Genomic DNA, 57,671 nt, shown 5'->3' with positions numbered 1-57,671 from the left:
CGGTGATTCTTACCCACGGGCAGTTCCCCACCTTTTCTTTCTGGCGATGGGTCTTCTTTGACAACAGCCAGACGCTTACCCCCGAGGAGACCGACCGCATTCTGCAGCATGAGCAGGTGCACATAGACCAGCGGCACACCCTGGACATTCTGCTGGTCTCGGTGGTTGGGGTGCTCTTCTGGTTCAATCCCTTGCTGCTGCTGTACAAGAAAGCGGTGGAGCAGACCCATGAGTTCATCGCCGATGCCCAGGTAGCCCGCCGCACCGGTCCGTCGGCGTACTCCTCATTGCTGGTAAAACAGGTTTTCCGCACCGCCGATTTCCCCCTGGGCAGTTACTTCTTCCTTCATAAATCCCTCACCCTAACCAGAATCAAGATGATGAAAAAGCTACACCAATCCCCCAAACTCAGCCGCATGCTGATGGCCCTGCCAGTGGCCGGACTGCTGCTGGTAGCCGTGGCGGCCATGCGCCCCGTTTTGCCAAAGCCAGAGAACGCCGCTGGTACAGTGACTCGTCAGAACCGAGGTGCCCAGTTCCCCGGCGGCCGGGAGGCCCTGAATGCCTACGTGAAAACCCATTTCGTGCTGCCCGAGGTGGCGTTCCAAAAGCGGAAAAGCCAGAATGATTTCGTGCAGGTGAAAGCCTCGGTTGAAGTGGAGGTGCTGCAAGATGGCAGCGCCGCGTATCTCAGAATAGTGGCCTTGGAAGTGCAACCCAAAGATGACGCGGTGGTGAAGGCCGTAGAGCAGCAGTTTGCCCGGCTGGTCAGCCAAATGCCCAAGTGGACGCCCGCCCAGAAAGACGGAAAGGCCGTTTCCTCCAAAGAAATCATCTCCGTTTCCAGCGTCAGCGGAAATTTCCTCACCTATAACGCCTATCTGGAGGGACGGCAGCAGAAAACGTCAGTCTCCTCAAAAGCAGCGGTCACCAAACCTGCTGAATATCCGGGCGGCAAAGAGGCTTTGTACCAGCACCTGAACAGCAAGTTTGTTATGCCGAAGGTCGTGTTAGACGCCCGAGACAAAGCAGACAGTACAATCAAATTCATGCGGTACATAAAAGCAGATCTCACCATTGGGGCAGATGGAAGCGTTGAAGACGTGAGCGTGGTGGAAATAGTAACCCGACCCTTCCAAACCCCTGACGTGAGAAACGCGGTAGAGAAGGAGTTCTTGCGGTTAATGCAGCAACAGCCCAAATGGACCCCAGCCTATAAGGACGGCAAAGCGGTTGCTTCCAAAGAGAATATAGCTTTTGCCGCCATCACCAAACTGGATGGAAAAGAGACCTTTGAACAGGCCAAAAAGGAGAAGCAAGCCACGGATGAGAAAAAACTAGTCTACATAGCCGTAGAACAGATGCCTGAATTCCCAGGCGGCTCAGCGGCTATGTTTAAATTCCTCGGCGATCATTTCGAATTACCGGCCGATGCCAAACAAGCCAACATAGAAGGAACCATGGTGGCCTCGTTCGTCGTGAACACCCAGGGAAAAGTGACCGATATCCAGCTGTTAAAGAAGCTGCACCCCAGTGTAGACCAAGCCTTGGTGCAGACGTTGGAGAAGATGCCCACCTGGAAACCAGGCACCCAGAACGGGAAACTGGTAAACGTGAAATACACCGTTCCTTACCGGATTGTCAGCAAAGATAAAACCGCTCCAGTGCCCACACCATCAGCTCAGGGAGAAGAGAAAGTCTACATCGCCGTAGAACAGATGCCCGAGTTTCCGGGCGGAATGGCGGGCATGATGAAGTATCTAGGAGAAAATTTCGTAATTCCGGCGGATGAGAAAACCAAAGGTACGGAGGGGACCATCGTCGCCACTTTCGTGGTGAACAAAGAGGGTAAAGTCACGCAAGTGCAAGTGATCAAGGGCGTATCCTCCAGCCTAGACCAGGAGGCAATTCGGGTGCTCAACAACATGCCTGCCTGGAAACCCGGCATGCAAAATGGCAAGCAAGTGGCCGTTAGGTACACGGTCCCTTACAGGATAGTCGCCAAAAAGGACGCTGATAAATCAACGGTCGTGCCTGCCCAGAAGAATTAGGGAGAGGATGCGCGCTTAGAGAAAAGAGGTAAGCTCATCAGCGCATTTCAAATCAAAATAAAGAGTTGGATTGAAAGAGATTGCCCAAAACAGTTTTAAGGCTGTTTCTGCCAAACTACCCTCAAAATGGTTAGTGCTTCTTTTGGCAGACAGAACATAGAATAATCCACCAGGAGCCCGGAACCCGTTTCCGGGCTCTTTTCTTGAAAACAGGCGGTAAACGGAATTTTGTAGTGTTTAGCTGATTGTCTGATAGGTAATTCCTTTGTTTGCCTTCGTTTAGGTACTTTCGTATAAAGGAAAATCGTTACAAAAAGGACGTCCGGAAAGAGAAAAAAGCTGCTCTCTACAGGCAGTGCGGGATTACGACATTTTGGAAAAAAACAGCACACAACTTGACCGTTATGAAAACATTGAAATCGCTGATTCTTCTTCTGGCGGTAGCTCTTGGCCCGAAGGTACAGGCGCAAACCGCCGCTTATGACCTGACAAATTTCCTGACCCGCTTCAAAATCTTCGAGGCGCAACATCGCCCCAAGGTGCAGGACACCATGCCCGTCTATCAGCCGAAAGCCCGAGAATCGGTGGCCCTCCCCAATGCCATGGGCAAACACCAGGGCTTCATGGTGGACCCTGTTACCAAATTGCACCACTATCCGCAGCTGGGCAAAGTGTTTGACCCGCAGACCGGCTACAGCATCTCCTTTGACCCCAAGGCAGAATACCGCGTGGATGTAAAAGCCGGCAAAGTCTACAAAGGCGAAACCGAAGTGAAGCCGGAGAAAGGGCAAGTTCCGGGCGGGAAAGCTTGATCTTGAAACAGTAAAAGAGCGACCTGCTTCCCGTCAAACCTCGTCCGTTTTGAGGCTGTTTTCAGAAAACAAGCGCTTTTTTAGAGCCAGACCAGTTCCATGACCTGCGGGCCCACCTGCAGCGTGGTGTGGGTCTCGCCGGGTAAACGTTTCACCACAATCTTTTTGACGTTGCTGGAGAGTTTTTGCTGGGAAATCACCCGCGTGGCAGAAGCTTTCCGGAACAGAACAATGCCGCCGTTTTCAGAAATGGCCGACCCCCGCGCGGGGGTATACACAAACCGATGGCCGGAGACCTGAACGGGAGCCGCCTCGGCAGGAGAATCAGTTAACCCTTGGGCCAGGGCCAGCGCTTTGCCCGCATCGGGCACGCCGTACCCCACAAAATTATTCCCGAACGGATACAGGTGGCTGCTCCGCTGCAGAATACGGGTAAGCTGAGCGGGGGTGAGGGCCGGGTTTGCTTCCAGCAGGCAGGCTGCCAGCCCGGCAATAACGGGCGCGGAAAAAGAAGTTCCCGAAGAAGCAAAACAGACCACATCGGGTTTCAGGTACGGCAGGAAGGTGGGGCCAATACTGCTGTAGCCCTGTTTGGTCCAGGTGGAGTAGTCGGTGGCGCCCACGGTAAGCACGCCAGCGGCATCGGCGGGGGTGTTTACTACCCGCCACTTTTTGTTTCCGCCGTCGTTTCCAGCCGCAATGACTATAAACATGCCTTTTTCCTCTACGGCCACCTGTACGGCCCGCGCCAGATAGCTGCTGCCGTCCATCTGCTCAGGGCGGTAGTTTTCCGCGGGATTGTCAAAACCGGTCCCATAACCCAAAGAAGAGTTCACCAGCCGCACGCCCAGGCTATCCATCCACTCCAGTGCCCGCACAAAATACGCTTCCTCCACGCGGGTTTCCCGTTTCCCGTGATCGGTGCGGGCCAAGTAATAATCGGCTGACGGCGCGAAACCGCTCAGCACGCGGTCCTTGGGGTCTGCGCCGCCCAGGCAGAGCAGCACATCGGTTCCGTGCGAGTCTAGGAAACTCTCGCGCTGGTCAAACGTCTGGCTGTGGGCCGGGTTCACAAAATCACGGAAAGCCCGCATGCGGCCTTCCTGGAAGATGGGGTGCAGGCCGGCTTTTTTGGGGGCCTCGTAGAAACCCGCGTCAATCACGCCCACCTTCACGCCGCGCCCGGTGAGGCCCGCCGCCAGAATGGCTTCGGGCTTGAGTTGGGTCAGCGCTTTGCCCACGTACTGCGGCTGGAAAGGACTGGCGGTTTGGCTGGGCACGAAGAAGCCGGTGATAGGTCGAAGCTCTTTCACGTACGAGTTTTGCTGCAGCGCCTTCGCCTGTGCCGGGCTGGCCAAAACCGCCGCCGCGTTCAGCCATTTGGAAACCGAGGTCACGGTAACTCCCTGGCTTGAAAGACTATCCAGGTACGCCTGATGCACCGGCACGTCAGAGAATTGGGCGAGCGGAAGGTGCCGGAGACGGCGTTGTTGCAGCGCCGCCTCGCTCACCAAAGCAGTGGTTTCGGGCGCGGGTTTGTCTTTGAAGAGCACCCAATACCGCTGCGGCACCGGAGCCTCCTGGGCAAAGGAACTTCCTATTAAGAAGACACAGAAAAAAAACACTATAGTACAAACCCGCACGTTCCAGAGATTAATTGGAGGCTATTCGCCTGCATTTTACCGTTTATTGTCATACATTTAAGCTTCAAACAAAGCGTTACGGGGCTCCTTTCAGAAAAGCAGGCCTAAAACCTAACCGCCTGTAGCGCACCAACCTACTACAAAACGTACCGCTATGAAATACGAGTCTATCGGGAAAGACCTTTATGTCCACAACCGCCAGAAGTTCACGCCTTACCTGAAGCCCAACTCACTGGCCATCTTCCATTCCAATGATGTCATGCCCACCAACGCCGACGGCACCATGCCGTTCCGGCAGAACAACGACCTGTTGTGGCTGAGTGGTATAGATCAGGAGGAAAGCGTGCTCATCCTTTTCCCCGATGCCCGCGAGGAGCGCCTCAAAGAGATTCTGTTCGTGCGGGAGACCAATGACCATATTCTCACCTGGGAAGGCTACAAGCTTACGAAAGAACAGGCCCGTGAGGTTTCCGGCATTGAGACTATCTTCTGGACCCACGAGTTTGACTCCATCCTGAATTCGCTCATGCCGTACGCCGAGAACGTGTACCTCAACTCCAATGAGCACCTGCGCGCCGTGGTGGAGGTGGAAACCCGCGATGCCCGCTTCATCAAAAAAATTAAAGAAAAATACCCGCTGCACAACTATTGCCGCAGCACCCAGCACCTGCACTACCTGCGCTCCATCAAGCACCCGCGCGAGATCGAGCTCATGCGCACCGCCTGCAACATCACCGAGAAAGCCTTCCGCCGCATTCTCAAGTTTGTGAAGCCGGGTGTGATGGAGTACGAGATTGAGGCCGAGATCAGCCATGAGTTCCTGCGCAACCGCTCCCGCGGACCGGCGTACGGTTCCATCATCGCCTCGGGCGCCAATGCCTGCATTCTGCACTACGTTGACAACTTCCGGGAGTGCCAAGACGGCGACGTGCTGCTCATGGACTTCGGGGCGGAGTACGCGAACTACGCCGCCGATCTTTCCCGCTCCATTCCGGTGAACGGCAAATTCACCTCGCGCCAGGCCGATGTCTACAACGCCGTGCTGCACGTGATGAATACCGCCAAGCAGATGCTGGTGCCCGGCAACACCCTGGACCAGTACCATAAGTTTGTGGGCAAGGTGATGGAGAACGAGCTCATCAAGTTGGACCTGCTCACCGAAGCCGACGTGAACAACCAGAACCCCGCCCAGCCGCTTTACAAGAAATACTTCCCGCACGGCACCTCGCACTTCCTGGGCCTTGACGTGCACGACGTGGGCGACAAATACCGTCCGTTTGAGGAAGGCATGGTCTTCACCTGCGAACCCGGTATCTACATCCGGGAGGAAGGGCTGGGCATTAGGCTGGAGAACGATTTCCTCATCACCCACAACGGCCCGGTTGACCTGATGGAGAATATCCCGCTGGCCCTGGAAGACATTGAACGCGAGATGCGCGGGTAATAAAAGAGTTGACAGCAATACTGTTTCAGGGCCGTTTTCTCTAAAACAGCCCTGAAACAGTAATGCATTTAAGCAGGCCTATCCAAGCCAAACATAGATTATCAGAGTGAACGTGAGTAAAGGAATACGAGTAGCGAGCACAACGCGCACCCTTGCCTGGGCCTGGTTTCTGGGCGTTGTGCTGATGGCGTGCCCGGCCGCCGGACAGCAGAAGGAAGCGCCGCTTCCCCCAGAATCAGAAGAACCTGGTACGCGTAGGCTGAGCCTGGACGAGGTGATCAAGATGGCCCGGGAGCAGTCGCCCAGCTATCAGCAGGCTGTGACTCAGCTGGAAAACCGCACCTGGCAGTTCCAGACGTATAAGAGCAATTACCTGCCGCAATTGGCTTTGTACGCCACGCTGCCGTCCTATACCAAAGACTTTGAGCGCGTCACAGACCCCAACACCGGTGACATCCGGTTCGTAGGCGTGCAGTCGGCGGTTTCCTCGGGGCACCTGGAACTGAAGCAGAACATCGGCCTCACGGGCGGGGTTATTTCCATTGACTCCAAACTGCAGCGTATTGACAACAATGGCGGGCACTCGTATGCGTCTAACCCAGTGGTGGTGACGCTGCGGCAACCGGTGTTCAACCACAACGGCCTGAAATGGGACCGTAAAACGGAACCGCTGCGCTACGAAGAAGCCAAACGCAACTTCTGGGAGGAGATGGAGCGCATCGCCATCCGGGCCACTGATCTGTATTTCTCCCAGCTGCAAAGCCAGATCGGCTATGACATCGCCCAGAAAAACGTCGCCAATAATGATACGCTGTTCAAGATTGCCCAGAACCGGTTCTACGAGGCCAAGATCAGCGTGAACGAACTGCTGCAGCTGGAACTGAGTCTGCTCACCTCGCGGCAAAGCCTGGAACAGGCCAAACTGGACATCGAAACCAGCACGCTGCGCCTGAAAACCTACCTGGGTTTTACTGAGAATTACCCCATCCGGTTGCTGGCCCCCGACCAGATTCCGCAGTTTCAGGTAGACGAGGAACAGGCCCTGAAACAAGCCCGCGAAAACCGGTCCCGGATGATCGGGATCATTCGGGAGCAGATGGACGCCGAACGCAACCTGGACTGGGCCGAAGCCAGCGCCGGCGTAAACGCCGATCTCTTCCTGCAGTACGGTCTCACCCAGCGGGCCGATAATTTCGGGCCGGTGTACGAAGACCCGGTTTCGCAGCAACGGATCAACGTAGGCTTCAGCGTGCCGCTCATGGACTGGGGCCGCAATAAATCAAAAATCGGGACGGCCAAGGCCAACCTGAAACTGGTGAAAGCCAATCTGGAGCAGCAGCGCGTGAGCTTTGAGCAAGACGTCTTTCTGCAGGTAAAACGATTCAAGATGCTGCGCGAGCAGATGAAGATTGCCCAGCAAGCCAACGGCCTGGCCGAGCGCCGCTTCCTGGGCGCCAAAGACCGCTACCTGAGCGGCAAAATTGGCTTACTGGACCTGAACCAGGCCGCCACCGAGCGCGACTCAGCGCGCCGCAGCTACGTGAGCTCCCTGCGCAACTTCTGGGACGCTTACTACAACCTAAGGCTGCAGACGCTCTATGATTTTGAGACCAACCAGCCGTTGACCATGCCATTGCCGTTTTAAAAACTCAATCAGATAGGCAAAAGCGTTTTGGGCTGCTTTTTAGAAAAATGCCCTTAAAACAGCAGAGCCCGCTATTCTTACATAGCGGGCTCTGCTGTTTTAAGGTAGAATTGTTATTTGTTTGAGTAATACGCGGTCAGCCATTCTTTGGCTTTGTCCAGATTATCAAAAGATTTGGCTTCAAATGCTTTTACTTCGGAAAGGAACGTGGCGGCCGATGACTCCCCAAAGCTTTCTGGGTTGGCCAGCATGGCAATCCGCTTGAGTCCGGCCTTGGCGGCGCTGGGCGCCCAATCGTTCAACACCCAATCCATGGAATGGTCCCAGGAACCTATAATGAGGCGGGTATCATTCAAGACGCAATGAAACCCCGCCTCTGCCAAGGTCTGGGTGTACGCCTGAACTCCCGTTCTCACATTCTCTTCTGTTAAATACCCCATCCAGTTGACATAGATCAGCTTGTGAGGGCGGTCTGCTGTGATGGTGAGGTAGACTCTTCCAAAAGGGTTAACAAGTTCTTTGGTGATCATACGGTACAGCTTGTTTCACTTTCAAACGGTAAATGTACCTATTTTGATGTTGCTATTTTAAAGTCAGGGACGAAATCAAGCTTTCTGCAGGGAAGAAGGGACGTTTAAGTCCTGTTTTCTGGATTCTGGGCGTAAAACAGCACAAATCAAAAAAGTCATCCGGCACGTGTGGCTGCCAGGTGACTTTTTGGGTTTTAGGCTTATTTCTGGAAAATAGCCCCAAAACGGACGAGGGTTCTTATCCTTTGCTGGCCAGCAGGTACAACACCGCCATTCTAATGGCCACGCCGTTCTCTACCTGGTCCAGAATGATGGAGTGGTGCGAGTCAGCGGCATCTGAGGTGAGTTCCACGCCCCGGTTAATGGGACCGGGGTGCATTAACACGATTTCCTTGTCCAGCTCGTCCAGCATCTTCTTGTTGATCCCGAAGTAAAGCGCATACTCGCGCAATGACGGGAACAGCTTGCCCGTCTGGCGCTCCAGCTGGATGCGCAGCACGTTGGCCACATCGCACCATTGCAGGGCTTCGCGCACGTTCCAGAAAACCTTCACGCCCAGATCAGCGATGTATTTGGGCAACAGCGTGGGCGGCCCGCAGACGGCTACCTCGGCCCCTTGCATCTGCAAGGCAAAGATGTTGGAAAGCGCTACGCGGGAGTGCGTGATGTCGCCAATAATGGCAATCTTCTTGCCGGCTACCTCGCCCAGTTTCTGCCGGATGGAGAAAGAGTCCAGCAGGGCTTGGGTGGGGTGTTCATGCGTGCCGTCGCCGGCGTTCACAATGTTGGCCTGGATCTTACGCGAGAGAAAGTGCGGGGCTCCGGGGCTGCTGTGGCGCATCACAATCATGTCTACTTTCATAGACAGAATGTTGTTGACGGTGTCCAGCAGGGTTTCGCCCTTCTTCACGGAACTGCCCGAGGCCGAGAAGTTGATCACATCCGCCGACAGGCGTTTCTCGGCTAACTCAAAGGAAAGCTTGGTGCGGGTGGAGTTCTCAAAAAAAACGTTGGCAATGGTGACATCGCGCAACGAGGGTACTTTCTTGATAGGCCGGTTCAGAACCTCCTTAAATTGGTCAGCGGTTTCAAAGATCAACTGGATGTCCTGCGGGGTAATCTCTTTGATGCCCAACAGGTGCCGGACGCTAAGCTGTTGCATGGGGTTCTTCTTGGTCTGGAGTAGGAGTGAGGAGCCAGATGACATCCTCAGCAGAATCAGGGCCTTGCCAGGTCACTTCTACCCGCTGCGAGTGCAGGGAGTCAACGCGCTGGCCGGTATAGGTGGCTTCAATGGGTAAATCGCGGGTGTACTGGCGGTCAATGAGCACCAGCAACTCTACCTGGGCCGGACGGCCGTAGGAGATCATGGCGTCAAGGGCAGCCCGCACTGAGCGGCCGGTGTACAGCACATCATCCACCAGAATCACGCGCTTGCCTTCTAGGGAAAAATCCACGCGGGTAGCGTTGGGGGCCAGCGGCGTGGCGCGGCGGCGGAAGTCATCGCGGTGAAACGTGATGTCCAGGTAACCGGTCTGTACCGAGATACCCAGAATCTCCTGGAGGGTCTGCTGCAGCCGGTCTGCCACAAAAATGCCACGGGGCTGCAGACCCAGAATAACGGAATCAGAAAAATCGCGGTGCGTCTCTATGAGCTGGTGCGCCAGGCGCCGGATCATAATCTGAAACAGTGCGTGCGGAACAATGAGGCGTTTGTGCATGGCCGGGTTTTGGGCAAATATAAAGACTTACCGGCAGCCTAGGGCAAAAGGGACTTATTTTTCTTAAACACCATGGAAACCTAAACGCCCAACTGCGGAGGGGCAGCGGGTGAACGGTACATCTTCAGAAGCTTGGGCTTGAAGTAGCAGCTTCTGAGTACCACCACTTTCCGGGGAGCTTTCCCGTAAGTATCAGTTATGGCAAAATTTATCAACCTCAAAGTATTCCCAGATTTCTTTAGATCCGCTTCTGGGGGCGGAATATTGCTCTTTATCTCCCTGGGTATTTCCTTGCTGATCGCGAATTCTCCCTGGGGAGACGCGTTCGCGCGATTCCTGGAAACGGAGCTAGGGTATGAATCTGGCTCGGTGCACCTGCGCTACCCGGTTTTGCTGTGGGTGAATGACGGGCTCATGGCTATTTTCTTTCTGTTGGTGGGGCTGGAGATCAAGCGCGAGATGCTGGAGGGCGAGCTGTCCTCGCTCCGGAAAGCCGCTCTGCCGGTATTTGCCGCCATTGGCGGAATGCTGGTGCCGGCCGGTATCTATGCGCTGGTAAACCAGGGATCTGCTACCGCTAGCGGCTGGGGAATTCCCATGGCCACCGATATCGCCTTCGCCATCGGGTTGCTTTCGTTGCTGGGGAGCAGGGTGCCGGTGGCTCTGAAAATCTTCCTGACGGCCTTGGCCATTGTAGATGACCTGGGCGCCATTGTGGTGATTGCGGTCTTTTACTCTAGCGGGGTGGAGGTGACCTACCTGTTGTATGCCTTTGGTATTTTCCTGTTTCTGCTGGTGCTCAACCGCCTGGGCGTAACCTCGTTGTTCTTTTACCTGGTGCCGGGGCTGTTCATCTGGTACTTCATCCATCACTCGGGGGTGCATGCCACCATTGCCGGGGTGCTGACGGCCCTCGCCATTCCTACCACCCCAGATGAAAAGGAGTCGCCCCTGGAGTACCTGGAGCACGCGCTTACCAAGCCCGTCAACTTCCTGATCATGCCCATCTTCGCGTTGGTGAACACCAATATCCGGTTTGAGGCCGGCATGCTGGAGGGGCTGTTCAGTCCGTTGGGAATCGGTATCGTTTTGGGGCTGTTTTTGGGAAAACCCCTCGGAATCCTGCTCTCCAGTTGGATCGCCGTTAAACTGGGCGTGAGTTCCTTGCCTGCGGGTGTCACCTGGAAGATGGTGGCGGGCATGGGGCTGCTGGCGGGGATTGGCTTCACCATGTCCATCTTTATCGCGTTGCTTTCCTTCTCCGATCTCTCGTTTCAGACCGAAGCTAAATTCTCCATCTTGATTGCCTCTTTGCTGTCGGGCCTGGTAGGGTATTTCATGCTGAAGGCCAGTCTTAACCAACAGACCGCCGCAGCCCAAACGATGGATGAAGAAGTGAGGAGGTAGTGCCGAAAAAAGTTACTACGTCTGCTTAAAGCAACGTGAACTCGGAAATTCAAACGCACTCTGTCCCCCTTTGAAGGGGGTAGGGGGATGACAAAGTCAGGAAAGGGGCCCAAAGCCGCCTGTTCAATGGAATATCTTCCTCATCTAGAACTTTCAAAAAACGGTATTCAGCACCAGTAATCATCCCCCTACCCCCCTTCAAAGGGTAGGGCCGTTAAGTTCTATTTCAATGGTTTGGCTCCTTCCCGAAGGCATTAACGTTACTACATATTTTGAGCCTCACGGCTCACTGAAGTTGCAAACTTCAGCTCATTATAGGTCCAAGTTGGAAACTTGAACCAGCTATATTTTGAGAACTTAACGGCCCGCCCCCTTCAAAGGGGGACGGAAGGCGTGCACAGCAAAGAAGAGAGACACGCAAGTCTGACAGAATAGATTTCTACCTGTCCTTCTATTTTTTGAGTTCACGTTAAAGGAGGAACACTTCAAAGGAGGAACACTTCGCGCACCAGATCCGCGCATCGTTAGCGGCTGGCCAAGGTTACTCAAAGGTCATGTTCTGCAGGTAGAAGACGCTGCGGGCCTGACCTTGGGCGGGGCGGATGCGCTGGAAACCAAACGCGATGAAGTTGCCGCCGTACCAGTGCACAATTCCTTCGTTGCTGCTGGAAACCAGTTTCTCATTTTCTTCCTGTAGCCGCACCTCCACTTTCTCCTCGTTGCTGATAGAGGCGTTTGGTTTCAAGGTCTTGAACCAGATATACTCATCCTCGGGGTAGGCCAGGGTGACGTTCCCGGCCGGGGTTACGCCGGCTTCTACGGTGGGGGCCAGCTCTGGATAAGTTTCGTTTTTAAGGCGATAGGCATTGTCCCAGAGGAGCTTTCCTTCCCGGTCAAAGACACAGGCGATGGCGTGGCTGAACCGGTACCCGGACATGGAGCTTCGGTTGGGCCGTAGATAGGGGTAACGGCCGGCGAGGTCGCCGTATTGGCTGTATTGCCCAATGTCATGGCTGCGGTACTGCGGATAGTAAATTTCCCCCACCAGCGCGTAGCCCAACGGATGCGGAATAAGCGAGTGCAGGAGCATGCGGTACCGTAATACCAGGGGTTTGCCCTTGGCTTCACGCCGGGTAAATTTGGCTTTCATGCGCCGCTGCGCCCGGGGGCCCAGGTATTCAAAGAAGTTGTCCAGCTTGCTGAAATCAAAGTACTGGATGTTGCTGGATAGGTCGCTGGTGAAGAGCCCCATGGAGTACACCGAGGTCCGGTAGCCGTAGGTGCCCAGCAGAACCTTGCTCAGGGTATCACCGGGCGTGAGCCGGCCCGACTGCAGCGTTTTGTCGTTGCGGTAATCCATCTCGGGTTGGATGAAGTACGTGCCTATCACGTCACCCTTGGTGTTGAGGCGCTTGGTCTGCACCCGGGAACGCCAGCCGTTGGTTTCAGAGACCACAAACTCCACCGCATGGGTGAGGGTATCTACTCTGAACTCGCCCAGATCATCTTCCATCCCAAACACGGCGGGCAGCAGTTTCACCTCTTCTTCATTGGGGTTCAGGCGCATCATGTTCAGGTTGTCGCGGTCCAGGCCGTTCAGGAACACCTGACCGTCTAAAGCCGCCATTTCTTTGATGGTGATGTATGAACTGGGCAGCGTGTGTTCACTGAAGGAAGCCTCGCCGTTGACGGCATTCACCTTGTACAGGATGATTTTCTTGTTGTTGAGCGTGGAGAAAAGCAGGTAAATGGTGTTGCGCTCGGCGGTTACCTGCATCAACGACTGGTTGTTCTTATGCTCGTGCTTGGTTTGCCAGAGCTGCTTCAGATCGCGGCTGAATCTGGTCAACTGAAAATCATTCTTGCCAAACCAGCTGCTGCGTTTGGTGGAAACCACCAGCAGGGTGCTGTCTGGCAGGGGGTGCACCGTATGATCATCGTCATACGAGTCGCTTTCCAGCTCTACCCGGTAGGTTTGTGCGGGCGGAGCTGGTTTCTCTTTGTCTTTTTCTTTTTTCTGACGCGCTTGGGCAGAGAAGAGCGCCCCCCAGCAGAGCAGGAGGAAGAGCAGGCATCGGCAGGGATTGCTTCTGAAGGGTGAGCACATAAAGGGCTTTTAAGAAAGTACTGGGAACTTACTAAAAACGCCAATTTTCTGCCCGAGGTTTTGCCTTGTTACTGGCCCATACTCAGCAGAATATCAAATTCTTCTGGCGTTAAAGGCATCACCGACAGCCGTGACTGCCGTAGAAGCGCAATGTTCTGGAGCCGTTCCTCTTTTTTGATCTGCTCCAGGGTTACTGGTTTGGCCAAGGCCTGTTCCGGTACCAGAGTTACCGCCACCCATTGCGTTTCTTGAGTGGTAGGGTCTTGGTAGGCTTCCTGGCTTACTTTGGCCACCCCCACAATAGATTTCTCAGAAACGCTGTGGTAGTACATCACCAGATCGTTCTGCTGCATTTTCTGGAGGTTGTTACGCGCCTGGAAATTTCTAACGCCGTCCCAGGTGGTTTTTGTATCGCGTTCTAAGTCAGACCAGGCGTATTTTTCAGGTTCAGTTTTGACGAGCCAGTAGTTCATATAAAGTACGAAAAAATCAATTAATGTAAAGCCACAGAAGCCTCTTTCTGCAAAAATAAGGGAATTTGAGCAAAGAGCTTAGCCGTGGATGTAAGAAGCCGAGGCTTCCTCCAGAACCTGGAACTGCTGATTGATGAGTTTAGGCAGCACCAGATACGCCTTGACCAGCTCATTGGTGGATGCATAGGCCAGCAAGTGGTCTGGAAAAAAAGAGATAGGGGTCTGAAGCTCAGCTAATTTCTCAGCCGCAGAATAGGTAAGGGCATACGCGTGGGTACAGTCATGGTACCCGGCTTTGTAGATGTGCTTTGAAAGCTGCGTAGGGTACAGGTTGCGGATGGCGGTATGCGTGAACTTGAAGAAACCCAGCGTGCGGGCCAGGTGGTAGAACAGCTTCTTGAGCGGGGCATTCGCCGGCGGTGTTTCGTGCAGGGCAAACCCGAAGTAGAACAACTCCCAGTCACTGGGCAGCTCAGAAAAGACCTCGGGCAGCAGGGCCAGGTTCCTGTTGTCCAGGACCACGTCATCTTCTAAAATAAGTACCTGCTGGTAGCGGTGCTTCACCACATCCTCGTAGATCAACCGGTGGCTCCAGGAGCAACCAATCATGCCCGGAGGCATGGGTTTATTGTACCTGTGGTGCTTTTTGGCGAGGGCTTCGTCATAGATGCCGGCCGCGGTTAGCTCCGCCACGGTAAACTCCTTCTTGTCCTGGCCATAGAAAAATTCGTACTGGAGCCCGGCCAGTTCTTTTCTGATCTGTGCCTGCCGATCATGAGCCCGCTGGAGGGTGATCACATATATTTTGTCATACCTCTGGTTGAGTAGATCCAAGTACTGCTGCATACAAGCGCGGGCCTATGAAAAAAAGACGTGAACGAATAAGGAAAGTACTGTTAATGAGAGGTGCGCCGTATCTTCAGGACACTGGGCAAAGCCGAGATAATTTCGATTTTTTCCGGCTCATGGGCAGCATCCTTGAATTTTATCTGCAGCAGGTTCTTGCCATCGGCTTGCCAGGTGCCCGGTTGTTCTTCCAGACCGTCTGTGGGAGCAATGCCGTAGCGGATGAAGGTGCCGTCTTTCTGCACCATAAAGCCGGTGCGTCCTCTGGAAGGCGGAAAATCAAAGGTGTTGGGCCGGTACGTATGCACATCCGCTGAGTCTTCTTCATAGGAATACAGCCAGGTCTGGCCGTACACAGCATCTGGCACGTTTGCGTTACCACCGCCGCATTGGAAAGCCATGAGCCCAACGGCGAGAAGGCAAAGCAGAGACAGTTTTTTCATAGGTAGCAGGAGGTTGGTTTGGTCTATTTTATCCGCAATCTTGTCACAAGATACAAAAGAAAAAATAGTCAAGAGCCTATACAGGTAGTCCTGAGTTCAGAGTCTTGAGTTGTGTGAATGCCATCCGAAGGGAATACCACTCCTTCAACCTTGTAAGCGCTTCTTCCCTTTTGGAGCCGTTTTTCAGAAAACAGGCCTAAATCGGCTTTGCCGAAAGCAAGCATCCACCTCGTTCCCAACTCAGGACGCAAGACTCAGAACTCAGGACTAACATCCGCAGGATGTTCCTTATCTTTGTCTAAACCCCTTTCACAACTGTACCCGTGGAGAACAAAGAACTCATTCGCATGTTCCGGCTCACGGCTTCTTTGATGGAGCTGCACGACGAGAACCCGTTCAAGATAAGATCCTATACCAATGCCATTGCGGTGCTGGAGCGCCTGGAATCGCCTATTCACCAGATGAGCCCGGCCCAGTTGGAGAAACTGGACGGCATTGGCAAAGGCATGGCGGCCAAAATCACCGAAGCCATCCAGACCGGCACGCACGCTGATTTAGCCCGCTTGCTGGAAATCACCCCCGAAGGCGTGGTGCAGATGCTCAACATCAAGGGCATCGGGCCCAAGAAAATCAAAACCATCTGGAAAGAGCTGGGCGTGGAGACCTCAGAGGGGCTGCGCGAGGCCTGCGAACGGAACGAGTTGTCCAAGCTGAAAGGGTTCGGGGCGAAAACCCAGGAAACCATCTTGCAGGCTCTGCAGTATTCCGATGCCAGCAAAGGCAAACTGCTCTGGGCCGAGGCCGAGCCCCTGGCGCTGGATTTGCTCTCGTTTCTGAAAAACAGGCCCGAAACCATATCCGCCGTAGTGGTGGGCGACCTCCGCCGGAACCTGGAAACCATTGACACGCTGCACTACCTCATCAGCCTGCAAGACGACAGCACCTGGCCGGGTTTTCTGGAGGAACTCCCGGGCATCTCGCCGCTGGACGCCGTTTCTGGCCCGTTCGTGTGGCGCGGGGTACTTTCTGAGACCGGCCTAAAGCTGGAAGTGCGCCTGGTGCCGGAGCGCCGCTTCGCGAACCAAACCCTGTTGTACTCAGCTAACCCAGCCTGGTTAACGCAGCCCGTGAACGAGGCCGGCGACACGCTCATGGCCGAGGCCTACGGCGAACCAGCCGCCTCTGAGGAAGAGATTTTCCAGCGCGTGAAGCTGCCCTACATAGCCCCCGAACTGCGCGAAAGTGCCCGTATTCTGGAAATGGCCCGCGGAAACCAACTGCCCACCCTGCTCCAGGACAGTGACCTGAAAGGCATTCTGCACAACCACAGCACCTACTCAGACGGCGCCCATACCTTGGAGCAAATGGCGGTGCACTGCCAGCAACTCGGATTTGAGTACCTGGGCATGTGCGACCACTCTAAATCGGCGTTCTATGCGAACGGTTTGCAGGAGTTCCGGGTGAAGGAGCAGCAAAAGGAGATCGATCGCCTGAACCAGGAGCTGGGGCCGTTCCGCATCTTCAAAGGCATTGAGTCAGACATCCTCGCCGATGGTTCGCTGGACTATGACAACGATGTGCTCGCGTCCTTTGACTTCATTGTCGCCTCCATTCACAGCAACCTGAAAATGGACATCGTGAAGGCCACGGACCGTCTGGTGAACGCCATCCAGAACCCCTACACCACCATGCTGGGGCACCCTACCGGCCGTCTGCTCCTCCGCCGGGAAGGCTATCCCATTGACCACAAAGCCGTGATTGACGCCTGCGCCGCCCACCAGGTCATCATCGAGATCAACGCGAACCCTTGGCGGCTGGACCTGGACTGGCGCTGGGTAGAATACGCCCTCAGCCAGAACGTGCTCCTCAGCATCAACCCAGACGCCCACAGCATGCGCGGCTACGATGACATGCGCTACGGCGTCCTCGTGGGCCGCAAAGGCGGCCTAACCGCCGAGATGACCTTCAACGCCAAAACGCGCGAGGAAGTGGCGACATACTTTGCAGATCGGAAGAAGGCGAAAGGGATTTAGCCTCAAGAAAAATATCTATTTCAAAATTTAGAAGACTACTATAGTTAAACTTTGTGATTTGAAGTTACAAGTCACAAAGTTTAACTATAGTAGTTCTACTAGTAGTTCTACTTTTAGGGAACAATAGGTTCCTTACTCCTTAATGCCCGGATTGTCAAATTCTGAAGGAACAATGCCTCTGAAAGTAGCCTTTCCATGCACTATTTCTATCTCAACTGTCCTTTTTACATAATGAGAGATAGCAGTAAGGTTTCCGGTTTTCCAATTCGGCATTTTTTCCAAAACTCCGACTAAGTTTTCCTCAACCCCAGACCCTAAATTTGATATTGACTTCACTCTTGTCACCTCACCTTTGGGATTGATGATAAAAGAGAACTTAGCAATTCCACTTACTTTTCCTCTCTTTGCCGCCTCTGGAATTTTATAGTTCTTCTGTATAAATGTCGCAAGAGCTTTATTGCCGTATGGGAACTCTAGCCCTTCCAGATATCCAATATAAACTCCGGATTCATAGGCTTCTTCATCATAATAGTAATAATATGGTGACTTGCCTTGGAGAAAACTTGGCACATGTTGAGGTGCTGGTACCCTTATTGGAACAGTGTATTTAACGTACACCAGTTCTCCGTCTTGCTTACCAGGTTTCCAACGTGGCATAATCTGGAGAACTCTTTGGGCCTCTTGATCAATCAATGGGTGAACTCTATTTAAGGGTTCAATATCCTGTACTTCTCCGGAGGGGCCTATGACAAACGTAATAGCTAAATTTGTCAGTGAATCTAAGATGGCAGGATATTTAGGTAAGTTGAAGTTTTGCGCTATAAACGTGGGCAGAGCATTCATTCCTCCTGGGAATTCTGGCATTTCCTCAACTGCAATATAAATTTTTGGTTCTGAGGACTTTTCTTTTTGTGCGAAAGAAGGGATACTGACTAGAAGGAATAGAATGCAGAAGTAAATATGCCGCATAGGGGAGTTTTACAATTATAAATTTTTCTGCTCAAGATAATCAAAAGCAAATTCATTCCTGATATGCCCCCTATTGAATGAGGTTAAACGGCTGCAAAGGGGTTTAAGAGAAAGTTGAAACTAGAAATTTTACTCGCAACTTCTTTCATATCAACATATAATTAAATGAGATTTATCAGCTTTGACCATGCCAACTCCTACCCGCATCACCTCCTTCAAAGAGTTCTACCCGTTCTACCTGCAAGAGCACCAGAACACCACCAGCCGGGTGCTGCATTTCATAGGGACCGGGCTGCTGCTGCTGCTCTTAGTGGTGGCGCTGTTCTTAGGCCGATATTCCTGGTTGTGGCTGTTGCCCGTGATCGGGTACGGGTTTGCGTGGGTGGGGCATTTTTTCTTCGAGAAAAACAAACCGGCTACGTTTCAATACCCGTTCTACAGCCTGGCCTCAGACTTTGTGCTGTTCTTCCAATTACTCACGGGCAAGCAGAAATTCAAAGCCAGGTAAATCAACTCCGCTATCTTCTCAATCATCTGTTTTAAGCCGATTTTCTGGAAAACATGCCTAAAACAGAAAAGCGCTTTATTCCTTTCTTCTTTTCCCTGCCACCTGTGCCGCGTCCTTGGACTTTGCTGGTGCCTTGCCACCCGTTGTCTTGCCCGAGGCGTTTTTCAAAGCGGTGCCGCCTTTCACGTACGTAAATTCCAGGATCGAACCCCGGTACTGGCTGCCTTTGGGGTCTTCGCCCGAAGGGCCGGAGGTCACCGAGGAACTGTCCACGGCCAGGTACAGTTTTTTGCCGTCGGGGGAGATGGCTAGGTCCCGGTAGCGGATCTTCGACCGGAAATAGGTAAGCGTATCGCCGGTGACGCCGGTGCCGGATGCGTTCAGTGGCAGCCTGATCAGCTTGCCGGTTTTGAGTGTGGGCACAAGCAACGAGTTCTGCCAGCCCGGGATGCCCGTTGACGTATACACGGCTATGCTGCTGGGTGCTTCGGAGGACCAGTCCGGGGAGCTGTTTTCGCCACTCCTGATCTGGGTCAGAATCTTGGTCAGAGACGCATTGGAGGTAGGGTTGAAGCTGTAGATGGGATCACGGTAATTCTGCGCGCCCAAGGCGACGGCGTTCTCTTTCTCGCTTTTGATGGTGGGGTAGGTGGTGTGCCACGTGCCCGGGATCTCGGCGTGGTCACTGACTCCGGCGGCCAGCCCGTTGTAGTTGTTGTCCTGGTACCCGATGATGAGCGGATGCCCGTAATTCTTGCCGCGTTCCACCACGTTGAGTTCATCGTCTGAAAAAGGACCGTGTTCGCTGGCGTAGATTCTCCCGGTACCCTTCACCACGGCGTAGGCCAAACCCTGGGCGTTGCGGTGGCCCAGGCTCCAGACGGCGTTCTGGCGCTGCGGAGAAGTAAACGGGTTGTCATTGGGAATCCAGCGGTCATACTGGTTTTTATCAGGGTCAGGCTCCAGATTGAACCGAAGCACTTTGCCTTCATAGCTGCCGATGTTCTGCGCGTGGTTGGGCCGACCGATGTTCTTGAACTGCCCGGCCCCCAGGTCGCCTACGGTGTAGAACAGGAAATCTTTGCCCTGCACCGGGGCAATAAGCAAACGGCCCGAGTTGTGGTCGTTGCTGCCCGGAATGCTGTCGCAGAGGAGGAGCGGGTTGCTGAGTTTCTGGGCTTTCGGCTCGTAGTCATACCGCACCAGCCGCATGGTGTAGTGGCAGCCCCCAAAATTCGGGTCGCAGCCATCGCCAGATTTCCCGGCTCCGGCGTAGGAATACGCATAGGCCAGGTACACGTAGGGTTTGCCCGAGAGCAGCTGCGGGTGTAGGGCCATCCCCATCAATCCGCCCTGCGGCCAGGGTTTGCCGCCATCTACAGAATCTGGGACTTTGTCATAGCGCGGGAATTTCCGCTCAGAAGTGAGGTCCAGCAGTACGGTCTGGGCTCCGGTGCTCGGGTTCAGGCGACTGACTTTGTAGCCTTTGGCTTCGGTAATCCAGAGGTGCTGGTCAGGGCCGAAGGTCACTTCCCAGGGATCGCTGAGTTTGTCTTTCACCACCCGCACCGTAAACGTCTCGCCTTTGGGGCCGGTCAGGTCCTGGGCTTGGGTGGAGGTGAAAGAACCAGAAATCACAGATAAAAAAGCCAGAAAGAAGAGCGCGCGCCGCATAGAGGAAAGTTAACTGAAGTGAATTTCAGCTCTTTAAACCCTTGCTTTGGGTAATTGGTTGTTGAAAAACTACGCTTTCCGCCGGAAATAACGCGCTGCTATCCTTTCTGCCGAAATTGCTCTGGGGTGATTTGGACCTGTTTTTTGAAAAATCGGCTGAAATAGGAATTGTCCTCAAACCCCAGGGCCTGCGCCACCTGCGCGATGTTCAGGTGCGGCGAGTGGGTGAGCAGGCGTTTGGCCTCCAGAATCAGCCGCTCCTGCAGCAGATCAGTGGTGGTTTTGCCCAGGTTCTGTTTGCAGAGCTCGTTGAGGTACTTGGGCGATAGGTGCAGCGCCTGGGCGTAAAACCCGGTGGGCTGGTGCTCCAGGTAATGGTTTTCCACCAGGGTCTCCAGCTGATACAGCTGAAAAGGCCAGCTGTTCTCCTCGGGGGCGGCGGGAGCTTCGGGGTACAACCGGGCCAGTTGGATCAAAAGCAACTCCAAGTAGGCGCGCAAGGCATCGGGCTGGAAGGCCGCCGGTTGGGCATACTCCGCCAGCATCTGTTCCAAAAGGCGTTCTACGGGCAGTAAGGTCTCTGGGGTGGCGTACAGCACCGGCGGATGTTGCCAGGTCTGGAAAAAAGGGAACTGCCGCAGGGTATCGGTCTCGCGGTTTCCGCGGTAGAACTCGGGGGAGAAAAACAGCAGGGTGCCTTCGGTTTCCTCGGTGAGGCTCCAGGCGTGCACCTGCCCCGGCGTGAGAAAGAAGACGCTGCCGGGCGTGACCGCGTGCTGCGTGAAATCAATGGTATGGCTGCCCTGGCCAGATGTAACCACCAGCAGCAGGTAAAAGTCATGCTTGTGCGGGGCCTGCACAAAGGCATGTTTCTGGCGGTGCGCCTGCAGGTCTACCACATGGATGCCCCGGGCCAGGCCCTTGGCCGATGTAAAATCTGGGATACGGTAAACGGGAAGCTTTCCGGGCATAGGGCATGCGGCGGGTTGGGTGACAGCCGATTTTGCCCCAATTTGCGAAAAATAGCGCTAAAACGGGAAGCTTAGTGTCCTTTGGCCTGCGGGTCCTGCGCGGCCAGCGGATTGTAGCTGATGAAGATGTTGATCCAGATGGCGCGGGAAAGCTTGAAAAGCGCGGGCATGAACAGCAGCAGCGAAAGAATGAGGGCGGCCATGAACATCCAGAGGGTGATTTCCTCCGAGAACAGCATCATCAGGCCTACAATGGCCAGGGTGGGACCAGAGGTAAGGGCGTAGCTCACGAACATAGCGCCGTAGTAATAGCCTGGCTCCGGTTCATACATCTGGTGGCAGACGGGGCAGTGGTCCAGCATCTTGGACATTTTGCGGTAGCCCAGCAGGCTGTTGTTTTCAAACAAGTCTCCCTCCTGGCAACGCGGGCATTTCAGTTTTGCTATGCTATACAGCTTAGAGCCTTTTCCAAACATCGCTTTCTTTCGTTTTTCTCTCTACAAAAGTACGTGCCCCAGACATTAATGGATAGGACAAAAGGCGGTTGTTAGGGGAGTTTCTGGTTTTGAGGAGAAAGGCCTGTCCAAAAAGCTTCCGGTTTTGAGCCCGTTTTTCTAAAAACAGGCTTAAAACCGGAAGAGGTGTAAGAGCGGCGGAACGGAAAGCGATGCCTTTGCGCGGCACACCAGAGCAGGAGCCCGACCGATGGTGTTACCGGCGGGCGCTGAGGTTCCTGGCCGAGGGTTGGGCGGTGTATTTCTTTTCCAGCTTTTTCAGGTAGGTCAGAGAGGCTTTGGAGAACATCGGTACGCGGCCTTTCTCTTTTTTAGCGGCTTTCTGGTAAAGGTGCACAAAGGCAAACGGATCATCAATGGTTTCATTCATCTGCCGGAGGTACCCGTTGCGCTCTATCACCAGGGCCATCAGAAAACCCGGTTGGTGCCCGGCGGTGCCGTTCATCAGCCTTTGGTAGAATTTGTGGGGTGCGTTCGCCTGAGGTCCTTTGGCCGCCATGGTCTGGATGGTGGAGTCCAGCTTTTGAATGGTGCCGGGGGCATTGGCCAGGAGCCATTGGTGCATGCCGATGGAGTCCTGACCACCCGCCTGCAGGAAGACTTTTTTGTCGATCAGGTCAGCGGTGCCTTCGTTCTGGATGCTGCCCAGGGTCCAGAGCAGGGCGGCGTCTTCCTCGGCCACGTCCCCGAAATCTTTTTTGGGCCGGATCTGGTGGTGGATCTCGTGGGCTTCCAGAATGCCGGCTTTGCTTTTACTCCAGTTGGTGGCCGAGTTCAGGCTGAAGAAAATACCTTCTTTTCTGGAGGTGGCGTCGTTGCCCAGCGCATTGTAGTAGAGTTTCAGGTCCTGCACTTTGGTGTGGGCCCGCTGCGGCAGGTATTCATAGGCCAACGTGTACATGCTCTGCAGGTAGGCGGGATTCTGGCTGGTCTGGCGTAGGTATTCTTTCTGAGCCTCCTCGTTTCTCTTGTAATCGTTTACCAGCACGTAATACCAGCTTTGCGCTTTCAGTTTGGCTTGCAGCAAAGAATCATGCTGGGGCATGTAGTTGACCTCAATGGCGCGGCGGTAGTTTTTCAGGGAAACGGAGTCAAACACGCCCTTAATGTACACCTTGTTGCCCTGCAGTTCCAGGAACTCTTTCCAGGTGGCATCGGTGAGGGGTTGGTTCTGGCGGAGCGCCTGGGTGATCTGCCAGTAGCGGTCGGCGGCTTGGGTGTTCACGGTTTGGGCGCCGCAGAAAGACAGGGTGCCTACGTAAGCGAGAAACAGGAAAAGAGCGGTGCGGAGGTTCATAGAATCAAGTTTGTAGGTGGTCAGATAGTCCAGCGGCTGTTGGCGTGGTAACTGATTTAAAAGTAGCAGCAGGGGAGCGGCACCGAAAAAATATTATCCCAACCCCGTCAATCGTTATCCCAAAATGCGTTTAGGGGCTGCTTTCTTAAAAACAGCCCCTAAACCCGAAAAATAGTCTTGTAAAAAGCCCGGTTTGCCCGGCTAATATTACTTGCTCACGCGGTTCTCCTCGTCTGAGGTGCTGGTGCGTCTGGTGCGGGCGGTCTTGATCTTGCTGTTCCCGAATTTGTAGTCAAACGTGAGGTTGAGGCGGCGGCTTTCCCACTCGTTTTCCCAGTACATGTTCACGTTGCTGTAGTTGAGGTTGGCTCTGAACCGGGCGGTGTCAAAGATGTCGTTCAGCTTGACGCTTACGGTGGCGCGCCCGTCCAGGAAGGTTTTCTTGCCGCCAATGCTCATCAGGTAAGACGCCTTGTTCCGGAACAGCCCAGACACCGAGGGCGAGCTGTAGTACGCAGAGTACTGCACGCTGAAGTTCTTAGGCAGGATGAAGTTATGGTCGGTGCTGAGGTCCCAGGAGAACCGCTCCTGGTTGTACTGCTCGCCTTGCACGGGGGTAGTCACTTTGTTCAGGCTGCCCTGCACCTGCACGTTGGCGTTCCACCACTTGCGCACGGGCAAGGTGCCGCCGCTGCTGAAGCTGAGGTAACGGGCGCGGTTCAGGTTCTGCGGCGTACTGATGCTTTCCTTCGTTTCGTCGTTCTGGGTCACCACCTCCACCACAAAATCCTTCTCCTGCAGGTAACTGATGCTCAATACCTGGAAACTTTTGAACGAATAGCTGAGCATAAACGAGTTGGAGAACGATGGCTGCAGAAACGGATTGCCCAAGAGGCCCGTGTACGGATCTGAGTAGAACGTGAACGGGTTCAGGCTCCGGTAGTTGGGCCGGCTGATGCGGCGGCTGTACGAGGTGGAGAACTGGTGGTCATCGGTGGGGGTGTAGCCTACAAACACGCTGGGGAAAAGCTGCCAGTAATTGCGGCTCACTACATTCTGGAGGGTGCGCGAGTCGCCTTCAGAGATGGTTTGCTCCGCCCGCAGGCCGGCTTTCAAGTTCAGGGCTTTGCTTACTTTCTTGCTCAGGCTCACATAGGCGGCATTGATGTTCTCATCGTACAGGAAGTGATTGGTGCGGCGGGCATCGTTGAGCCAGCGGTCTTCCAGCCGGCGCTCAAACCTGATGTCAGCGTCATTGCGCACCCAGCTGCTCTTCCAGCCGGTTTCCGCTTTCCAGTTGTTGGCCAAGGGGTGCACGTAGTCCAGTTTAAGGGCGAAGATGCGCACATCGGCATCGGAGAAACTCTGCAACTCTTCCAGCGCATTCTCGCCCACCACGGTCTGGCCAAAATACTGGTTTGTGAAAAGCTCATCGGCGGCATTGCGGTAGCGCACAAAATCAGAGTCAAAGGTGAGGGAGCGGCCGGTAGTGTCTATGTCAAATTTGTAGTTGACGTTGAGGCTGTAATTATTGGACGTGACATCACGGGGGTTGTGCATCTGCACGCTGCCGATGGGGTTGCCCGGCACGTCATAGTTCACCGAGTTGCTGGTGGTGAGCACGTCCTGCGGCGAGGTGTAGCCTTTGACCATGAAACCCACCGTGTGCTGCTTTGAAATGAAATAATCGGCCCCGGCCACTACATTCACGCTTTTGGTGATGGGGTGCCAGTAGTTCACCGAGCGATACAGGCTGTCTCTGATGAGGCGCTCCATGGTGAGGCGGTTGTAGGAGTTGGAGTGGCTGGTGTTCAGGCGGGTGTAGAAACTTACCTTGCCCAGGTTGTAGTTGAGGTTGATGCCTGCCCAGGCTTTCTCGTAGGTTCCGTAGCCGGTACCCGCGCTCAGCGTCCCGTTCATGCCTTTGGTGAGTTCCCGCTTGAGCTGGATGTTGATGATGCCGGCCGTGCCCGCCGCGTCATACGAGGCCGGAGGATTGGCGATGAGTTCCACCTTGCTTACCGCCGAGGCCGGCAAAGATTTGAGGTAGGCGCTCAGTTCTGCGCCGCTCATGTAGGTCATCTTGCCGTTGAGCATCACGTTCACGCCCCCGCTTCCTCTAAAGAGAATGTTATCGTCTTTGTCTATGCGTACGCCGGGGGCGTTTTTGAGGACCTCCAACGCGTTCTCGCCAGCGGTGTTCAGCTTCTCCACGTTCAGGATGAGCCTATCGGCTTGCTGTTCCAGCAGGGGGCGCTGCCCTTGCACCACCACTTCTTTGAGCGCGGTGGTTTTGGGAGTCGCCAAGATCGCGGGCACTTGCATCGGCTGGCCGTTCACCTCAAACGGTTGGCTTAGGGCGGTGTTGAAGTCAATGCGGCTGGCTTTCACCACATATCGGCCAGCGGCCACTTTCTCAAACAGATAGGTTCCCGCCTCATCGGCCATTTGGGAGTGGGCGATGGCAGAATCGGGGAGGTGCACCAGTATAATGGTGGCAAAGCCCAACGGCTGGCGGGTTTGGTCCAGCACGGTGCCTTTCACCGAAGCGCCGGTCTGGGCCAGGGCTGCCCCCGCGACAAGGCAGAAGGTGAAAAGAAGAGAGAGAAGGCGGGTGGAGTAGAGGTGACAGCGCATAGGAATGGGGTTTGATAAATAGATGCTCAAAGGTGCGGGTGGTTGCTTGGAGCTGAAAAAAAATGATCCCAACGCCGCCAGATTTTATCCCAATCCGCGTTTAGGGGCAGTTTTTAGAAAAGGAGCCGCTAAACGCGGGTTCACATCAGGAAATGGAAGATTGGGATAAAAAATGCGGAAAGGCTTGCCGCTCTTTCTAGCTTTGGAACATGAAGCATAGAATCTTCCTCTACCACGTGGCTGCCTGGGTCCTGTACCTGTTGTATTGCCTGGTGGGTATCTACAAAGAGCAGCCGCCGCACATGGAGGCCATCATGTGGCTGCAGTTTTCGTTTATGCTGTGCATGATGGCGGTGTTTTACTACTGCTTCCTGTTGGTGTACCCGTTGTTTTTGAACCGCGAGCGGATTTTCTTTCTGGTGCTGGCCTGGGCCGGCGCCCCGGTGGTCTTCATTATTACTCGCTACCTGCTGGAGGAAACCCTGTACCCCCTGCTGCTGGGCTTCAGCAACTACACCCCAGACACTACCTTCGCCCATTTCATGGGCGATAACCTGTTCCGGGCCATTCCCATGATGGCGTTGAGTGTGGCCGTCTGGAGCGTGCAGGACACTTTCCGGAAGGAGAAGGAAAACAAACTGCTGCGCCAGGAGAAAACCCAGGCCGAGCTGGCCTTCCTGAAAAGCCAAGTGAACCCGCACTTCCTCTACAACACGCTCAACTACATCTACGCCCTGGCGTACCCCGTCTCTGAACCCTTAGCCGAAGCCATCCTGAAGCTCTCTGACATGATGCGCTACATGCTGCACGACAGCCCAGACGGCAAGGTGGAACTGCAGAAGGAAGTGGAGTACCTGCACAGCTTCATCCATATTTTCAGGCTCCGGTTCGAGGACCATTTTTTCGTGGATTTTCAGGTAGACGGCAACGTGGACGGGCAACGGGTGGCCTCGCTGGTGCTGATCCCGTTTGTGGAGAACGCCTTCAAACACGGGGTGGTGAATGATCCGGAGAACCCCGTGCAAATTCACCTGCAGGTGAAGGGCCAGGACCTTACCTTTGAGGTGAGCAACCGCATCAGCCGGCAGCAGAAAGACCACAGCACGGGCATCGGGTTGGTGAACATCAAACGCCGTCTGGAGCTACTTTACCCCCGGCAACACCAACTCACCGTGCAAGACAACGGCACCGTGCACCAAACCCGGCTAGAACTGCGCCACGTGTAACCCGCCGTTTCTAAGCCGATTCTCTAAAAACAGCCCCGAAACGGTAGCCGCTCCTATGAACTGCGTGCACCCAGAGTTCGCCTCTGTTCCTGCATCTGCGTTTTTGGCCTGAATTTCAGAAAACAGGCTAAAAACCCGAAAACCTGTGAGGTTTTCAAAACCTCACAGGTTTCGCTCGCGCCTGGTGTGCGTGCGCAAAAGTTCTCTTCGTGCGTGCAGCTTTTAAAAGTGTCTTCCTGTTTTGAGGCCATTATGAAGAAAACGGCCCCGAAACACCTGGACAACAGAGAGTTTTACTTCTGTCTTCTAACCCGTACCTTTCCCTACATAATTGCTACTGCTTAACCCTGCAAGAAAATGATCCGGTGTATTTGCGTGGATGACGAGGCGTACGCGTCTAACTTATTGAAAGCCTACATTCAGAAGATTCCGTTCCTGGAGTTCGTGGGCAGCACCACCAGCCCCATTGAGGCGTTGGGTTGGGTGAGCGATGGCCGCTGCGAGCTGGTGTTCCTGGACATCCAGATGCCCGAGCTCACGGGCCTGCAGTTCCTGAAACTGGCCGGCAACAAGTGCAAAGTCATTCTCACCACCGCTTACCCAGAATACGCCCTGGAAGGCTACGAGCACGATGTGGTGGATTACCTGCTCAAGCCCATCGCGTTTGACCGTTTCCTGAAAGCCGTGCAGAAGGCGCAGGCACTCCTGCAACCTGCCCCCGGCGCATCAGCCCCAGCAACGGCTTCTCCGGTGGTTTCAGCGCCGCCGGCTACGGGCGTTAACCCAGAGTACATGTTTGTCAAAGGGGAAAGCAAAAACAAGTTCCTGCGCATCAATTACAGCGATGTCCTGTTCATTGAGGGGCTTAAGAACTACGTGTCACTGTATCTGCCGCAGCAGCGCGTGGTCACCTATCAAACCCTCCGCGACCTGGAGGAGCAACTCCCCAAGCCGCCGTTTTACCGGGTGCATAAATCCTACATCATCTCCATTGACAAAGTGAGCATGGTAGATGGCAACACGCTCTACATACAGGACAAATCCATTCCCATCGGGGAAACCTACCGCGACGGCTTTTTCAAGCTCATCCGGGAGAAAGACCAACTGTAAAGAATTTCTACAGGACGGGAGCGCAGCCGTTAAGGCGTTTCCGGTTTTTAGGCCGTTTTCTGAAAATCAGCCCTAAACGGATCAGCTTTCTATCGCTTCACCACAAACTTCCGGACTATTTTTCCGTGCGAGGTTTGCAGGTGCAGCAGGTAAAAACCTTCCGGGGCGTTCTGTACATCAAAGACCCAGCCGTCGGTTGATTTGACGGGCGAGGGCAGCGCTAGTGGTTTTCCCAGGGCGTTGTACGCCTGCGTTCCGCGCAACAGCACAAACGAAGGGGCTTTCAACATCAGGGCAGAAGAGGCCGGGTTGGGGTAGGCACTTACCAGTTGTTCCACCTCCTCAGAAACACCGGTGACTATCGCCGTTTCGTGTACAAGGATCTGCCGGTCACGCATTACCTTGCCAATCAGTCGGCCATCGCGCCATTCTTCCACCACCATCGTGACTATAAACTCGCCCAACATTCCCGGGGAATTCCAGGTGAGTTGGCCGGTGTTCCGGTTCAGGGATACTCCGGCGGGGCTTCCGGTATCGGCGTAGCCGAGGAAATTTTCCAACCCTCGGTGCCCGGGCGCGGCATTGGGCAAAGGGGTGCCGCAGGTACTTTCACTGTTGCTGGTTAGGGGCGTTACCAATTTATAGGAGAGGCTGTCCCCATCAGCGTCAACGGCGGCGGAATTGTGGGTGAAGAGCTGGTTGCGGACGGCAATATCCACGGGAGGAAACTTGAACACCGGGGAGCGGTTGGTCCCTATAAACGGATCTACGGTAAGGGTGCTCTGCACCAGGAACATCTGCGCCACTGAGCTGGAGATGTTCACCACGCCGGCGTTCCGGTTAGCTCCCCAATACGTGAGCTGATACGTGCCCGGTCCTGCGTACGTGTGCTCAAATTCATAAACGTTTGCCATGGTGGGCATAGGGGCATTGGGCAGCAGCGTTCTGGATTTTCGGGCGGCCTTCTGGCTGGTACAATCGCCGAAGTGAAGGGTTGCCTCTGTCTCCTCAAAGTTCTGGGCCACACTATAGGTCACCAGCGTGATAAAGAACTTGAAGGGATTTCTGGTAGCCGTGGTGTCGCTCTTGTAGTAAATCTCACCCGCGCGTAAATGAGTGGCCTGCGCCGAGAAGGTAAAAAGAAGCAGTACGAAGACAGGGAGAACCAGAAACTTTGCTTGTTTAAGCGGTAGGTGAGGTTTCATAGGCGAGGGGGAGTATAGGTATATTGATTTTATATTGAATAGTGGCGTAACTGGCTATGTTTTAGCTAAATATAAGGAATGGGAATGTGACTTGCAAGTGTCCTCCCTGGTAGGATAATTCCTTTGGGAACAGCTCTTAGAAAGGTAAGGTAAAAGAAGCCAACACATGGCAAATACTTTCTTCCGGCCCGCAAAGAAAGAGCCCTCACCGGCTTACAAAACCCATGCGTGCTACTCTGTTTTCGGCCTGTTTCCTGAATAATAGGCCGAAAACGCGGCCACGGAGAAAGTAATTTTGAGTTGCTAGTTTCTTGTGTATTGTAAATGGCTGCTTTTTAGTCGCTTATATTGGCTGTTTCCTTTTATTTAAATTAGTTCCAAATAAGCGTTGCGAAATACAAAAAGCTCTCTAATTTTGCGCCGCTTCTTAGAATTGATCTAAATAAAGTCTATGCGAATTTCTACCAGAACCATTCCATTTTTGTTATTTTCCTTGCTGCTGGCCCACCTGGGGTTTGCGGAGCTGAAGCACGGCGGCGTGACGGGCACTGTGCGCACCAGTGAAGGAAAGCCGGCCGCTTATGTAAGCGTGAGTCTGGTGGAAGCGAATAAAGGAACGGTTACCGCCGAGGACGGTTCTTACCAGATCAGAGGCGTGGAGGAAGGTACTTACACCCTGCGCGTCTCCTTTGTGGGCTTGTCTCCCCAGGAGAAACACATCACGGTAGCAGGCGGACAAACCACGCGGGAAGATTTCACTTTAAACCAGAGCGCAGCCCAACTCAGTGAAGTGGTAGTCACCGGATCTAACGGTCTTACCAAGCCAGTGAGCTTCGGCAAAGCCGATATCCGGCCGCTGGACCTTCCGCAGAGCGTGGGCGTGGTGAACAGCACCGTCATTGCCGACCAGCAGGTGCTTCGTCTGGGCGATGCGCTCAGAAACGTGAGTGGCGTATCCCTCACGCAGCAGCGCCAGGGCGTGGCTGAAACGTTTACATCCCGCGGGTTCAGCATCGGGATTGGCGGTTCGGGCGGGAGCATCTTCAAGAACGGCGTGATCTCCAACACCCAGGGTTTCCCAGATGCCAGCACCTTAGAGTCTGTTGAGGTATTGAAAGGCAGCTCGGCGCTGTTGTACGGCAACGTGTCCGGCGGTTTGGTCATCAACATGGTCACCAAGAAACCTAAGTTTGAGTGGGGCGGTGAAGTCACTATGCGCGCAGGAAGCTATGACCTGTACAAGCCTACCGTGGATGTCTATGGCCCCATCAGCAAGAACCTGGCCTTCAGGGTAGTGGGTACCTATGAAAAAGCCAACAGCTTCAGGGATGTGGTGAACAGTGAGCGGGTGTATGTTAACCCATCGCTCCTGTACAAACTGGGCCAGAAAACCGAGATTCTGGTGCAGACAGATTACCTGAAATCTGACTTGGTGCCCGACAACGGCGTGGGCGCTTTGAACCAGAACCAAGATGCCCGCATTCTACCCAACACCCCTCGTTCGCGGTTCATCAACGCCCCTTGGGCTTATAATACCACGGAGCAGCTTTCAGGCTCGGTAACGGTAAACCATAAGTTAAACGATAACTGGAAAATCAACCTGATTGGCGCTTCCCAGAAAACCGAGGTGGATGCCTATGGCTTAGGAGTGCCAAACAACATTGCCGCTAACGGAGATTTTGCCCGGAGCTTAAGTGCCGCTAAAACCTCTGAACAGAACTATACCGCTCAAGTGAACCTGAACGGAAACTTCTCTACCGGTTTTCTGCATCACCAGCTGCTGGTAGGGTCAGACGTGGTGCGTATTGAAACCGAAAGCAATACCTTTAAATTTGAGAACGGCAAACTGGGCGCCCGGTATGACACGCTTAATATCCTGAACATGGAACAGTACGATTCCCGTACCCGGACGGATATTCCGGCCCGGGCCACGGTGGAACTCACCACTTCGCCCAGCTACCGGTTTGGAGCCTATGCCCAGGATTTAATCACCCTCTCAGACAAGTTCAAGGTACTGGCGGGTCTGCGCTGGTCTTATCAGAATGTGTACCGCACCGATATCTTCAATTACGATACCCAGCAGGAGAGAAAAGGAGTGAACGCTGATAAAGCAGATCGGGCCTTTTCACCCAAGGCAGCCTTAATCTTCCAGCCGGTGCAGAACATGTCTTTCTACGCCAGCTACGCCAACAACTTCACGGTCAACTCCGGCACTGATATTAACAACCAGCAACTGGACCCCTCTATTGTAGATCAGTTTGAGGTGGGTTACAAAAACCAGTTACTGAACGGAAAACTGACCACCAGCCTGAGCGTGTACCGCTACATCAACAGCAACCTGGCTCAGCAGGCGCAGTTTCGGGCAGACGGTACCAGCAATATGGACCCCAATGTGAAAGAACTGACCGGTGAAACCACCAGCGACGGGTTTGACATTGACATCAACGGGCATTTCTCGCAGAACTTCTACGTGATGGTAGGCTACGGCTATAACTACCACCGCTACACCAACACCTCTGGCCTCAAAGGCTCGCAGGTAGAAGGCGAGCGCCTGATCAACAATCCCGCCCATACCGCCAACGCCTCGGCGTTCTACACCTTTGACAAGTCTATCTTGCGAGGCGTGAAAGTGGGTATCTCCGCCTTCTACACCGGCGACCGGAACGGCGGTTTGAACAACACCGTGGAGCAGTCTCCGGCCTATAACCGTCTGATCCCGTTGAGCGGCTTCACCACCATTGATCTGTCTGCCGGCTATACGTACCATAAATTCTCGCTGCTCGCGAAGCTTTCCAACATCACCAACGAGCTGAACTACGTGGTGCACGACCGCTACAGCATCAACCCGATTGCGCCTCGTCAGTTCATGGCAACGGTAGGGTATAAGTTCTAGCCAGAGCAGTTCGTAAACGCTACAATATTAAAGAGGGAGTCCGGCAAACGGACTCCCTCTTCTATTTAAAGAAAGGCTACCGCAGAGCATTCATGCTAGCGGAGAGGCGGAGCAATTGGAAACTTTAAAATCTTTGGTACCCTCCACGCTACCTCCTCTGTGCATACCCTTTCGTGCCAAAGACCGTTTCTTTACTAAGGCTTGAGCTTCGGCTTGCCATAATTTTAGGAAAGAGATACCATGGAAATAACACAGATCGTATTGGCCAGTCGGCCGAAGGGAAATCCCAGTAAAGAGAATTTCAGGTTTGAGAAAGTGGAGCTACCGGCTTTGCAGGACGGGCAGGTACTGCTGGAACCGCAGTTTTTCTCCGTTGACCCGTACATGCGCGGCCGCATGAACGATGCCAAATCGTACACGCCGCCGTTTCAGGTAGACGCGCCGCTGGAAGGTGGCGTAGTGGCGAAGGTGGTGGAATCGAAGAGCGAGGCTCTGCAACCCGGCGATGTGGTATTGGGTGCGTTGCCCTGGGCCACCCAATCCATTGCCGAGGCGAAAAAGCTTCAAAAAATAGACACCAGCCTGGCCCCCGCCAGCTATTACCTGGGCATTCTGGGAATGCCCGGCTTAACGGCTTACTTCGGGTTGTTGGACATTAGCCAGCCTAAGGAGGGCGAGACGGTGGTGGTATCGGGCGCGGCCGGGGCCGTGGGCATGGTGGTGGGCCAGATTGCCAAGCTCAAAGGCTGCCGCGTGGTGGGTCTGGCAGGCTCAGACGAGAAAGCCGAGCTGCTGAAAAAGGAGTTCGGCTACGATGAAGTCATCAACTACAAAACTACCCAAGACCTGCGTTCCGACCTGAAAGCCGCCTGCCCCAACGGCGTGGACGTGTACTTTGACAACGTAGGCGGCGAGATCACCGATGCCGTCATTTCGCTCATCAACTTCCACGCCCGCCTCGCCATCTGCGGCCAGATCGCCCATTACAACGACGAAAAGCCCCAGCAGGGCCCCCGGTTCCTGCCGTTGGTACTCACTCGCAGCGCGCTCATCAAAGGCTTTATCGTGAGCAACTACCACGCCCGCTTCCCCGAAGCCATGCAGCAACTAAGCACCTGGGTCAAAGAAGGCAAACTCCACTACCAGGAAACCATTGTAGAAGGCTTCGAGCAACTCCCTGAAGCGTTCTTAGGCCTCTTCACCGGCCAGAACCAAGGCAAAATGCTGGTGAAGGTGTAAGACTTTAGAAGTTATTAAAATAGTAAGCCCTCACAGTTTGTGGAAATCTGTGAGGGCTTTTGCGTTTAGCGGCTCTTTTTCTGAAAACAGGCCCAAAACGCATTGAAAGATTTCTAATTGTACAGTTTCACGTATTCCGTCCCCCTTTGAAGGGGGTAGGGGGATGATGACGCATGCTGAATAGGGTGTTTTAAGAGCTAGCTTCTTCCATTACAATGTCGCGGAAGTTACTTCCGTGACTTGCCGAACCAGTAAGGGCACGGAAGTAGCTTCCGCGACATCATGATACATCTACCCTTGGCTCTCGGCGGTCTGGAGACTCGCCTCATCACGAGGCACGAGACAGGAGTCTCGCGCCAGTAATAAAAAGACCTCACAGGTTTTGAAAACCTGTGAGGTCTACTGCGTTTTGGACCTGTTTTAAGAAAAAGAGTCGCTAAACGCATCTCCAGCGTTGCCCTCCATTGGAGAAGGAATTAGAGGACGGTTCTACGTCAGTAATTCGGCTATTGCTTTATCTACTTTTTCAAACTGGAAGCCGCTCAGCACCTCGTCCATCAGGCCTTTGATTTGCTTTGTACAGAGATTGCCAATGCTGCCTTCATGTGTGTGGTTCACTTTCTCAGGACGTTCAAATTCACCTTTCTCAATGGCTAACCCCACGTTTTTGTAGGCATCTCTGAACGGCACCCCGCTGAGCACCTGGTTGTTCACCACTTCCACGCTGAAGAGGTATTGGTACTTTTCGTCTTTTAGGATGTCTGGGTTCAGTTTGAGGTGCGGAAGCATGAACGTCATCATCTCCAGGCAGTTCCTGATTTCAGTGAAGGCGGGGAAAAAGCTTTCTTTGAGCAATTGCAGCTCGCGGTGATAGCCGGAGGGCAGGTTGCCGAGCAGCATCTGAATCTCAGTAGGAAGCGCCTGCAGGCGGTTGCACTTGCCGCGCATGATCTCAAACACATCGGGGTTTTTCTTATGCGGCATGATGCTGGAACCGGTCGTCAGTTCGTCGGGCAGCGTCACGAAGGCGAAGTTCTGGCTCATGTACAGGCACACGTCCATGGCCATGCGGCCAACAGTACTAGCAATAGACGCCAGGCCCATGCTCACGCTGCGCTCCGTTTTGCCTCGGCCCATCTGGGCGTACACCACGTTGTAATTCAGCGCCTCGAAGCCCAGCAAATCGGTGGTCATCTGGCGGTTGAGCGGGAAGGAACTTCCGTACCCAGCCGCCGAGCCAAGTGGGTTCTTGTTGCTGATTTTGTAGGCTGCTTGTAACAGCTGTAAATCGTCTACCAAACTCTCGGCGTACGCGCCAAACCACAACCCAAACGATGAGGGCATGGCCACCTGCAGGTGCGTGTAGCCTGGCAGTAAAACATCTTTGTTCTTTTCGCTGAGCTCTTGCAAGGTATTGAAGAGTGTGTGCACCGCCTCCACAGTCTGCCTGATTTCATGGCGGATGAACAGTTTCAGGTCTACCAGCACCTGGTCATTGCGGGAACGGCCGCTGTGGATTTTCTTGCCCGCCTCGCCTAAGCGGCGTGTCAAAATCAATTCCACTTGCGAGTGCACGTCTTCCACGCCTGGCTCAATAGTAAACTCGCCGCATTCAATGCTTTTGTAAATCTCCTTTAGCTCGCGCTGCACGGCGGCCAAGTCATCGGGTTCCATGAGCCCGATGCTTTCCAGCATGCGCGTATGCGCCAGGGAACCCAGCACATCAAACGGAGCCAGTTGCAGGTCCATTTCGGCGTCTTTGCCCACGGTGAATTTCTCAACGTTCTGCGCCACGGAGGTTTCTTTCTGCCAGAGTTTCATGCTAAGCGGTAATAACGGGTGTCAAAAGTTCTATGTAAAGCTGAATGCCTTCTTCCAGTTCTGAAAGGTAAATATATTCATCGGCGGTATGCGACCGCGCCGAGTCACCCGGGCCAATTTTGAGCGAAGGAATGCTCAACAGCGCCTGGTCTGAGGTAGTAGGGGAGCCGTACAGGTTCCTGCCCAGCCTGATGCCCGACTGCACAATAGGATGTTCCCGGTCAATAGACGAGGGCCGCAAACGGGTAGACCGTGGCGTCACCTCGCTCTTTACATGCTCCCGAATGATGCTTAATACTTCTTCCGGCTGATAGGCATCGGTCATGCGCACATCAACCGTAAACTTGCATTGGTCAGGTACCACGTTGTGCTGCGAACCTGCCTGAATGATGGTTACGCTCATTTTGACAGGCCCCAAGAAACTGGACTCCTTCGGGAAACGGAACGTGCGGAACCACTCAATATCAGGCAACGCCTCGTAGATGGCATTGACGCCTTCCTCACGGGCCGCGTGTCCGCCCTGGCCGTGGGCTATGCAATCCAGTACCATCAAGCCCTTCTCGGCCACGGCCAGGTGCATTTGGGTTGGTTCGCCTACAATGGCAAACTCCACCGCGCTCAGTTCTGGGTACACCAGCTCAATGCCGTTTCTGCCCGAGATTTCTTCTTCGGCGGTAGCCGCCAGCACCAGATTATAGGTCAAATCCTGCCGCTCATAAAAGTGCAGGAACGTAGCGATGAGCGACACTAAACAACCACCAGCATCATTACTGCCCAGCCCAATGAGTTTGCCGTCTTGCACGGTAGGCGTGAACGGGTCAAAGGTCCAACTGGGGTGCGGCTTCACGGTGTCATGGTGCGAGTTCAACAGCACCGTGGGCAAGGCTGGGTTGTAGTGTTTATTGAACGCCCAGACGTTGTTCTGCTGCCGGTGAATTTCCACGCCCCGCGTCTGCAGGAACTGCGCAATCGCCTCCGCCGTTCCTGCTTCCTCACGGCTGAATGACTGGATGGAAATCAATTGCTGGAGTAACGCGAGGGCGTCTTGGTATAAGGTGTTGTTCATTGTTTAAAATCAAAATTCCGCTGGCGCGAGTTTGCGACTCGTGCCTACAGATGAGGAGTAGTCTCCAGACTACTCTCGCTGCCTAATGCAGCGACAGCACGCATGGCTGACCTGTCTTTAGCGTATGGTTTCCGGCGAGTCTGGAGACTCGCTTCATCCTGTGTCACGAGACTTCAGTCTCGCGCCAGAGGTTTTCTGTTTTGGGCCTGTTTTCAGAAAAAGAGCCGCTAAACAGCAATGAGTGGAGACAAGGCGGTGCCTGGTCTCTACTTTTCGTCAGTATACAACTTCTCTGCCTTGTTGGCCGAGGTTCTAATGCCCTTAATCATGGCCGAGCTGAAGCCATTGTGCTCCATCTCGTTCAGGCCTGCAATGGTACAGCCTTTGGGCGAAGTTACCTTGTCAATCTCGTTCTCGGGGTGACTGCCGAAGTGCAGCAACAGCGAAGCTGCGCCTTTGGCCGTTTGAGCGGCCATACGTAGTGCATCTCCCGCATGAAAACCAATCTCGGTGCCGCCCTGAGCCGCTGCGCGGATGGACCGTAAAAAGAAGGCAATACCGCAGGCCACCAAGGCCGTCGCCGAGGACATGAGTTCTTCCTCAATTTCCACAGTCTCACCCACGGCGGAGAAGATGTCTTTTACCAGTTCTATGTTCTGAGGCGAGGCATTCTTGCTTGCAATACAGGTCATAGACTCTTGAATGGCGATGGCGGTGTTGGGCATGGCGCGCACCACTTCCACTACCTTTCCCAAGCGGCTGATAATGTCCGTCACAGCCACGCCGGTCACGATGGAGATGAACAGATGGCGGCTGGGGTCGATGCTCTCGGAGATATTGTCCAGCACGCTGTCCAGCTGTTGCGGCAGAATGCTGAGCACGATGATGTCGGCCTCGGCCACGGCCAGCGCGTTGTTGCTGGAGACGCGGTAGCCCTGCTCCACCATGGCATCTAATAGCTTGGTATTGCGGCGGGTGAGGGTAATGTCCTCGGCGCGGTATTTCCCGGAGGCCACCATGCCCTTCGCCAGCGCGATGCCCATGTTGCCGCCGCCCAGAATGGCTATTTTCTTGTACTGTTCACTCATGGTATTCTATATGTTGTAGCCGATGTTTTGGCTGGTATGTTACTGTTGCTGCTGCAAGAAAAGAGATTGTCGCATAACTGCCGCTGTTTTGGGCTTGTTTTCGGAAAAACAGGCGCTAAACACTTCTGGCGGAGACGCTCGCAGGTCCTCCGGACGCTACGAGGTCTTCTGCGCTGAAGCCATTGGAGGAACGCTGTCCCTTTCAGATTCTACTACTTTCTGATCTGGTGCAATCCAAGAGTTAGCTTAATTCTAAATGTCTCGTGCTTGTATGCGTGCTGACACAAGCGGACGCTTGCGCCACAACCCTTCTAAAATCTACAGTTTCGTTTTGAACCTGATTTCAGGAAAACATCCCCAAAACGCATCTGCTAAATTTTCTTTTTATTGCAGCACGAGGATGTTCACTGGCGCGAGTCTCCAGACTCGTGCCGATGGGTGCGTGGAGTCTCCAGACTCCATTTTGCCCGCATTCACCGCTCCGTGGTTTCCGGGAGTCTGGAGACTCGCTTCATCCTTTGGCACGAGACGGAAGTCTCGCGCCAGTATTTTGTTACAGCGTTATCCTGGTTCCTGCCTTTCCGCCAGAGGCGATGTCTTTAATTTCCGCCGCATCACCAATGATGACCGCCTTCACGCCTTGTTCCAGCGCCGCGAAGGCGTTGTCCAGCTTGGGCAGCATACCCGCGAAGATGGCGCCTTGTTCTTTCAGCTCAGCATAATAGGGTGGTTGCAGGTGGTGAATCACGCTGGTTTCATCCTCCACATCCAATAGCACGCCTTTCTTCTCGAAACAATAAATCAGGTTCACCTCAAATTGGTGGCTCAGGGCCACGGCTAGGGTAGAGGCGATGGTATCGGCGTTGGTGTTGAGCATGTTCCCCTGGCCGTCATGCGTTAGTGCCGCGAAAACGGGCGTAAGACCTTGCTCTGCGAGGGAGGCCAGAAACGTTATGTTCACTTGCTCGGGGCTTTCCACATCACCCACAAACCCGTAGTCAATGTCTTTCACGGGGCGTTTGTGGGCGGGGATGACGTTGGCATCGGCGCCGGTGAGGCCGAGGGAGTTACAGCCTCTGGCTTGCAGTTGCGCCACCAGGTTCTTGTTCAGCAAGCCGCCATAGACCATGGTGACCACGCGCAGGGTATCGGCATCGGTAATTCGACGGCCGGTCACCATATTGGGTTCAATGCCCAGCTGCTTGCTCAGTTCTGAGGCAATCTTGCCGCCGCCGTGCACCAGTACTTTGGGGCCTGGCACAGAAGCAAAATCAGTTAAGAACTGCTCCAACTGCGCCGGGTTGTCCAGCACGTTACCGCCTATTTTGATGACGTTGAGTTTCTGCATTTTTGTATTCGTATCAGGTATCGCGTATCAAGTATCACGACACGAGATGTTAGACTTGCTCAGATTATTATGTCATCCTGAAAGGACCTTGTGGGCAAGTTAGAAAAGTGGTAGCTCAATACTTAACTTCCGTTTTCGGCCTCTTTTCTGAAAAACAGACTAAAAACGGTTTCTTGCATTTAGCAACGGTCTATCTAGTTCGCCCACAAGATCCTTTCAGGATGACAAAGAGGAGGGAGGTAAGTAAGAGCTCACAGGTTTTCAAAACCTGTGAGCTCTTTGGTTTTCAAAACCTGTGAGGTCTTTAGTTCCGTTACTGAATCCCTTCCAGCAACCGCTTCAGCACCGCTTGGGCCGCGAATTCACGGTTGGCGGCTTCGTTGACTACTAAAGAGTTCGGGCCGTCCAGGATTTCGTCGCTGAGCTCCACGTTGCGGCGCACGGGCAGGCAGTGCATCACTTTGGCGTTGTTGGTGTTGGCCAGATGCTGGTTCGTGAGCATCCAGCTGGCGTCTTGCGTGAGTACCTCTCCGTAGTTGGGCTGGAAGGTGGACCAGTTCTTCACGTAGATAAAATCGGCGTCTTCCAGGGCTTCTTGCTGGTTGTGGGTGATGGTCGCGCCTTGGGTGAACTGCGGGTCTAGTTCGTAGCCCTCGGGGTGCGTAATCACGAAATCCACATCGGCAGCGCACATCCACTCAGCAAAAGAGTTAGGAACGGCCTGAGGCAATGCCTTCACGTGGGGGCCCCAGGTCAAAACCACCTTCGGCCGACGGCCTTGCGGGGCATGCTCGGTGATGGTGACCAAATCTGCCAAGCTTTGCAGCGGGTGACGTGTGGCCGACTCTAAGCTCACGAACGGCACGTTAGCGTACTGGATGAACTTCTTCAGAATCTCCTCGGAGTAGTCTTCTTCCACGTTCTGCAGCTTCGGGAAAGAGCGCATGCCCAGCACATCGCAGTACTGGCCCATGACGGCGGCCGCGTCCTTGATGTGCTCCACGGTGGTGCCGTTCATGATGGCGCCGTCCTGGGTTTCAAGCGCCCAGCCTTCCTGGCCCATGTTCATGACCATCACGTTCATGCCCAGACTCTGCGCCGCTTTCTGCGTGCTGAGGCGGGTGCGCAAGCTGGGGTTCAGGAATATCAGGCCCAGCGTCTTGCGCTTGCCTAGGTGCTCAAACGCGTACGGGTTTTTCTTCAACTCCAGCGCTTCCTGCACCAGGGCGTTTAGGTCTTCTACGTCGTGAACGGAAGTGAATTGCTTCATTATATTTTTGAGATTCAAGACACAAGACTTTTCATCCTATATCAAAAGTCTTGCATCTTATGTCTTACATCTTGTGTCTATTTTACTAAGGCAGCGAATGCCTCTAAAAACCGGTCCAGCTCGACCTGCGTCACATTCAGGGCAGGCAGTATCCGGATGGTGTTTTTGTTAGAGGCCGAGCCGGTGAAGATACGGTACTCGTCCAGCAGGGCTTTGCGGAGCGGGGCGCACGGGTTTTCCAGCTCGATGCCGACCATCAGGCCCTGGCCGCGGACTTCGCGCACGCCGGGGATGGCTTTGGCTTTTTCCATGAGGTACTCGCCCATTTGGGCAGCGTTCTCCACCAAGTTCTCCTGTTCCATCACTTCCAATACCGCTAGAGAGGCCGCGCAAGCCAGATAATTCCCCCCGAAGGTGGTGCCCAGCATGCCGTGTTTGGCCGGAATTTCTGGGGAAATCAACACGCCCGCTACCGGGAAGCCGTTGCCCATGCCTTTGGCGATGGTAATCAAATCTGGCTTTATACCTGCGTGCTGGTGCGCGAAAAACTTGCCAGAACGCCCGTAGCCCGACTGGATTTCGTCCAGAATGAGCAGCGCGCCGTGTTTCTTGGCTAGTTTTTCCAAATCCTGCAAAAAGGGAGCGGTAGGGATATTCACACCGCCCACGCCCTGGATGCCTTCCACAATAATGGCGGCTACCTCGTTCGTGGCCAATGCTTCTTCCACCGCGGCAGCATCATTGAATGGCAGGAAGATGATGTTATCGGTCTCATTCACGGGAGCTACAATGCTGCGGTCATCGGTGGCGGCTACTACCGCCGAGGTTCTGCCGTGGAACGACTTGCTGAACGAAATCACTTTCTTCCGGCCCGTGTGGAACGAGGCCAGTTTCAGAGCGTTCTCGTTCGCCTCAGCGCCGGAGTTAATCAGGAACAGTTGGTAATCTTCGTAACCGCTCAACTTGCCCAATTTCTCCGCCAATTCCTGCTGCTGCGGAATCTTCACGGAGTTAGAGTAGAAGCCAATGTTGTTGAGCTGATTTGTGAGGCGCTGCACATAATGCGGGTGGCTGTGGCCGATGGAAATCACGGCATGGCCGCCGTATAAGTCTAAATATTCAGTGCCGTTCTCGTCCCAAAGCTTGGAGCCGAGGGCTTTCACAGGCGTGATATCAAAGAGGGGGTAAACGTCGAAGAGGTTCATATTGAAGACGTAAGATTCAAGACATTAGACCTTTCTGTTTTCAGGCTCTTTTTTGAAAAACAGGCCGAAAACAGAAATTTATATTTTGCTGGCGCGGGCGTTTAAATCGTGGCAGCTTCATTTATTTTTATTGTCATCCTGAAAGGACCTTGTGAGCAAGCTAGAGTAGCGTTATGGTAAACGCTTTTACAGTTCGCCCACAAGTTCCTTTCAGGATGACAGATAGGGTGCGTGGGTGCAATACCCTTCTGTTATTTGCTCAATGTAACCCGTTCTACTATGGCGCGGAAGTTACTTCCGTGACTCTCTTACTAACTTCGGAAAGGCACGGAAGTAACTTCCGCGCCATAGAAAATAGAGTTTCAGGTGATTCGCCTTTTCTGTTTTTTGCCTAGTTTCAGCAAACTAGGCAAAAAACAGAAATTAATTGGATGTATTAAAACCCGATAGCTTTCAACTGCAAGCCCGCCCTTTCGTCCAACCCGAACAGCAGGTTTATGTTCTGCACGGCCTGGCCCGAGGCACCTTTCAGCAGGTTGTCAATCAGGCTGGTGATGACCAGTTGATCCTCGTGCTTCTCTATATATAAGAGACACTTGTTCGTGTTCACTACCTGTTTCAGGTCTGGGTTCTTATCGGTTACCAGCGTGTACGGGTGACCTTCATAGAATTGCCTGTACAATTGCTGTGCTTCCTTCAGACTCAGGTCTGAGCGCAAATATGTAGTGCACAAAATACCCCGGCTGAAATTACCACGGTACGGCACAAAGCGGATGGCAGTGTCTAAGTTGCTTTGCAATGATTGCAGGCTCTCAGTGATCTCATGCAAATGCTGATGCCCAAACACTTTGTAGCTGGAGATGTTGTTGTTGCGCCAGCTGAAGTGGGAGGTCTCGGCCAGTTTCTGACCAGCGCCGGTTGAACCCGTGATGCCGCTCACGTGCACTTCTGCGGGCAAAGAGCCGTTCTGTGCCAGCGGGAGCAAGGCCAACTGGATTGCCGTCGCAAAGCAACCAGGGTTGGCTACGTTAGCGGCAGTTTTGATTTGCTCGCGGTTTAGTTCTGGCAGACCATATACAAATTGGCGATTGCCCAAAGAAGACTTCGCCGTGAGGCGAAAATCCTGGCTCAGGTCAATAATCTTTACTTCGTCTGGTATTGGATTGGCGTCCAGGAATTTCTTAGCGTCTCCGTGGCCTACGCAGAGGAACAGCACGTCCACCTCGGTGCCCAGCTCGTTGGTGAATACCAACTCCGTGTCGCCCAGCAGGTCGGTATGGGTGTCGGTGACAGGTTTGCCGGCCTGACTGTTGCTGTGCACAAAGCTGATTTCTACGTGCGGGTGGTGCACCAGCAGGCGCAGCAGCTCACCACCAGTGTAGCCTGCTCCGCCTACTATGCCCACTTTTATAAGACTATTTTGCATCGTCTTCGCCGTTGATTAAGCGGTACATCATGGTCTGGTTCCCGAAAATCTTAGAGAAGCCTTTCACGTCTTCGCCCGACCAGGCGTTGTTCATCTCGCCGTAAGAACCGAATTTAGACGACATCAAATCATGCTCTGACTCAATGCCTTCTATCTGGAAGCGGTACGGGGCCAGCCACACGTGTACTTTTCCGGTCACAGTTTTCTGCGTGTCGGTCAGGAATGTCTCAATGTTGCGCATGGTGGGGTCCAGGAACTGGCCCTCGTGCATCCAGTTGCCGTACCAGGTCGCCAGACTGTCTTTCCAGTACAGCTGCCACTTGGTGAGCGTGTGTTTCTCCAGCGCGTGGTGCGCTTTGATGATGACCATCGGCGCAGCCGCCTCAAAACCCACGCGTCCTTTAATCCCGATGATGGTATCGCCCACGTGGATGTCACGACCAATGGCGAATGCCCCCGCAATCTCCTGCAGCTTCTGAATCACGTGCACAGGATTGTCGAATAGCTCGTCGTTCAAGCCCACGGGTTCACCATTTTTGAAGTGCAGCGTGATGCGCTCTGGCGTTTCTTTAGTAAGCTGAGTAGGGTACGCAGATTCGGGCAATGCCTGGTGCGACGTTAAAGTTTCCTTGCCACCCACCGACGTTCCCCAGATACCTTTATTAATAGAGTACTGCGCCTTCTGGAAATCCATCTCCACGCCCCGCTCTTTCAGGTATGCAATCTCCTCTTCGCGTGATAGTTTCAAGTCACGGATGGGCGTAATCACCTGCACATTCGGCACCAGAATATTGAATACCATGTCGAAACGCACTTGGTCGTTGCCTGCGCCCGTGCTGCCGTGCGCTACCGCTTCGGCGCCAATTTCCTGGGCGTATTTGGCAATGGCCACGGCTTGGGAGATACGCTCGGCGCTCACCGATAGTGGGTAGGTGTTATTTTTCAACACATTCCCGAAAATCAGGTACTTCAGACAGGTTTGATAGTAGTTGTCGGTTTCGTCTAAGGTTACGTGCTGTTTCACGCCCAGATTCTCAGCCCTTCGGGCGATTTCCGCCAGTTCCTCCTCAGAGAAGCCGCCAGTATTCACAATGGCCGAATAGATTTCATAACCTTGTTCCAGTAGGTACTTCACACAGAAAGATGTGTCTAAGCCGCCACTGAACGCGAGAACTACTTTTTTCATGGGTGTTAACTATAAAGTGCTTGTAAATGAAAAGTATGGGTAAAGCGTCGTCTAGGAATCAGTTCTGCTAAAAAGCTGACTCCCAGAAGAAGCTGTTAATTATTGTTGAGGCGCTGGGGCATCAGGATTGTTTGAACCCTCTTCTGTCTTTGGCGGTACGTATAGCATAGCCGTACAGAGACAGTTGCTGCGGTTTTTGGCCGTTAAGATGTCAAAGTTCACGCAGCTGCGGCAGCCTTTCCAGAACTCCTCGTCGTTGGTGAGCTCAGAATAGGTCACGGGGCGGTAGCCCAGGTCTGAGTTGATCTTCATCACCGCCAGCGCCGTAGTGAGTCCGAAAATTTTAGCGTGCGGGTATTTGGTGCGCGATAGTTCAAACACTTTCTGCTTGATGCGCTTGGCCAAGCCGCTTTTGCGCAGGTGCGGCGATACAATCAAACCGGAGTTGGCCACGTACTCGCCATGACCCCAGGTCTCAATGTAGCAGAATCCGGCCCACTTGCCTTCTGCATCAAACGCAATGACGGCTTTGCCTTCCCGCATTTTTAACGCCACATATTCCGGCGAGCGCTTGGCGATACCAGTTCCACGCGCTTTTGCCGATGACTCCATCTCATCGCAGATTTGTTGGGCATATGGGGTGTGTTCCTCTGTGGCCACCACCACCGTGAAATCAGATTGAGTTTCCATGGAAACAGATGCAATAGGCTGCAACTCTACAGCCGAAGCGTATGTACGCATCGCAGTATGTTTTGAAAAAATAAGTAAAAAGAAAAAAGGGGTACTGCTACCAACTTTAAGAGTTGGTATACAGAGATGCATCCGGTTTAGTTGTAGATCACAACCTACGCCGGTGGCCTAGCGCCTGGATCGGGTAAGGTAAATAGGTTCACAAAAAACTGTTCTGGGCAGAACAGAAAAAAGCGCACTCCTCAGGAAGGAGCGTTTTACCGTTGTAACGACAACTGATAAAAGCGACTTTTTATTCATTGACTTAGAATCGTGTAAAATATAGGTGGCTTCAACTTGAAAGCTGGTGCAAAGATTCCATATAAAAAATGAAAATACCAACGTTTTGGTTCATTTCTTATGAATGATTTATTTTTTAACACAGAAGACAAGTGCGGTTGCAGCCTAGCTAAAACAGGAAGATGGTCGTATTGGGCTATTCTATAGGAGGGAACTGTCAATCAATTGAAGCATTATGGGCTAGCTATTCTTTTCTCAACTTCAAGTAGTTCACTTCAGGCAAGCTATAGTTAGGATAACGGAGACCTACATTTCTTAACTGTTAGAACTTATTTCCTGAGTCTTAGTTATAAGGTAGAAAGGGCTGGTTGTTCTCATCTATCCGGTATTTTTGCAATGATTTGGTCATTAATTGGTCAAGCCATCCTTTCAAAGCAATGAGCATCTGTTTTAAGCCCATTTTCTAAAAATGGGCTTAAAACAGATGCAAACAGGCCCCGATGCCGATCCTCTCTCTAAAGACTATTGTAATAGTTGATAAGCTGAACTAAGTCTTCGTCTTTTTAAGGTTTAGGTTATTGGCCGAAAGGTAAGCTTTCAGTTTGTCCTTCTGGTTGCTTAGGGCAGCTAGAACTGATTTTTCCTCGTTCTTTATCTTGATTAGGTCATTCCCTTTCCGAAGGTGATAGGTCGTGATTTCTGCTATTTTTTTAGTGATAGAAGCGGAACTGTAGGCCTTTTCTTCCCGAATAACTTTGAAATTTCTTTTTAGTAACCCAACTGGCCCGGTCGCTAGCACTTCATAAAATACATTTCCTGCGGTATTCGCATCAAAGGCAGCTCCGCTTACAAAGCTTCTAGTCTGTTGGATGGAGGCATTGGGAGGGGAGTAAATGGTGAATTCAGTAACGGGTTGCATAGGTTCAAGGACTATTCCTTGCTTGTTCCTGAAGAGTACAAGACCTTCCACCATTTCATACTTCAGGACGATGTCTTTATAGGCTGTCCCATCTGCCAGTGTTAGAGTTCCTTTGCTCCATTCTTCCAGCAGATAAGGTGAGCCTTCTACATTTATGTATTGATTTACCCTGATAGGTCTTCCATTTACTTCTTCCAGATAAACCTGTGCTTGTGTTCTTTGGCTCGTTATGGCCATGACAGTTAAAACTAGAGCTATAATTTTTGAGGCGTTCATAAACAGGGGTGTAAATGGAGAGGTGCAATCATAACGATTGGAACATGGCATTTTAGCTAGCATCTTTTACTTGGAAATAGCGACTTCTGTGAATCTAAAAAGAAACCCCCAGACTTTACCGAGGGTTTCTTTTAGGTTTTAATTTTTAAGTTCAACTTTTATCAAGGGGAGCTATTAGTCCCAATTTGGATTCTGCTGAATATTAGGGTTAGCGGTTATCTCGGTTCTTGGAATAGGTAAGATTCTTTTGGGATCAGAGTAGGCTAGTGTATTTGGGTTTCTTCTTCTTCCTGTGATATCTAGCTTCAGTCTGTTTAGAGTAGCGAATCTGTCTCCTTCAAATGCGAGCTCTTTTCTGCGTTCAGAGATGATATCACTGAGAAGTTGAGTTCCTGTGGAGGCATATACTTTCCCTGGCTCTCTCTCATTTACCAAAGTATTGAGATATGTAAGGGCAAGCCCTGAATTACCGGTGCGGTAAGCGGCTTCTGCCGCAATAAGATACACCTCAGACATCCGGATCACGACTTTATCTTCTGCATCACCAGAGATGGCGTTGTACTTAGTGACAATGTACGCGGGGTTGTCATTTGCTCCTCTTCTGCCCACGGTTATCAGTTGTCTTCTAATATCATCTGCAGAATACTGGGCAAATAGACTAGGCGTAGCCAAATTCTGACCGTAGCCGCCTTGGTTGAAGAAATAGGCATATTCGTTTACTCCATTGTTCTCAGTCTGGGTGGCTGACACTTCAAACAATGATTCTACCCCTTGTAACTTGGTAGCATCCGTCTCCTCCCAATAGTCCAGGACAGATGCGTACGGCAACAACTCCACGCCGCTGTCATTGATTACTTCTTCGGCTTGTTGTAAGGCTGCGGTGTTGTCCCCTTTGTAGAGGTTTACCTCTGCCTGTAAAGCGCGGGCTGCATACTTAGACATGCGCACCGGACCGGGGTCCATGGTCATCAAGGTGTACGCCTTGTCTAAATCCGCTAGAATCTGGGTATACACTTCGGCTACGGTGTTACGTTTAGGCTGGGCATTGTATTCATATGGAGTTACCACAATTGGTACTCCTAGGTGAGAAGCATCTGCCGTTTCATTGTAAGGTCTGGCAAAATGCCGTACCAGTTCAAAATAGATTAGCGCTCGGAGTGCATAGGCTTCTCCCTTGTATTGGTCCACCACTTCCTGGTTTACGACCGTAGGGGTAGAATTGATAATGGAGTTGGTCCGGTTGATGACATCATAGGCGCCTGTCCATATCTCTGTTATCTCAGCGCTGTTGTTAAGAAAGTTGTAGCCGGACAAGGTATTGAAGTAGCCAGAGTTGGATGTGGCTACATACAGGTTGTCTGCTAACATATCTCCTAAAACAGGAAGATTCAGGCCATATAAGTCAGTGGAAGCTAAGCCCCCGTAAGCACCCCGTAAGGCACTCAAGACATCGTTTTCTGTCAGGAGGGCCTCAGCCGCGTTAATCTCTGTAGAGGGAGTTTCGTCCAGGAACTCATCGCCACATGAACTGAGGGTGCTCGCAGAGAATAAAATGCTTAAAAGCAGAATTTTATAACTATTTTTCATCAGGAGTCTTTGTTTAGATTAGAAGCCAACGTTTATACCAAAAGTGACTGTTTTAGGAACATTGATCTCAAAGTTCGTGGTTCCGGTTACGCCACCTGCTTCTGGGTCATAGGGCAGATTGTCATCTGAAACACGTGTCCACAGGTTCGTTCCTCTGGCGTAAACCCTTACATTGGTCATCTTCAGTTTGCCAATAAGGCTAGTTGGCAGGCTATAGCTTAAAGTAACATCCCGTAAACGAATGAAATCACCTTTGTTCAATTGATTGTCTGAAAGGGAGCGGAATCTGTAATCATTGTCATAGGAAAGAACTGACACAGTTGCCTGATCTCCTTCTTGTTGCCACCGGTCAAGTTGGGTTGCTCTTTGGTTAAAGCCGCCCAGGTACCAGCCACCGCTATTTAAATACTGGTAATATGGGTCACGGATGTAGTTGCCATAGCTGTAGTAGAACAAGGCATCAAGAGTAAGTCCTTTGAGCGAAAGAGTAGTGCCAAAACTGCCAAAAGCTGTTGGCAAGGCAGATTTACCGGTTAAAGAATATTGGGCTTCTGAGTACGTCTTTGTTGTTTCAGAGCGAGATCCATCTTTATACCACATCGGCAATCCGTCTACAGGGTCAATGCCAGCCCAAAGCGGCATGTAGAATTGGTAAATGTCTTGGCCAACTTGTCTGATAAAACCACCTGTTTCTTGCTTATCCACGGCAAGTTCGGTGATTTCGTTTTTATTTTTAGAGATGTTAAAACTCAGATCCCATTTAAAGTCTCCTATCTGCACAGGGGTACCAGAAACGGAAAATTCAAAGCCACTATTCTTCATGGCCCCAATATTCTCTAATCTACTGGGCCAGCCAGTTGTTAAAGACAATGGACGATTAAGCAACAGGTCTGAAGTGGTTCTGGTATAGTAGTCGGCTGTAAAGCTTAACCGATTCCCAAAGAGAATAGCATCAATTCCCACATCGAAAGGTTTATTTTTCTCCCAGGTAAGATTCTCATTCCCCAATGAAGAAGGAGTGGCTGCCACAGAACCCTCATAGGTGCTGGCATAAGAGTAGAGCCTTCTCCAATCATAATTCCCGATATTGGCGTTTCCGTTGACACCATAAGAAGTTCTTAGCTTTAACTGATTGACCCAGCCATAGTCTTGCATGAATTCTTCCTGGTCAATGTTCCAACTGGCTCCAACTGACCAGAAGTTACCATACCTGGTTTCAGAACCAAATCTTGAAGAGCCATCTCTTCTGAAAGATCCAGAAAGCACGTATTTACTCTTATAAGATATATCACCAAGAGAAAGGAGGGAAGCAAAAGAGTAGCCTTCATCAGAGCCGCCCGCTGTGATTGGAGTTGCTGCATTTGAAGGAGCCCTGAAATCAATGTTCAGAGGCATGTTCTCTGCGTACACGTTTGATGAATAGAAAGAAGACTTCTGGGCCTCATAACCTGCTTTCAGGTTGACTACCCAGGTGTTGTCCTGGTTGAGATCCCAGGTATAATTTAATAAGTTCGTCCAAACCCAATTGTAATAACGGGTATAGTATCTAGTAGCACTCCCAACAACTGATTCAGCATCACCATAGAAAGGGTTCTGGTAATTGTCTTCCTCCAGGCTGTTGAAGTCAACTCCGTATTTAGAAGTGAAGGAGAGGCCTGGTAGGATTTTATATTCTCCATTGATGCTTCCTACCGCTTTTAAGATATGGCTTTCATTTTTGTCAAGTTCTGCCAATCGGAGGGGGTTAAAAGGCCCCTGAGGTTCTGAGTCGAGCGCCAATGACGGCATCAAAAACAAGCCGGCTAAAACCGGGTTTGCGAAGAATCCGCTGTTGAGAGGCCCAGTCTGCGTAGAAGAGGAGAGCAGCAGATTAGTGCCGAAGGCCAGTTTCTCGTTCAAACTGTGCCGGATGTTAAAGCTGCCTGAGTATCTCTCGAATTCTGATTTTAGGGTGGTGCCTTCCTGGTTGAAATAACCTCCTGAAAGATTGAAGGTAGTCTTTTCATTGCCTCCCGAGAATGCAAGATTATATTGTTGTGTTCTTCCTTTACGATTCACCTCATCTTCCCAATCTGTATTCACGTCAGGATCAATACCAAAGTTTTCTTCTATGAAATCCACAATATTAGTTTCATCTAGTTCATAGAAGTCCCAGTAACCATCATTTCTCAAGGCCTCCCCAAATAATTCGATGTTCTCAGCTGTTGTGAGCATGCGGGTATTCTCATTGTAGTATGCTCGTTTTGCTGTACCAAATTCTGCGTCAAAGCGCACGTTGGTTTTACCAGCTCTCCCGCTTTTTGAAGTAATCACAATCACTCCGTTTGCTGCTCTGGATCCGTAGATAGAAGCGGCTGATGCATCTTTCAACACGTTAATACTCTCAATATCATTAGGGTTGATACCCGCGAGGGCATTGGTTGTAGTCGTGTTTCTGGACAAGTCACCTGAGTTGATGGGTACACCATCAATCACAAAGAGAGGAGCAGACGAGCCGGTTATGGAACCTACCCCCCGGATGCGGATCTGTTGGGCAGAGCCTGGTTGGCCAGAGGCACCTACCGACTGTAAGCCAGGTACCCGACCCTGAAGTGCTTTGTCTACAGAAGACATAGGGATGTTTTCGATCTCGGCCCCGCCCACCTGAGACACAGCCCCTGTTTGCTCCAATTTGGTTTGGGTGCCATACCCAGTCACCACCACCTCCGTTAAGGCGCGGGCATCTGAGGTTAAACGGACATCTATGGTTGATTGTCCACCGATGGCTACTTCTCTATTGCCATATCCAATAAAAGAGAATACGAGGGTGCCGCCCGTTGCTGGTACAGTGAGGGAGTAGCTTCCATTAGCATCTGTTGGGGAGGCAGTACTAGTTCCTTTGAGCTGGACTGTTACCCCAGGCATTCCCTCCCCAGTGGTAGCGTCAGTTACTCTTCCAGAGATTGTCTTTGATTGTGCCATGGCCTCGTTCAGAAGCACAGACAACAAGAAAAGACTTAAAAGTAGAATTTTCTTCATCTTCGTTTTGGTTAGTTATAAAGGTATTAATTTAATAAAAAAAATAATATTTACAATGTAGAAGTATGTGCAAAAGAGAAGTGGATTGCGGCCTGAACTGAGTTTTGAGACAAAGTCAAGGATGTTTTCACAATTTTCTAAACAAATGAGTAAGTCTTATTATTAATGAGATTCTTAAAATGTATTAATGAATGCAGTTAATTGAATGTTTGTGCAAATTATGTGATAGGGCAGATTTAGTAGAAGGAATAATGCATTAGATAAATATCCAAAGGATTCTTCTTGTAACATATGAAAGATAACCCTACTGGTTTGATAAACTTGAGTAGTGCTAATAATTAGAAATCATTTATGACAGATGATGTTTAAGAGATAATGCCTCTGATGCAGTGCAATAAATAACTGAAATTGTAGTCTCGTGGGGAATCTGCTACTAAGTATAGTTACAAAGGTGAACGCAAGACCAGATACAAATGCCTCTTCTTTCACGATGTGCTGTGAATTTCCTGTCAAGGCGTTCATTAGTGAAATCTGCCAGTACGGTAAGCAATTGGTGCTCGGTTAGTTAACGGGCAAGGAAGGGCGTGAGGTGAACGGATATTCTCGTTTCTACAACATTTGAGTTCTTGCTATAGCCAGATATGGATGATGTTGGGCAAGCCCTTTAGTTGCGCGCATCAACAGACTGCCCAGTGAAAGACAACAACTAAGATGAACGTATAAGCTGTCACCAAGATAGCTTTAGCGACAAACTTTGTCTTTTGCATGATTTCTTAGGCAAATCATGCGGGCAAATACTTGCGATTAGTATCGCAGTTAGGCACAGTCATTCCTGATCAGTGTTTAGATGAGATTGTTATGGTCGAAAGTAGGGTTATAAAATAGAGAATAGGTTAAAGTAATCAAACAAGGGTAGATTGACGGAGCTTCCCCTTGCTGCACTAATGAGAATAGCTGCGTGCCATTTATATAAACTAATGCAATCTCGGGATTTTTCAACGTAACAAACATTACCTCCAGATTGCTGCCGAGTATGGTAAATCTGTTACTACTTTCCTAATACTAGGTAGTTAGGTTTATTTTTAAACATGAAGAAACGTTCTTCAAGCTTTGCTGAAAAATTGTCGGAAAGAGTAGCAGAAGCGGAAGAATAAATAATCAGCAAAATTTTAAGTTAGCTTGGCAAAAGAAAGTGAATGCTGTCCGACTTTGACCAGCAGGTGTAGCAGAAGTTATAGAAGAGGGATTGACGCAAAATGCTTGCATAAAATTTATCTCCAATGCGCGCAATCCGACATAGAAAGGCGCTTTTGGCCTCTTTTTCGTAAATCAGGGCAAAAACGACAGACAAAAAAATAATGGTTTTGCTCGGCAAGCTGTTTTCAGGCTCCTTTTGTAAAATCAGGCTAAAAACAGAAAAGGACGTTCAGTCTTTGCAGAAAAAAAACTAGACCTAACAACAGCTAAACGTTATCTCTAGCCGACGGCTGTCGCCGCCGTTCAACCAAGTACGTTGCCCTAATTGATTTTACCCCTTTGATGATTATGGTGCCTCCCAGAAAAACAAAAAGAGCCAAGCATTGCCTGGCTCTTTTTGAAGTGGAGAATTGAAAATATTATTTCACATCCCACCAAACTCTCGTATAGTTGGTATCAGCTCCCTGACGTGCTATTACTGCATCATAATTTGCTTGGTTGATAGAACGGGCATTAGCTGGATAGCTATGACGAAGTGGAATACCTTGAGCTTCCAATGAACCAGGACCTGGTTTCAGGAATGATGGATATCCAGTTCTTCTCCAGTCTGTCCAGGACTCAAAACCATTCAGGAATTGGTGCTTCCATTTTTGGGTGATGATTTGCTCCAGACCCTGTACGTTATTACCGGCATAAGCATCATGAGGGATAGCTCCAACTTCATAATATTCTGCAGAAGCAGTAATGGCTTGCTCATACAATGTGGCAGCGCTTTCAGCTATAATGCCTCTGTTTGCCATCTCAGCTCTTGCAAAAAGGACCTGAGGATATGTGAAGATAGGAGCAACAGCATCTGCCCCTTGGAAGGTCTGGCTTAGGCGGCTGTAAGCCGAAGGAATGTTTCTGGCAGCTGTGGTGCCATACTCTAGACCAATGATTCTACCGTTGATAGATTCACCATAAACTTGTAGACGGGGGTCACCTTGCATGTTATTTACAATAGTATTGCTTAGTGCGTAGTCATTTCGGTTATCATTGGTATAGTTTTCATACCAAGGGTTCCAGTTGTTAGGATCAGTACCAATGAATTCGTAAATGATGTTCTGCGCATTGCTAGTGATGGCACCAGCTGCCATGGCTGCCTGGAACTCAGTTGTTGCTTTGGCTTTGTCTACATCAACTAAACGTAAAGCCATGAACATGCGAGCAGTGTTGGCAAAGCGCTTCCAGGCAGCCATATCACCGTTCAACAAAACATCACCGGTGACAGGTGCTTCAGATTCATTGATCATGGCTTGAGCCTCCGTCATTTCCTTAAAGAGGTCATTGTAGATGTCTTGCTGCTTGTCATACTTAGGCATCTTAACCTCAAAGCCTTTTAGAGCTTCAAAATAAGGGATGTCGCCGTAGATGTCGGTCAAATACCAGAAGTAATATGCCTTCAAGATGCGAGCTACGGCAATCTGGTTGTTCTTTGAACCATAAGCAAGGTCAGCGGCAGGATTTCCCTCATTGTTATAATCAATGATGGCTTGCAGGTTAGACAAAGGACCTCTGTACCACTCTGTCCAGGAAACGTTCCGGGTGCTGTAGTTTTGAGCAGAAGGGTAAGGGCCTTCTGCCAGATACTGGGCATACAGTGGAAAATAGGCATTTGCATAACCTGCGGTGGAAGACGGCCCTTCGGTAGGGGTTTGTCTGGCCGGCCCGTTAAATGTAGTGTATGAAATCGCCTGCTCAGCGAAGGTTAGCAAAGCTCCAGTTGAAACCGCAGGAAGCTGAGTAGGAGACACGTTTGTGTCATCGAAATCACTAAAGTCACAGGCTCCTAGAAACACTAGTAAACCTGTAGCAATCGATAAAATTTTCTTTTTCATTTCAAGTGTTTTTTAGAACGGATTAGAATGTAAGTCTTAGGTTCACACCCATGCTGCGGGTAGAGCTTAACTGACCGCCTTCTGTCCAGTAGTCTTCTAATTCTGAAGGATCAATACCATAGTCTTTTGCTGGGGCACTGATTAACCAAGCATTATTTACAATGAGAGCAATACTTGCAGCTGTAATTGGCATTCTTCCTAAGAAAGACTTAGGAATGTCATAACCCAAACGAACTTCACGAAGTTTCAGATAAGAGGCGTCCAACACAAATTCATCAATAGAACCATTCTGCAAGGCATTATAGAAATATGTACGGGCTGGCATATAGACATCATTTGGCTGGCCAGCAATACTTGCACCACCACGAGTTACACCAGGAGCGAAAACAGCATTTGGTACTCTGATACCACCACCATTAGATGGGTAATCCCTCCAATCATTGCCTTTGTCATTCACACCTACAGTATACTCAGATAAACCAGTGCCCAAGTTAAACTGTTTGGTGGAAGAGTAGAATAAACCACCTTTCTGGAAGTCGATTGAGAAGCCTAAGTTAAAGCCTTTGTAAGAGAAGGTGTTAAAAAGACCACCGGTGAAATCTGGTTGCACAGAGCCTCTTTCCTGACCAACGCTATAGGTGGGAACACCATTGGCACCCACTAGAATCTGACCTGCCTCATTTCTATTCCATCTTCTACCTACCAACATACCCCACTCTTGACCAACGCGGTGTTCTAGGCGGGTATTGTTCCAGTCTGTTCCTGCCAAATAAACGTCTGAGCCTTCAATCAATTCCTCTACCACAGAACGGTTTCTTGCAAAGTTGGCAATCACGTTCCATGTGAAGTTTTCTGATTGAACCGGAGTAGCATTCAAAGACAGCTCAATCCCTTTCCGGACGAATTTACCTGCGTTTACTTGGGCAGTACTAAACCCAGTTGCTGGGTCAATTTCTAAGCCAATGATTTGATCTTCGTTTACATCATTATAGTAGGTAAACTCTACACCAAAGCGGTCAAAGAAGCGCAGGTCTGTTCCAATTTCCCAAGAAGTAGTGATGGCTGGTTTCACCTGGCCTGATCTGTATTGGTTACCTATAGAGGCTGAAGGATTGTCACCGTATGAAGATTCATTCACGTTGGCAATGTTCACTTGGTTGAATCCAATATCATTACCCACCTGTGCCCATGAACCTCTCAGTTTACCTGAAGTGAGTACTCTTCTAATACTTTCATTGTTGATTACTTCTGTAAATACAATTGAAGAACCAATGGAGCCATACATAAAGGAGTTGTTCTCAACTGGTAAGGTAGAGGACCAGTCATTACGTAAGGTTCCGTCGATGTATAAGAAACCTTTGTAACCAACCGAAGCCCGACCCAAAAGGCTTCTTACTTCTGTGTCACGATAGTCACGGAAGGAATATGGGCGGGCGACAGATGCTCCAATGTCAAAGAAATTTGGAGCAGCTAAACCGCCTTGTGTTCTTTGGAGAAGGTCATCATAGTCATTGATCCTTAACGCTGTACCCACAAAACCATCTACGGAGAAGTCTCCAAACTCTCTTCTATAGTTTACGCGGCCTTCATAGTTAAACTCACGGATAATAAATTGTCTTACCTCATATTGTGGCGTGGCAATAGAGCCAGTAGCGATCCGACCGTCGTTTCTCCCGTTTCTATAGCTCATACGAGCGTTACCTTGTACGTCAATATGATCTGTGATTTTGTAGTTTAACCCTAAATTACCTGCTAAACGGGTGTTTTGCTGGGTTGTAAAGTTGTTTTCCTGTACAAAGTAAGGAGACTCCCAATACTGTGGCCTTAAGATATTAGCTAAGTTACCGCTGGCATTAGGGTCTCCAATGTTCCAAGACACGTATCTTCCGTCTGGAGTTCTGTAGTTTTTCAGATCATCTAGGTTTATCTGTCTCTGAAACCATTGGTTAAAGCCTTGGGTTACGTTCAAACCATCATTGCGGTAATCTTCAGCAGGTGCACCTTTGGTGTCATTGTATGTCAAGGTTGCATCAGTAGTTACCGTGAATTTTGGAGTGACATTGAACGTGGTGTTCAATCCAACCTGATGTTGATCCCGCTTTGCCTCAGGGATTGTCAATGTGCGGTGCTGGTTGGAGTAGGTTAAACGGTAGTTGTACGTATCACCGGATCCACTAAAAGCAATGCTGTTGTTTAAGAACATGCCCGTTTTGAAGAAGTCTCTAATGTTGTCTGGTTGGGCAGTTAATGGAATTTGTTCGCCAAATCTTGCTCCTGGGTACCAAGAGTAATATGGACGGTAAAGTTGACCATTGATTTTTGGGCCCCAGCTTTCATCTGCACCGTATTCTAGCATACGCTGTCCATCAAATGCTGCCCATTCTGCAGGGTGGCCTTTTGTCGGGTCATATGTGAATACAGGAAAGCCTGCATCATCATAGCCACCAGCAGCAGCACTAGAGGCAGTAGAGGTATAGCCACCAGCATATTGGTCTTGGTACGGGGGTAATAAGTACAGTCTCTCAGCTGTAGCACCTAAGTTCAGCTCAACAGTTGGTTTGCCTTTTATTCCTTTTTTGCTGGTAATGATAATTACACCGGCTGCGGCACGGTTACCGTAAAGGGCAGTTGCAGCAGCTCCTTTCAATACAGAGATACTTGCTACGTTGTCCATGATCACGTTTTGTTGATCAGTTACAGTACCATCCACAACATAGAGGGGATTCTGGATGCTTAGAGCATTAGCTCCCCTTACTACAATTGATGCATTATCAAATGTAGAGCTTGGAGATCCTTGTAGTTGTATACCTGCAACTTTACCAGCCAGAGAAGAGCTTACGTCATTTGATTTAGCCAACGTTAGATTATTCCCGCTTACTACTCCTACAGAATAAGGAAGCGTTTCTTTTTCCCGTGATTCACCTAATGCGGTTACAACTACCTCTGCTAACTGTCTAGCATCGGTTCCCAAGCGAACATTGATAGTTGTTTGAGCTCCAATAGCAATTTCTTGATTGGTGTAGCCAATAAATGAAAATACTAAAGACCCACCTGCATTTGGCACTGCAATGGTATATCCACCATTGATGTCAGTGGGAGCGGCAATGCTACTGCCTTTGAGCTGTACTGTCACACCAGGCATACCTTCACCTGTGGCTGCATCAGTCACTCTTCCTGTGATAGTCCTTGTTTGCGCTATAGCTTCATTCAGAAGCACAGAGAGCATCAAAAGACTTAAAAGTAAGACTTTCTTCATGTTGGTTATAGTTTGGTTTGTTAAATAAAGGTTAATAATAAGTGTTTTTTTATACTTTAGAAAATTGTGAAGTATTTTTAATGTTCATTTAATGAATATCCTTTCTTGGTTTTTGTTGCACTTAATAAATTTTAAGGTCTATGAATAGACTTTTTTTACTACAGGAAGTCATAAGGTAAGTTGGTATTTAGCTGCCGAGATGGTTAACTAAGGTTATTAAAAAATAACATCTATTATTGATTAGGGAGATGTAGGATGTAGTTTACTATGAGTTCTTTACAGATGCCTATGTTAGGAGGTCTAATCAGCTGGAGCTTATTTTGTCAATACCATCCTTCAATAAACTAGGAGAATTTTTGAGCCGGGATAAACTAGGGTGTAGTTTATCCTATTACCTAAATTACGAATTAAATGTAATATAGTAAATATATAATATTTAGTGTTATGTCATGTGTATGCATATAGGGGTGAGGTCTGTATATGCATACACATGAAGAAATAATCTTAAGTTAATACTTATGCCTGCTAGTTTGGGTTAAAAGTAGTCTTCTGAGATTGGTTTATCTATTAGTGCTTATTTTGTATTAAGTCTATATAGATAGAATTTAATTTATCATGATTGACGACATTAAACATCACTCAAAAATGATTTTATAGCTCCTGTGTTAGGGCGCGTTGACAATTAGTGTAAAAGGATCATGATGGATGCCAGGTAGACGAACCCGGCGAAGCTGTCAGCGGTTTTGTCGTAGCGGGTGGCGAT

The 57,671-nt window shown here is 51.3% G+C and carries 40 protein-coding genes (1 of these 40 running past the window's edge); 11 read left to right on the top strand and 29 right to left on the bottom strand.

The window, feature by feature from the left end; all coding sequences use genetic code 11:
- Both H7U12_RS11845 and H7U12_RS11840 read left to right on the top strand, forming a co-directional pair.
- Positions 1-2,051 carry the 3' portion of a M56 family metallopeptidase gene (locus H7U12_RS11845; protein WP_186637999.1) on the top strand. 409 nt of this gene lie to the left of the window's left edge, so 2,051 of the gene's 2,460 nt are visible here — the last part of the coding sequence; the start codon falls outside the window, past its left edge; its stop codon occupies positions 2,049-2,051.
- Positions 2,052-2,455: 404 nt separating this feature from the next.
- Positions 2,456-2,863, top strand: coding sequence for a hypothetical protein (locus tag H7U12_RS11840; RefSeq protein WP_186637996.1), 408 nt, complete (start codon positions 2,456-2,458; stop codon positions 2,861-2,863).
- 80 nt (positions 2,864-2,943) lie between these two features.
- Here the strand turns inward: H7U12_RS11840 and H7U12_RS11835 are convergent, their stop codons facing one another.
- On the bottom strand, positions 2,944-4,488 hold the full coding sequence (locus tag H7U12_RS11835) for a S8 family serine peptidase (protein WP_186637994.1): 1,545 nt from the start codon (positions 4,486-4,488) through the stop codon (positions 2,944-2,946).
- A 172-nt stretch (positions 4,489-4,660) separates the two neighbouring features.
- On the opposite strand from H7U12_RS11835, the gene H7U12_RS11830 reads away from it, so the two are divergent.
- Together H7U12_RS11830 and H7U12_RS11825 are read left to right on the top strand one after the other, a co-directional pair.
- The gene (locus H7U12_RS11830; RefSeq protein ID WP_186637991.1) at positions 4,661-5,950 is read left to right on the top strand and encodes an aminopeptidase P family protein; all 1,290 of its coding nucleotides are present in this window, start codon (positions 4,661-4,663) and stop codon (positions 5,948-5,950) included.
- Between the two features lie 112 nt (positions 5,951-6,062).
- Positions 6,063-7,595: a TolC family protein gene (locus tag H7U12_RS11825; protein ID WP_186637988.1), complete on the top strand. Its 1,533-nt coding sequence runs from the start codon at positions 6,063-6,065 to the stop codon at positions 7,593-7,595.
- A 113-nt stretch (positions 7,596-7,708) separates the two neighbouring features.
- Here the strand turns inward: H7U12_RS11825 and H7U12_RS11820 are convergent, their stop codons facing one another.
- The 3 genes from H7U12_RS11820 to pyrR all read right to left on the bottom strand — a co-directional run bounded on the left by H7U12_RS11820 (position 7,709) and on the right by pyrR (position 9,846).
- Entirely contained in the window at positions 7,709-8,125 is a 417-nt protein-coding gene (locus H7U12_RS11820) for an STAS/SEC14 domain-containing protein (protein ID WP_194362536.1), read from the bottom strand.
- 238 nt (positions 8,126-8,363) lie between these two features.
- Positions 8,364-9,287, bottom strand: a complete 924-nt coding sequence (locus tag H7U12_RS11815; protein ID WP_186637985.1) for an aspartate carbamoyltransferase catalytic subunit — start codon at positions 9,285-9,287, stop codon at positions 8,364-8,366.
- On the bottom strand, positions 9,274-9,846 hold the full coding sequence (pyrR, locus tag H7U12_RS11810) for a bifunctional pyr operon transcriptional regulator/uracil phosphoribosyltransferase PyrR (protein WP_186637982.1): 573 nt from the start codon (positions 9,844-9,846) through the stop codon (positions 9,274-9,276). Before pyrR ends, H7U12_RS11815 begins: the two co-directional genes overlap by 14 nt.
- A gap of 198 nt (positions 9,847-10,044) precedes the next feature.
- On the opposite strand from pyrR, the gene nhaA reads away from it, so the two are divergent.
- Positions 10,045-11,253, top strand: a complete 1,209-nt coding sequence (nhaA, locus tag H7U12_RS11805; RefSeq protein WP_186637977.1) for a Na+/H+ antiporter NhaA — start codon at positions 10,045-10,047, stop codon at positions 11,251-11,253.
- Between the two features lie 541 nt (positions 11,254-11,794).
- On the opposite strand, the gene H7U12_RS11800 is transcribed toward nhaA, so the two are convergent.
- From H7U12_RS11800 to H7U12_RS11785, 4 genes are all read right to left on the bottom strand, one after another.
- The gene (locus tag H7U12_RS11800; protein ID WP_186637974.1) at positions 11,795-13,360 is read right to left on the bottom strand and encodes a hypothetical protein; all 1,566 of its coding nucleotides are present in this window, start codon (positions 13,358-13,360) and stop codon (positions 11,795-11,797) included.
- Between the two features lie 68 nt (positions 13,361-13,428).
- Positions 13,429-13,833: an EVE domain-containing protein gene (locus tag H7U12_RS11795; protein WP_186637971.1), complete on the bottom strand. Its 405-nt coding sequence runs from the start codon at positions 13,831-13,833 to the stop codon at positions 13,429-13,431.
- Positions 13,834-13,911: 78 nt separating this feature from the next.
- Positions 13,912-14,679 (bottom strand): glycosyltransferase family 25 protein, encoded by a 768-nt coding sequence (locus H7U12_RS11790; protein WP_186637969.1) that lies wholly within the window; start codon positions 14,677-14,679, stop codon positions 13,912-13,914.
- 50 nt (positions 14,680-14,729) lie between these two features.
- Positions 14,730-15,122 carry a hypothetical protein gene (locus tag H7U12_RS11785; RefSeq protein ID WP_241749326.1) on the bottom strand — a complete coding sequence of 131 codons (393 nt, stop codon included), beginning with the start codon at positions 15,120-15,122 and terminating at the stop codon, positions 14,730-14,732.
- Positions 15,123-15,445: 323 nt separating this feature from the next.
- Here H7U12_RS11785 and H7U12_RS11780 point away from each other — a divergent pair, with 323 nt between their 5' ends.
- Positions 15,446-17,155, top strand: a complete 1,710-nt coding sequence (locus H7U12_RS11780) for a helix-hairpin-helix domain-containing protein (protein ID WP_186637967.1) — start codon at positions 15,446-15,448, stop codon at positions 17,153-17,155.
- A gap of 132 nt (positions 17,156-17,287) precedes the next feature.
- On the opposite strand, the gene H7U12_RS11775 is transcribed toward H7U12_RS11780, so the two are convergent.
- On the bottom strand, positions 17,288-18,124 hold the full coding sequence (locus H7U12_RS11775) for an energy transducer TonB (RefSeq protein ID WP_186637965.1): 837 nt from the start codon (positions 18,122-18,124) through the stop codon (positions 17,288-17,290).
- A 187-nt stretch (positions 18,125-18,311) separates the two neighbouring features.
- On the opposite strand from H7U12_RS11775, the gene H7U12_RS11770 reads away from it, so the two are divergent.
- On the top strand, positions 18,312-18,632 hold the full coding sequence (locus H7U12_RS11770; RefSeq protein ID WP_186637954.1) for a DUF962 domain-containing protein: 321 nt from the start codon (positions 18,312-18,314) through the stop codon (positions 18,630-18,632).
- 75 nt (positions 18,633-18,707) lie between these two features.
- Here the strand turns inward: H7U12_RS11770 and H7U12_RS11765 are convergent, their stop codons facing one another.
- The 5 genes from H7U12_RS11765 to H7U12_RS11745 all read right to left on the bottom strand — a co-directional run bounded on the left by H7U12_RS11765 (position 18,708) and on the right by H7U12_RS11745 (position 25,726).
- Entirely contained in the window at positions 18,708-20,306 is a 1,599-nt protein-coding gene (locus tag H7U12_RS11765; RefSeq protein ID WP_186637952.1) for a PQQ-dependent sugar dehydrogenase, read from the bottom strand.
- Between the two features lie 98 nt (positions 20,307-20,404).
- Entirely contained in the window at positions 20,405-21,277 is an 873-nt protein-coding gene (locus H7U12_RS11760; RefSeq protein WP_186637950.1) for a helix-turn-helix domain-containing protein, read from the bottom strand.
- 71 nt (positions 21,278-21,348) lie between these two features.
- Positions 21,349-21,753: a DUF983 domain-containing protein gene (locus tag H7U12_RS11755; RefSeq protein ID WP_186637948.1), complete on the bottom strand. Its 405-nt coding sequence runs from the start codon at positions 21,751-21,753 to the stop codon at positions 21,349-21,351.
- A gap of 235 nt (positions 21,754-21,988) precedes the next feature.
- Positions 21,989-23,089, bottom strand: a complete 1,101-nt coding sequence (locus tag H7U12_RS11750) for a DUF5700 domain-containing putative Zn-dependent protease (protein WP_186637945.1) — start codon at positions 23,087-23,089, stop codon at positions 21,989-21,991.
- A 207-nt stretch (positions 23,090-23,296) separates the two neighbouring features.
- Entirely contained in the window at positions 23,297-25,726 is a 2,430-nt protein-coding gene (locus tag H7U12_RS11745) for a TonB-dependent receptor (RefSeq protein WP_186637942.1), read from the bottom strand.
- Between the two features lie 209 nt (positions 25,727-25,935).
- Between H7U12_RS11745 and H7U12_RS11740 the strand changes: the two genes are divergently transcribed.
- Together H7U12_RS11740 and H7U12_RS11735 are read left to right on the top strand one after the other, a co-directional pair.
- Complete coding sequence (locus H7U12_RS11740) at positions 25,936-26,952, top strand: sensor histidine kinase (RefSeq protein ID WP_186637939.1); 1,017 nt, start codon at positions 25,936-25,938, stop codon at positions 26,950-26,952.
- A 357-nt stretch (positions 26,953-27,309) separates the two neighbouring features.
- A complete protein-coding gene (locus H7U12_RS11735; protein WP_186637936.1) occupies positions 27,310-28,062 on the top strand; it encodes a LytR/AlgR family response regulator transcription factor in 753 nt (250 codons plus the stop codon).
- A gap of 89 nt (positions 28,063-28,151) precedes the next feature.
- On the opposite strand, the gene H7U12_RS11730 is transcribed toward H7U12_RS11735, so the two are convergent.
- Positions 28,152-29,267 (bottom strand): T9SS type A sorting domain-containing protein, encoded by a 1,116-nt coding sequence (locus H7U12_RS11730; RefSeq protein ID WP_186637934.1) that lies wholly within the window; start codon positions 29,265-29,267, stop codon positions 28,152-28,154.
- A gap of 451 nt (positions 29,268-29,718) precedes the next feature.
- Here H7U12_RS11730 and H7U12_RS11725 point away from each other — a divergent pair, with 451 nt between their 5' ends.
- The gene (locus H7U12_RS11725; RefSeq protein ID WP_186637931.1) at positions 29,719-32,160 is read left to right on the top strand and encodes a TonB-dependent receptor; all 2,442 of its coding nucleotides are present in this window, start codon (positions 29,719-29,721) and stop codon (positions 32,158-32,160) included.
- 240 nt (positions 32,161-32,400) lie between these two features.
- A complete protein-coding gene (locus H7U12_RS11720) occupies positions 32,401-33,399 on the top strand; it encodes an NADP-dependent oxidoreductase (protein WP_186637928.1) in 999 nt (332 codons plus the stop codon).
- 489 nt (positions 33,400-33,888) lie between these two features.
- Here H7U12_RS11720 and argH read toward each other — a convergent pair whose 3' ends face one another.
- The 14 genes from argH to H7U12_RS11650 form a co-directional block, all read right to left on the bottom strand.
- Positions 33,889-35,220, bottom strand: a complete 1,332-nt coding sequence (argH, locus tag H7U12_RS11715; RefSeq protein ID WP_186637925.1) for an argininosuccinate lyase — start codon at positions 35,218-35,220, stop codon at positions 33,889-33,891.
- Position 35,221: 1 nt separating this feature from the next.
- A complete protein-coding gene (locus H7U12_RS11710) occupies positions 35,222-36,286 on the bottom strand; it encodes a M20 family metallo-hydrolase (RefSeq protein WP_186637922.1) in 1,065 nt (354 codons plus the stop codon).
- Positions 36,287-36,552: 266 nt separating this feature from the next.
- Positions 36,553-37,374: a pyrroline-5-carboxylate reductase gene (proC, locus tag H7U12_RS11705; protein WP_186637918.1), complete on the bottom strand. Its 822-nt coding sequence runs from the start codon at positions 37,372-37,374 to the stop codon at positions 36,553-36,555.
- A gap of 553 nt (positions 37,375-37,927) precedes the next feature.
- Positions 37,928-38,722, bottom strand: a complete 795-nt coding sequence (gene argB / locus H7U12_RS11700) for an acetylglutamate kinase (protein ID WP_186637915.1) — start codon at positions 38,720-38,722, stop codon at positions 37,928-37,930.
- A gap of 313 nt (positions 38,723-39,035) precedes the next feature.
- Positions 39,036-39,992: an N-acetylornithine carbamoyltransferase gene (locus H7U12_RS11695; RefSeq protein WP_186637912.1), complete on the bottom strand. Its 957-nt coding sequence runs from the start codon at positions 39,990-39,992 to the stop codon at positions 39,036-39,038.
- Between the two features lie 77 nt (positions 39,993-40,069).
- On the bottom strand, positions 40,070-41,197 hold the full coding sequence (locus tag H7U12_RS11690; protein WP_186637909.1) for an aspartate aminotransferase family protein: 1,128 nt from the start codon (positions 41,195-41,197) through the stop codon (positions 40,070-40,072).
- A gap of 436 nt (positions 41,198-41,633) precedes the next feature.
- Positions 41,634-42,623, bottom strand: coding sequence for an N-acetyl-gamma-glutamyl-phosphate reductase (argC, locus tag H7U12_RS11685; protein ID WP_186637906.1), 990 nt, complete (start codon positions 42,621-42,623; stop codon positions 41,634-41,636).
- Positions 42,613-43,809 (bottom strand): argininosuccinate synthase, encoded by a 1,197-nt coding sequence (gene argG, locus H7U12_RS11680; protein WP_186637904.1) that lies wholly within the window; start codon positions 43,807-43,809, stop codon positions 42,613-42,615. The genes argC and argG overlap by 11 nt, the downstream gene beginning before the upstream one ends.
- Positions 43,810-43,908: 99 nt before the next feature.
- Positions 43,909-44,499: a GNAT family N-acetyltransferase gene (locus H7U12_RS11675; protein WP_186638066.1), complete on the bottom strand. Its 591-nt coding sequence runs from the start codon at positions 44,497-44,499 to the stop codon at positions 43,909-43,911.
- 826 nt (positions 44,500-45,325) lie between these two features.
- Positions 45,326-45,973, bottom strand: a complete 648-nt coding sequence (locus H7U12_RS11670; protein WP_186637900.1) for a hypothetical protein — start codon at positions 45,971-45,973, stop codon at positions 45,326-45,328.
- Positions 45,974-46,147: 174 nt separating this feature from the next.
- Positions 46,148-47,560 carry a RagB/SusD family nutrient uptake outer membrane protein gene (locus tag H7U12_RS11665; protein ID WP_186637897.1) on the bottom strand — a complete coding sequence of 471 codons (1,413 nt, stop codon included), beginning with the start codon at positions 47,558-47,560 and terminating at the stop codon, positions 46,148-46,150.
- Between the two features lie 18 nt (positions 47,561-47,578).
- Positions 47,579-50,578 (bottom strand): SusC/RagA family TonB-linked outer membrane protein, encoded by a 3,000-nt coding sequence (locus H7U12_RS11660; RefSeq protein ID WP_186637894.1) that lies wholly within the window; start codon positions 50,576-50,578, stop codon positions 47,579-47,581.
- Positions 50,579-52,194: 1,616 nt separating this feature from the next.
- On the bottom strand, positions 52,195-53,652 hold the full coding sequence (locus H7U12_RS11655) for a SusD/RagB family nutrient-binding outer membrane lipoprotein (RefSeq protein ID WP_186637891.1): 1,458 nt from the start codon (positions 53,650-53,652) through the stop codon (positions 52,195-52,197).
- Positions 53,653-53,674: 22 nt separating this feature from the next.
- A complete protein-coding gene (locus H7U12_RS11650) occupies positions 53,675-56,908 on the bottom strand; it encodes a SusC/RagA family TonB-linked outer membrane protein (RefSeq protein ID WP_186637882.1) in 3,234 nt (1,077 codons plus the stop codon).
- Positions 56,909-57,671 lie beyond the last annotated feature (763 nt).

The organism is Rufibacter sediminis (assembly GCF_014269285.1).
In the GTDB taxonomy this organism is placed as follows: domain Bacteria; phylum Bacteroidota; class Bacteroidia; order Cytophagales; family Hymenobacteraceae; genus Nibribacter; species Nibribacter sediminis.
This window is presented reverse-complemented; position numbering and strand designations above follow the sequence as displayed.

What these genes read in the sequence shown, in the direction of transcription:
- H7U12_RS11840 (WP_186637996.1), top strand. Translation starts at nt 2,456, where the DNA reads ATGAAAACATTGAAATCGCTGATTCTTCTTCTGGCGGTAGCTCTTGGC.
- H7U12_RS11830 (WP_186637991.1), top strand. Translation starts at nt 4,661, where the DNA reads ATGAAATACGAGTCTATCGGGAAAGACCTTTATGTCCACAACCGCCAG.
- H7U12_RS11820 (WP_194362536.1), bottom strand. Translation starts at nt 8,125, where the DNA reads ATGATCACCAAAGAACTTGTTAACCCTTTTGGAAGAGTCTACCTCACC.
- H7U12_RS11815 (WP_186637985.1), bottom strand. Translation starts at nt 9,287, where the DNA reads ATGCAACAGCTTAGCGTCCGGCACCTGTTGGGCATCAAAGAGATTACC.
- pyrR (WP_186637982.1), bottom strand. Translation starts at nt 9,846, where the DNA reads ATGCACAAACGCCTCATTGTTCCGCACGCACTGTTTCAGATTATGATC.
- nhaA (WP_186637977.1), top strand. Translation starts at nt 10,045, where the DNA reads ATGGCAAAATTTATCAACCTCAAAGTATTCCCAGATTTCTTTAGATCC.
- H7U12_RS11800 (WP_186637974.1), bottom strand. Translation starts at nt 13,360, where the DNA reads ATGTGCTCACCCTTCAGAAGCAATCCCTGCCGATGCCTGCTCTTCCTC.
- H7U12_RS11795 (WP_186637971.1), bottom strand. Translation starts at nt 13,833, where the DNA reads ATGAACTACTGGCTCGTCAAAACTGAACCTGAAAAATACGCCTGGTCT.
- H7U12_RS11790 (WP_186637969.1), bottom strand. Translation starts at nt 14,679, where the DNA reads ATGCAGCAGTACTTGGATCTACTCAACCAGAGGTATGACAAAATATAT.
- H7U12_RS11785 (WP_241749326.1), bottom strand. Translation starts at nt 15,122, where the DNA reads ATGAAAAAACTGTCTCTGCTTTGCCTTCTCGCCGTTGGGCTCATGGCT.
- H7U12_RS11775 (WP_186637965.1), bottom strand. Translation starts at nt 18,124, where the DNA reads ATGCGGCATATTTACTTCTGCATTCTATTCCTTCTAGTCAGTATCCCT.
- H7U12_RS11770 (WP_186637954.1), top strand. Translation starts at nt 18,312, where the DNA reads ATGCCAACTCCTACCCGCATCACCTCCTTCAAAGAGTTCTACCCGTTC.
- H7U12_RS11765 (WP_186637952.1), bottom strand. Translation starts at nt 20,306, where the DNA reads ATGCGGCGCGCGCTCTTCTTTCTGGCTTTTTTATCTGTGATTTCTGGT.
- H7U12_RS11760 (WP_186637950.1), bottom strand. Translation starts at nt 21,277, where the DNA reads ATGCCCGGAAAGCTTCCCGTTTACCGTATCCCAGATTTTACATCGGCC.
- H7U12_RS11755 (WP_186637948.1), bottom strand. Translation starts at nt 21,753, where the DNA reads ATGTTTGGAAAAGGCTCTAAGCTGTATAGCATAGCAAAACTGAAATGC.
- H7U12_RS11750 (WP_186637945.1), bottom strand. Translation starts at nt 23,089, where the DNA reads ATGAACCTCCGCACCGCTCTTTTCCTGTTTCTCGCTTACGTAGGCACC.
- H7U12_RS11745 (WP_186637942.1), bottom strand. Translation starts at nt 25,726, where the DNA reads ATGCGCTGTCACCTCTACTCCACCCGCCTTCTCTCTCTTCTTTTCACC.
- H7U12_RS11740 (WP_186637939.1), top strand. Translation starts at nt 25,936, where the DNA reads ATGAAGCATAGAATCTTCCTCTACCACGTGGCTGCCTGGGTCCTGTAC.
- H7U12_RS11735 (WP_186637936.1), top strand. Translation starts at nt 27,310, where the DNA reads ATGATCCGGTGTATTTGCGTGGATGACGAGGCGTACGCGTCTAACTTA.
- H7U12_RS11730 (WP_186637934.1), bottom strand. Translation starts at nt 29,267, where the DNA reads ATGAAACCTCACCTACCGCTTAAACAAGCAAAGTTTCTGGTTCTCCCT.
- H7U12_RS11725 (WP_186637931.1), top strand. Translation starts at nt 29,719, where the DNA reads ATGCGAATTTCTACCAGAACCATTCCATTTTTGTTATTTTCCTTGCTG.
- H7U12_RS11720 (WP_186637928.1), top strand. Translation starts at nt 32,401, where the DNA reads ATGGAAATAACACAGATCGTATTGGCCAGTCGGCCGAAGGGAAATCCC.
- argH (WP_186637925.1), bottom strand. Translation starts at nt 35,220, where the DNA reads ATGAAACTCTGGCAGAAAGAAACCTCCGTGGCGCAGAACGTTGAGAAA.
- H7U12_RS11710 (WP_186637922.1), bottom strand. Translation starts at nt 36,286, where the DNA reads ATGAACAACACCTTATACCAAGACGCCCTCGCGTTACTCCAGCAATTG.
- proC (WP_186637918.1), bottom strand. Translation starts at nt 37,374, where the DNA reads ATGAGTGAACAGTACAAGAAAATAGCCATTCTGGGCGGCGGCAACATG.
- argB (WP_186637915.1), bottom strand. Translation starts at nt 38,722, where the DNA reads ATGCAGAAACTCAACGTCATCAAAATAGGCGGTAACGTGCTGGACAAC.
- H7U12_RS11695 (WP_186637912.1), bottom strand. Translation starts at nt 39,992, where the DNA reads ATGAAGCAATTCACTTCCGTTCACGACGTAGAAGACCTAAACGCCCTG.
- H7U12_RS11690 (WP_186637909.1), bottom strand. Translation starts at nt 41,197, where the DNA reads ATGAACCTCTTCGACGTTTACCCCCTCTTTGATATCACGCCTGTGAAA.
- argC (WP_186637906.1), bottom strand. Translation starts at nt 42,623, where the DNA reads ATGCAAAATAGTCTTATAAAAGTGGGCATAGTAGGCGGAGCAGGCTAC.
- argG (WP_186637904.1), bottom strand. Translation starts at nt 43,809, where the DNA reads ATGAAAAAAGTAGTTCTCGCGTTCAGTGGCGGCTTAGACACATCTTTC.
- H7U12_RS11675 (WP_186638066.1), bottom strand. Translation starts at nt 44,499, where the DNA reads ATGGAAACTCAATCTGATTTCACGGTGGTGGTGGCCACAGAGGAACAC.
- H7U12_RS11670 (WP_186637900.1), bottom strand. Translation starts at nt 45,973, where the DNA reads ATGAACGCCTCAAAAATTATAGCTCTAGTTTTAACTGTCATGGCCATA.
- H7U12_RS11665 (WP_186637897.1), bottom strand. Translation starts at nt 47,560, where the DNA reads ATGAAAAATAGTTATAAAATTCTGCTTTTAAGCATTTTATTCTCTGCG.
- H7U12_RS11660 (WP_186637894.1), bottom strand. Translation starts at nt 50,578, where the DNA reads ATGAAGAAAATTCTACTTTTAAGTCTTTTCTTGTTGTCTGTGCTTCTG.
- H7U12_RS11655 (WP_186637891.1), bottom strand. Translation starts at nt 53,652, where the DNA reads ATGAAAAAGAAAATTTTATCGATTGCTACAGGTTTACTAGTGTTTCTA.
- H7U12_RS11650 (WP_186637882.1), bottom strand. Translation starts at nt 56,908, where the DNA reads ATGAAGAAAGTCTTACTTTTAAGTCTTTTGATGCTCTCTGTGCTTCTG.